The sequence below is a fragment of the Terribacillus saccharophilus genome, assembly GCF_046592595.1.
Taxonomy (GTDB): Bacteria; Bacillota; Bacilli; order Bacillales; family Amphibacillaceae; genus Terribacillus; species Terribacillus saccharophilus_C.
The window spans coordinates 229,409-286,712 of the sequence record NZ_JAWVPF010000004.1; the positions used below are offsets into that span (position 1 = coordinate 229,409).

64 protein-coding genes and 1 other annotated feature (2 of these 65 cut by a window edge) are annotated in these 57,304 nt (G+C 43.3%); of the genes, 15 read left to right on the plus strand and 49 right to left on the minus strand.

Annotated elements, in window-relative coordinates:
* Positions 1 to 621 carry the 5' portion of a sensor histidine kinase gene (locus tag SFC25_RS08270; protein ID WP_411214815.1) on the minus strand. 1,125 nt of this gene lie to the left of the window's left edge, so the window shows 621 of its 1,746 coding nt (coding positions 1-621); it begins with the start codon at positions 619 to 621; its stop codon lies beyond the left edge, outside the window.
* Positions 622 to 812: 191 nt separating this feature from the next.
* Here SFC25_RS08270 and SFC25_RS08275 point away from each other — a divergent pair, with 191 nt between their 5' ends.
* Entirely contained in the window at positions 813 to 1,451 is a 639-nt protein-coding gene (locus SFC25_RS08275) for a cupin domain-containing protein (RefSeq protein ID WP_411214816.1), read from the plus strand.
* Positions 1,452 to 1,512: 61 nt separating this feature from the next.
* Here SFC25_RS08275 and SFC25_RS08280 read toward each other — a convergent pair whose 3' ends face one another.
* Complete coding sequence (locus SFC25_RS08280) at positions 1,513 to 1,944, minus strand: RrF2 family transcriptional regulator (RefSeq protein WP_411214817.1); 432 nt, start codon at positions 1,942 to 1,944, stop codon at positions 1,513 to 1,515.
* Between the two features lie 160 nt (positions 1,945 to 2,104).
* Between SFC25_RS08280 and hmpA the strand changes: the two genes are divergently transcribed.
* Positions 2,105 to 3,280 carry an NO-inducible flavohemoprotein gene (gene hmpA / locus SFC25_RS08285; protein ID WP_411214818.1) on the plus strand — a complete coding sequence of 392 codons (1,176 nt, stop codon included), beginning with the start codon at positions 2,105 to 2,107 and terminating at the stop codon, positions 3,278 to 3,280.
* A gap of 35 nt (positions 3,281 to 3,315) precedes the next feature.
* Here the strand turns inward: hmpA and SFC25_RS08290 are convergent, their stop codons facing one another.
* Positions 3,316 to 3,753, minus strand: coding sequence for an Rrf2 family transcriptional regulator (locus SFC25_RS08290; protein ID WP_411214819.1), 438 nt, complete (start codon positions 3,751 to 3,753; stop codon positions 3,316 to 3,318).
* 152 nt (positions 3,754 to 3,905) lie between these two features.
* Here SFC25_RS08290 and SFC25_RS08295 point away from each other — a divergent pair, with 152 nt between their 5' ends.
* A complete protein-coding gene (locus SFC25_RS08295) occupies positions 3,906 to 4,547 on the plus strand; it encodes an NAD(P)-dependent oxidoreductase (protein WP_411214820.1) in 642 nt (213 codons plus the stop codon).
* Between the two features lie 40 nt (positions 4,548 to 4,587).
* Here SFC25_RS08295 and SFC25_RS08300 read toward each other — a convergent pair whose 3' ends face one another.
* From SFC25_RS08300 to SFC25_RS08320, 5 genes are all read right to left on the minus strand, one after another.
* Positions 4,588 to 5,097 carry a type 1 glutamine amidotransferase domain-containing protein gene (locus SFC25_RS08300; RefSeq protein ID WP_095218879.1) on the minus strand — a complete coding sequence of 170 codons (510 nt, stop codon included), beginning with the start codon at positions 5,095 to 5,097 and terminating at the stop codon, positions 4,588 to 4,590.
* Positions 5,098 to 5,177: 80 nt separating this feature from the next.
* Positions 5,178 to 6,473, minus strand: a complete 1,296-nt coding sequence (locus SFC25_RS08305; RefSeq protein ID WP_411214821.1) for a CitMHS family transporter — start codon at positions 6,471 to 6,473, stop codon at positions 5,178 to 5,180.
* A gap of 124 nt (positions 6,474 to 6,597) precedes the next feature.
* A complete protein-coding gene (locus tag SFC25_RS08310) occupies positions 6,598 to 7,299 on the minus strand; it encodes a response regulator (protein WP_411214822.1) in 702 nt (233 codons plus the stop codon).
* A complete protein-coding gene (locus SFC25_RS08315) occupies positions 7,265 to 8,902 on the minus strand; it encodes an ATP-binding protein (RefSeq protein ID WP_411214823.1) in 1,638 nt (545 codons plus the stop codon). The genes SFC25_RS08310 and SFC25_RS08315 overlap by 35 nt, the downstream gene beginning before the upstream one ends.
* A gap of 114 nt (positions 8,903 to 9,016) precedes the next feature.
* Positions 9,017 to 9,787 (minus strand): SDR family NAD(P)-dependent oxidoreductase, encoded by a 771-nt coding sequence (locus SFC25_RS08320; RefSeq protein WP_411214824.1) that lies wholly within the window; start codon positions 9,785 to 9,787, stop codon positions 9,017 to 9,019.
* 139 nt (positions 9,788 to 9,926) lie between these two features.
* On the opposite strand from SFC25_RS08320, the gene SFC25_RS08325 reads away from it, so the two are divergent.
* Positions 9,927 to 10,523: a TetR/AcrR family transcriptional regulator gene (locus SFC25_RS08325; RefSeq protein WP_411214825.1), complete on the plus strand. Its 597-nt coding sequence runs from the start codon at positions 9,927 to 9,929 to the stop codon at positions 10,521 to 10,523.
* A gap of 47 nt (positions 10,524 to 10,570) precedes the next feature.
* Here the strand turns inward: SFC25_RS08325 and SFC25_RS08330 are convergent, their stop codons facing one another.
* From SFC25_RS08330 to SFC25_RS08345, 4 genes are all read right to left on the minus strand, one after another.
* Positions 10,571 to 11,935, minus strand: a complete 1,365-nt coding sequence (locus SFC25_RS08330; protein WP_411214826.1) for an amino acid permease — start codon at positions 11,933 to 11,935, stop codon at positions 10,571 to 10,573.
* A gap of 148 nt (positions 11,936 to 12,083) precedes the next feature.
* Positions 12,084 to 13,430: an amino acid permease gene (locus tag SFC25_RS08335; RefSeq protein WP_411214827.1), complete on the minus strand. Its 1,347-nt coding sequence runs from the start codon at positions 13,428 to 13,430 to the stop codon at positions 12,084 to 12,086.
* Between the two features lie 76 nt (positions 13,431 to 13,506).
* Positions 13,507 to 13,733 (minus strand) — a binding site (T-box leader).
* 75 nt (positions 13,734 to 13,808) lie between these two features.
* Entirely contained in the window at positions 13,809 to 14,603 is a 795-nt protein-coding gene (locus tag SFC25_RS08340; RefSeq protein ID WP_411214828.1) for a 2-keto-4-pentenoate hydratase, read from the minus strand.
* Between the two features lie 156 nt (positions 14,604 to 14,759).
* A complete protein-coding gene (locus SFC25_RS08345) occupies positions 14,760 to 14,948 on the minus strand; it encodes a hypothetical protein (protein ID WP_038558421.1) in 189 nt (62 codons plus the stop codon).
* A 129-nt stretch (positions 14,949 to 15,077) separates the two neighbouring features.
* On the opposite strand from SFC25_RS08345, the gene SFC25_RS08350 reads away from it, so the two are divergent.
* Positions 15,078 to 15,245, plus strand: coding sequence for a hypothetical protein (locus tag SFC25_RS08350; protein ID WP_411214829.1), 168 nt, complete (start codon positions 15,078 to 15,080; stop codon positions 15,243 to 15,245).
* A gap of 2 nt (positions 15,246 to 15,247) precedes the next feature.
* On the opposite strand, the gene SFC25_RS08355 is transcribed toward SFC25_RS08350, so the two are convergent.
* Positions 15,248 to 15,880, minus strand: coding sequence for a DUF2306 domain-containing protein (locus SFC25_RS08355; RefSeq protein WP_411214830.1), 633 nt, complete (start codon positions 15,878 to 15,880; stop codon positions 15,248 to 15,250).
* A 54-nt stretch (positions 15,881 to 15,934) separates the two neighbouring features.
* Entirely contained in the window at positions 15,935 to 16,474 is a 540-nt protein-coding gene (locus tag SFC25_RS08360) for a TetR/AcrR family transcriptional regulator (RefSeq protein ID WP_411214831.1), read from the minus strand.
* Positions 16,475 to 16,875: 401 nt separating this feature from the next.
* On the opposite strand from SFC25_RS08360, the gene SFC25_RS08365 reads away from it, so the two are divergent.
* Both SFC25_RS08365 and SFC25_RS08370 read left to right on the plus strand, forming a co-directional pair.
* A complete protein-coding gene (locus SFC25_RS08365; protein WP_411214832.1) occupies positions 16,876 to 17,103 on the plus strand; it encodes a hypothetical protein in 228 nt (75 codons plus the stop codon).
* A gap of 66 nt (positions 17,104 to 17,169) precedes the next feature.
* Positions 17,170 to 17,400 (plus strand): hypothetical protein, encoded by a 231-nt coding sequence (locus SFC25_RS08370; protein WP_411214833.1) that lies wholly within the window; start codon positions 17,170 to 17,172, stop codon positions 17,398 to 17,400.
* Positions 17,401 to 17,414: 14 nt separating this feature from the next.
* On the opposite strand, the gene SFC25_RS08375 is transcribed toward SFC25_RS08370, so the two are convergent.
* A complete protein-coding gene (locus SFC25_RS08375; RefSeq protein WP_411214834.1) occupies positions 17,415 to 17,981 on the minus strand; it encodes an NADPH-dependent FMN reductase in 567 nt (188 codons plus the stop codon).
* A complete protein-coding gene (locus SFC25_RS08380) occupies positions 17,981 to 19,048 on the minus strand; it encodes an LLM class flavin-dependent oxidoreductase (protein WP_411214835.1) in 1,068 nt (355 codons plus the stop codon). The genes SFC25_RS08375 and SFC25_RS08380 overlap by 1 nt, the downstream gene beginning before the upstream one ends.
* Positions 19,049 to 19,169: 121 nt before the next feature.
* Between SFC25_RS08380 and SFC25_RS08385 the strand changes: the two genes are divergently transcribed.
* Positions 19,170 to 19,538 carry a winged helix-turn-helix transcriptional regulator gene (locus SFC25_RS08385; protein WP_411214836.1) on the plus strand — a complete coding sequence of 123 codons (369 nt, stop codon included), beginning with the start codon at positions 19,170 to 19,172 and terminating at the stop codon, positions 19,536 to 19,538.
* 40 nt (positions 19,539 to 19,578) lie between these two features.
* Here the strand turns inward: SFC25_RS08385 and SFC25_RS08390 are convergent, their stop codons facing one another.
* From SFC25_RS08390 to SFC25_RS08405, 4 genes are all read right to left on the minus strand, one after another.
* Positions 19,579 to 20,217: an FMN-dependent NADH-azoreductase gene (locus SFC25_RS08390; RefSeq protein WP_411214837.1), complete on the minus strand. Its 639-nt coding sequence runs from the start codon at positions 20,215 to 20,217 to the stop codon at positions 19,579 to 19,581.
* A 174-nt stretch (positions 20,218 to 20,391) separates the two neighbouring features.
* Positions 20,392 to 20,898: a DUF3231 family protein gene (locus SFC25_RS08395; protein ID WP_411214838.1), complete on the minus strand. Its 507-nt coding sequence runs from the start codon at positions 20,896 to 20,898 to the stop codon at positions 20,392 to 20,394.
* 114 nt (positions 20,899 to 21,012) lie between these two features.
* A complete protein-coding gene (locus SFC25_RS08400) occupies positions 21,013 to 21,873 on the minus strand; it encodes an SDR family oxidoreductase (protein WP_411214839.1) in 861 nt (286 codons plus the stop codon).
* Positions 21,874 to 22,027: 154 nt separating this feature from the next.
* Positions 22,028 to 22,513, minus strand: a complete 486-nt coding sequence (locus tag SFC25_RS08405) for a GNAT family N-acetyltransferase (protein ID WP_411214840.1) — start codon at positions 22,511 to 22,513, stop codon at positions 22,028 to 22,030.
* A 167-nt stretch (positions 22,514 to 22,680) separates the two neighbouring features.
* On the opposite strand from SFC25_RS08405, the gene SFC25_RS08410 reads away from it, so the two are divergent.
* Genes SFC25_RS08410 through SFC25_RS08420 form a run of 3 tightly spaced genes read left to right on the plus strand, consistent with a single transcriptional unit; the run spans position 22,681 to position 24,931 of the window.
* Positions 22,681 to 23,013 (plus strand): PadR family transcriptional regulator, encoded by a 333-nt coding sequence (locus SFC25_RS08410; RefSeq protein WP_411214841.1) that lies wholly within the window; start codon positions 22,681 to 22,683, stop codon positions 23,011 to 23,013.
* Positions 23,013 to 23,513: a DUF1129 domain-containing protein gene (locus SFC25_RS08415; RefSeq protein WP_411214842.1), complete on the plus strand. Its 501-nt coding sequence runs from the start codon at positions 23,013 to 23,015 to the stop codon at positions 23,511 to 23,513. Before SFC25_RS08410 ends, SFC25_RS08415 begins: the two co-directional genes overlap by 1 nt.
* A 2-nt stretch (positions 23,514 to 23,515) precedes the next feature.
* Positions 23,516 to 24,931 carry a serine hydrolase domain-containing protein gene (locus SFC25_RS08420; protein WP_411214843.1) on the plus strand — a complete coding sequence of 472 codons (1,416 nt, stop codon included), beginning with the start codon at positions 23,516 to 23,518 and terminating at the stop codon, positions 24,929 to 24,931.
* A 51-nt stretch (positions 24,932 to 24,982) separates the two neighbouring features.
* On the opposite strand, the gene SFC25_RS08425 is transcribed toward SFC25_RS08420, so the two are convergent.
* The 3 genes from SFC25_RS08425 to SFC25_RS08435 form a co-directional block, all read right to left on the minus strand.
* The gene (locus tag SFC25_RS08425) at positions 24,983 to 26,011 is read right to left on the minus strand and encodes a DUF2332 domain-containing protein (RefSeq protein WP_411214844.1); all 1,029 of its coding nucleotides are present in this window, start codon (positions 26,009 to 26,011) and stop codon (positions 24,983 to 24,985) included.
* Positions 26,012 to 26,154: 143 nt separating this feature from the next.
* Entirely contained in the window at positions 26,155 to 26,523 is a 369-nt protein-coding gene (locus tag SFC25_RS08430; RefSeq protein WP_411214845.1) for a VOC family protein, read from the minus strand.
* A gap of 37 nt (positions 26,524 to 26,560) precedes the next feature.
* The gene (locus SFC25_RS08435) at positions 26,561 to 27,025 is read right to left on the minus strand and encodes a DinB family protein (protein WP_411214981.1); all 465 of its coding nucleotides are present in this window, start codon (positions 27,023 to 27,025) and stop codon (positions 26,561 to 26,563) included.
* Positions 27,026 to 27,078: 53 nt separating this feature from the next.
* Between SFC25_RS08435 and SFC25_RS08440 the strand changes: the two genes are divergently transcribed.
* Entirely contained in the window at positions 27,079 to 27,462 is a 384-nt protein-coding gene (locus SFC25_RS08440; RefSeq protein ID WP_411214846.1) for a VOC family protein, read from the plus strand.
* A gap of 28 nt (positions 27,463 to 27,490) precedes the next feature.
* Here the strand turns inward: SFC25_RS08440 and SFC25_RS08445 are convergent, their stop codons facing one another.
* The 17 genes from SFC25_RS08445 to SFC25_RS08525 form a co-directional block, all read right to left on the minus strand.
* A complete protein-coding gene (locus SFC25_RS08445) occupies positions 27,491 to 27,772 on the minus strand; it encodes a hypothetical protein (protein ID WP_411214847.1) in 282 nt (93 codons plus the stop codon).
* A gap of 96 nt (positions 27,773 to 27,868) precedes the next feature.
* Positions 27,869 to 28,354, minus strand: coding sequence for a hypothetical protein (locus SFC25_RS08450; RefSeq protein ID WP_411214848.1), 486 nt, complete (start codon positions 28,352 to 28,354; stop codon positions 27,869 to 27,871).
* Positions 28,335 to 29,165, minus strand: a complete 831-nt coding sequence (locus SFC25_RS08455; protein WP_411214849.1) for a DUF3100 domain-containing protein — start codon at positions 29,163 to 29,165, stop codon at positions 28,335 to 28,337. Before SFC25_RS08455 ends, SFC25_RS08450 begins: the two co-directional genes overlap by 20 nt.
* Positions 29,149 to 30,444 (minus strand): M20/M25/M40 family metallo-hydrolase, encoded by a 1,296-nt coding sequence (locus SFC25_RS08460; protein ID WP_411214850.1) that lies wholly within the window; start codon positions 30,442 to 30,444, stop codon positions 29,149 to 29,151. The genes SFC25_RS08455 and SFC25_RS08460 overlap by 17 nt, the downstream gene beginning before the upstream one ends.
* 299 nt (positions 30,445 to 30,743) lie before the next feature.
* Positions 30,744 to 31,283, minus strand: a complete 540-nt coding sequence (locus SFC25_RS08465) for a PadR family transcriptional regulator (protein ID WP_411214851.1) — start codon at positions 31,281 to 31,283, stop codon at positions 30,744 to 30,746.
* A gap of 42 nt (positions 31,284 to 31,325) precedes the next feature.
* The gene (locus SFC25_RS08470; protein ID WP_411214852.1) at positions 31,326 to 32,507 is read right to left on the minus strand and encodes a YhgE/Pip domain-containing protein; all 1,182 of its coding nucleotides are present in this window, start codon (positions 32,505 to 32,507) and stop codon (positions 31,326 to 31,328) included.
* 213 nt (positions 32,508 to 32,720) lie between these two features.
* On the minus strand, positions 32,721 to 33,866 hold the full coding sequence (locus SFC25_RS08475) for a family 43 glycosylhydrolase (protein WP_411214853.1): 1,146 nt from the start codon (positions 33,864 to 33,866) through the stop codon (positions 32,721 to 32,723).
* An 18-nt stretch (positions 33,867 to 33,884) separates the two neighbouring features.
* Entirely contained in the window at positions 33,885 to 34,670 is a 786-nt protein-coding gene (locus tag SFC25_RS08480; RefSeq protein ID WP_411214854.1) for an HAD-IIA family hydrolase, read from the minus strand.
* Positions 34,671 to 34,692: 22 nt separating this feature from the next.
* Complete coding sequence (locus tag SFC25_RS08485; RefSeq protein WP_411214855.1) at positions 34,693 to 34,950, minus strand: DUF6171 family protein; 258 nt, start codon at positions 34,948 to 34,950, stop codon at positions 34,693 to 34,695.
* The gene (locus SFC25_RS08490) at positions 34,947 to 36,161 is read right to left on the minus strand and encodes a sn-glycerol-1-phosphate dehydrogenase (RefSeq protein ID WP_411214856.1); all 1,215 of its coding nucleotides are present in this window, start codon (positions 36,159 to 36,161) and stop codon (positions 34,947 to 34,949) included. Before SFC25_RS08490 ends, SFC25_RS08485 begins: the two co-directional genes overlap by 4 nt.
* Positions 36,161 to 37,651, minus strand: coding sequence for an alpha-N-arabinofuranosidase (locus SFC25_RS08495; protein WP_411214857.1), 1,491 nt, complete (start codon positions 37,649 to 37,651; stop codon positions 36,161 to 36,163). The genes SFC25_RS08490 and SFC25_RS08495 overlap by 1 nt, the downstream gene beginning before the upstream one ends.
* A gap of 27 nt (positions 37,652 to 37,678) precedes the next feature.
* Complete coding sequence (locus tag SFC25_RS08500) at positions 37,679 to 38,302, minus strand: YesL family protein (protein WP_411214858.1); 624 nt, start codon at positions 38,300 to 38,302, stop codon at positions 37,679 to 37,681.
* 33 nt (positions 38,303 to 38,335) lie between these two features.
* Entirely contained in the window at positions 38,336 to 39,175 is an 840-nt protein-coding gene (locus tag SFC25_RS08505) for a carbohydrate ABC transporter permease (protein WP_411214982.1), read from the minus strand.
* A complete protein-coding gene (locus tag SFC25_RS08510; protein ID WP_411214859.1) occupies positions 39,175 to 40,113 on the minus strand; it encodes a carbohydrate ABC transporter permease in 939 nt (312 codons plus the stop codon). Before SFC25_RS08510 ends, SFC25_RS08505 begins: the two co-directional genes overlap by 1 nt.
* Before the next feature lie 18 nt (positions 40,114 to 40,131).
* A complete protein-coding gene (arfA, locus tag SFC25_RS08515) occupies positions 40,132 to 41,652 on the minus strand; it encodes an arabinosylfuranosidase ArfA (RefSeq protein ID WP_411214860.1) in 1,521 nt (506 codons plus the stop codon).
* 244 nt (positions 41,653 to 41,896) lie between these two features.
* Positions 41,897 to 43,240, minus strand: coding sequence for an ABC transporter substrate-binding protein (locus tag SFC25_RS08520; protein ID WP_411214861.1), 1,344 nt, complete (start codon positions 43,238 to 43,240; stop codon positions 41,897 to 41,899).
* Positions 43,241 to 43,543: 303 nt separating this feature from the next.
* Complete coding sequence (locus SFC25_RS08525; protein WP_411214862.1) at positions 43,544 to 44,674, minus strand: GntR family transcriptional regulator; 1,131 nt, start codon at positions 44,672 to 44,674, stop codon at positions 43,544 to 43,546.
* Between the two features lie 215 nt (positions 44,675 to 44,889).
* Here SFC25_RS08525 and SFC25_RS08530 point away from each other — a divergent pair, with 215 nt between their 5' ends.
* The 3 genes from SFC25_RS08530 (at position 44,890) to SFC25_RS08540 (ending at position 46,219) form a co-directional block, all read left to right on the plus strand.
* Complete coding sequence (locus tag SFC25_RS08530; RefSeq protein ID WP_411214863.1) at positions 44,890 to 45,126, plus strand: cyclic nucleotide-binding domain-containing protein; 237 nt, start codon at positions 44,890 to 44,892, stop codon at positions 45,124 to 45,126.
* Positions 45,127 to 45,340: 214 nt separating this feature from the next.
* On the plus strand, positions 45,341 to 45,493 hold the full coding sequence (locus tag SFC25_RS08535; RefSeq protein ID WP_411214983.1) for a helix-turn-helix domain-containing protein: 153 nt from the start codon (positions 45,341 to 45,343) through the stop codon (positions 45,491 to 45,493).
* A gap of 18 nt (positions 45,494 to 45,511) precedes the next feature.
* Entirely contained in the window at positions 45,512 to 46,219 is a 708-nt protein-coding gene (locus SFC25_RS08540) for a YjjG family noncanonical pyrimidine nucleotidase (RefSeq protein ID WP_411214864.1), read from the plus strand.
* Between the two features lie 295 nt (positions 46,220 to 46,514).
* On the opposite strand, the gene araA is transcribed toward SFC25_RS08540, so the two are convergent.
* From araA to SFC25_RS08585, 9 genes are all read right to left on the minus strand, one after another.
* The gene (gene araA, locus SFC25_RS08545) at positions 46,515 to 47,987 is read right to left on the minus strand and encodes an L-arabinose isomerase (protein ID WP_411214865.1); all 1,473 of its coding nucleotides are present in this window, start codon (positions 47,985 to 47,987) and stop codon (positions 46,515 to 46,517) included.
* 13 nt (positions 47,988 to 48,000) lie between these two features.
* On the minus strand, positions 48,001 to 49,695 hold the full coding sequence (locus SFC25_RS08550; protein WP_411214866.1) for a ribulokinase: 1,695 nt from the start codon (positions 49,693 to 49,695) through the stop codon (positions 48,001 to 48,003).
* Positions 49,696 to 49,707: 12 nt separating this feature from the next.
* Positions 49,708 to 50,406: an L-ribulose-5-phosphate 4-epimerase gene (araD, locus tag SFC25_RS08555; RefSeq protein ID WP_411214867.1), complete on the minus strand. Its 699-nt coding sequence runs from the start codon at positions 50,404 to 50,406 to the stop codon at positions 49,708 to 49,710.
* Positions 50,407 to 50,559: 153 nt separating this feature from the next.
* Positions 50,560 to 51,975 (minus strand): amidohydrolase, encoded by a 1,416-nt coding sequence (locus tag SFC25_RS08560; RefSeq protein WP_411214868.1) that lies wholly within the window; start codon positions 51,973 to 51,975, stop codon positions 50,560 to 50,562.
* 168 nt (positions 51,976 to 52,143) lie between these two features.
* Positions 52,144 to 52,476, minus strand: a complete 333-nt coding sequence (locus SFC25_RS08565) for a PTS sugar transporter subunit IIA (RefSeq protein ID WP_411214869.1) — start codon at positions 52,474 to 52,476, stop codon at positions 52,144 to 52,146.
* 12 nt (positions 52,477 to 52,488) lie between these two features.
* Complete coding sequence (locus SFC25_RS08570; RefSeq protein WP_411214870.1) at positions 52,489 to 52,815, minus strand: PTS sugar transporter subunit IIB; 327 nt, start codon at positions 52,813 to 52,815, stop codon at positions 52,489 to 52,491.
* Positions 52,816 to 52,829: 14 nt separating this feature from the next.
* Entirely contained in the window at positions 52,830 to 54,263 is a 1,434-nt protein-coding gene (locus tag SFC25_RS08575; RefSeq protein ID WP_411214871.1) for a glycoside hydrolase family 1 protein, read from the minus strand.
* Between the two features lie 59 nt (positions 54,264 to 54,322).
* Positions 54,323 to 55,660 (minus strand): PTS sugar transporter subunit IIC, encoded by a 1,338-nt coding sequence (locus SFC25_RS08580; protein WP_411214872.1) that lies wholly within the window; start codon positions 55,658 to 55,660, stop codon positions 54,323 to 54,325.
* A 96-nt stretch (positions 55,661 to 55,756) separates the two neighbouring features.
* Positions 55,757 to 57,304, minus strand: partial view of a BglG family transcription antiterminator gene (locus SFC25_RS08585; RefSeq protein WP_411214873.1) — the 3' portion only. The gene runs 324 nt beyond the window's last position; the window shows 1,548 of its 1,872 coding nt (coding positions 325-1,872); its start codon lies off the right edge, out of view; it ends in the stop codon at positions 55,757 to 55,759.

The window sequence follows — 57,304 nt, forward strand, 5'->3', positions numbered from 1 at the left end:
CAGTTCTTCATCTAACGGGAACCAAGCAAGCAGGGCATCATAAAGAAGGCCTAATCCTCTATTAGACATGCCACCCTGAGGCAGCGAAACGCTTTTTACTTTACCTTCCCATGTCACTTCATTCTCTTCCAGATGTTCACCGACACTTTGCCCATCCTTGGTGATGACAGATGGATAAATGACCGAAGCAACTGACATATCTGTTTCTCCAAAAATCTCAAGCATGTCTCCCTTTCTGATGTCCAATGTGTTCAAGTCGCTGCCATTATCCGTGACAAATAAAGACAATGCCACTTCTAGATCCTCTCCGGATTCTGTCTCCACCATGATGTTAATCGGATCCTGCACCAGCTGATATCCCTCTGCATCGACAATTGTCAAAGGACTTTTCGTTTCCTGCATATAAGACAGTGTTTGCTTCGTCAGTTCCTCTGCGCTCCAGGAATTGTCCTCATAACCTTTAGCCAATGCATGCAGATGCTCGGCAGCTTCTTTTGTTTTATAGTGCTGATAAAAGCTATCAAAAAACACAAGCTGAAAAATCATGATCATCGCGTAAAATGCCAAGAAAAATAAAGCTGTCACAGCGAACAGCTTGATTGTAATGCCTCGTTTTCTCATGTGGTACCCCTTTATGTACTACGACAGTTAGTTATGTATACTGTAATTTACGGATATGTTTTTTATGTGTCCGCATACTACATCAGCGTACACGCATTTATAAAAATACGGAACCCTTTTTTTGTAAAATCCAAATGCTCGCCTCCTGCATAATCTAACTTCGAAGCACTTAACAGAAAGAAGGGGAAGGCATGGGGAAAGAAAATGAATACATGGACTATACAAAGGGCAATGTCCAGTATTTTAGCGATTTGAATAAAAACCGCCTATTCACTAGGAATAGCCGGAACTATATCAACCGGCTGGGCCGGGATGTATTGAATACACTGGGAGATGTCTCCCTTCTTGATATCTATCTAAGCAAAGGGAAAACAGTCGAACCTCATTATCATCAAAATGCAGCGGAACTTGTTTATTGCATTAGCGGGTCAGCTCAAGTTTCCCTGATCAATCCGTTCACAAATAAAGTCGAAAACATCCGCATCACCGGCGGGCAGGTCGCAAATGTCCCTCAAGGCTGGTGGCACTGGGAAACAGCTGCAGAAGATCAGACACATCTGCTGGCGATTTTTGATGCACCATACCCTGAATATATTTTCGGTTCGGACATCCTGGCAAGAACACCTGCCGAAGTACTTGCAAAAACCTATTGTTTGGATAAAACAAAGCTTCAGGAAACATTGCGTCCGCTCAACAACCAGACCATCATCATCGGTCCTCCAGACGAATGCCACCAGCAGCGCACTGACGAACACGCCTCCCATCAGGAAAATAATCCAAGTCAAATAAATGACTATACAGATGGGTATCATTATTATCGTTTCAAATAAGAACAGCCTCTCCTTGTGCAGGAGAGGCTGTTCTTTAAGTAAGGTATTAGTTCTAATTTGTTCATCGAAGCAGCATGCGTAAATCTGCTTCATTCTCTAATAAATCCTGTAATGAATACGCATCAAGCACTTGCAAGTATGCATGCAAAGCTTTACCTAATATTCCCCTCAATCCGCAAACAGAAGCAATCGGGCATGTATTGTTCTCTCGATTGAAGCATTCCACCAAATGAAAATCGTCTTCCATCCTCCGCACGACCGCTCCGATATTGATATCTTCTGGCTTTCGTGCCAGTTTAATACCGCCGGAACGCCCCCGTACAGCTTCAATATAGCCGGCCTGGCGCATTTCATGTGCAACTTTCATCAAATGATTTTTTGATATATGATATGCTGTCGCGATTTCTTGAATCGTGGACAGCTTGTCTTTATCTTTCGTTCCCAAATAAAGAAGGACCCTTAGGGAAAAATCGGTATACATCGTTAATCGCATCTTTGTTACATCCTCCTCTTCTTGAGGATTATAGCATAACTGAATATATGAATGGGCATAAAGAGAATGTGACACTTTTGTTAAAGTGGTATTTAAAATATATCTTTTAACCGCAGTTAGTTCTATGATAGAGATAGATCGACGAAAGAAGGAATCCAACATGTTATCAAAAGAAACTATCGACATCATCAAAAGCACGGTACCTGTGCTAGAAGAACACGGTACTCAAATTACTACTGTCTTCTATGAAGAATTGTTCAAAGCACACCCTGAACTTCTGAACATTTTCAATCATGCAAATCAGGCAAGAGGCAAACAGCAAACAGCACTCGCTAATGCTGTCTATGCAGCTGCGGTACATATCGATAAGCTCGAAGCCATCCTACCGACAGTCGTACAGATTTCTCATAAGCATGTCAGCTTAGGTGTTAAAGCAGAACATTATCCAGTTGTAGGAGAATACTTGCTTAAAGCAATCAAGATGGTTTTAGGAGATGCAGCTACGCCTCAGATCCTGAAAGCATGGGAAGAAGCATATGGTGTCATCGCTGATGCCTTCATCGGTATAGAAGCGAATATGTATGAAGAGAATAAAAAGAAAGAAGGCGGTTGGTCATTCTTTAAAGACTTTGTTGTTGAAAAGAAAGTTCAGGAAAGTGATGTTATCACGTCCTTCTACTTGAAACCGGCTGATGCTGATCGCGTACCTGATTTCGAACCAGGTCAATATATTTCTGTCCGTGTATCCATACCTGGCGAGAAATATATGATGATCCGTCAATACAGTTTGTCTAAGACACCTTCATCAGATACGTTCCGTATTTCTGTGAAGAAAGAAGACGATAATAATCCAGATGGCAAGGTTTCCGTCTACCTGCACGAACAAGTAAAAGAAGGAGACAAACTTGAGGTAAGTGCTCCTGCTGGCGTTTTCACTCTAGAAAGAAATGCTGGTAAACCAATTACCTTCATCGCTGGCGGTGTTGGTATCACGCCAATCATGAGTATGCTTGAGACGCTTGCAGCAGAGGATTCCAAGCGGGAAGTCGTGTTCCTGCAAGCCGCCCGTACTCCGGAGTATGCTGCTTTTACGAAGCAGATCCAAAGCATCCAAGAAAGAATGCCTAATCTAACATATCAGACGTACTATGAAGATAAAAGAATCGATGAAACTGTCCTTAAGGATATGGTGAAGACTGACAGCGATGTGTATGTTTGTGGTCCAGCTGGTTTCATGGAATTTGTCATTTCTACGATGTATCGCTTTGGTATCAGTAAAGAACAAGTTCATTTTGAGTTCTTCGGTCCTGCTGCTGATCTTGAAAAAGCGCAATAAAACAACGAAGCGCACTGCCGAGGCAGTGCGCTTTTTTATTCCATTTTCTTATCTTGCTCTTCTATACTTTGCACAATATCCTCAATGGTCACATGCGCCAATGCTTTTTCCATGACTGACTGTGCCCCGGCGAATATTGGCAGAACAGCTGCTTGGATATTCCTGCCGACCGTACATTGCGGGTTCGGATTTCCATGCACACTGAAAAGTTCATTTTCCGGGACTGCTTCCACAGCTTTATACACATCAAGCAGCGTGATTTCATCGAGCTTTCGTGCCAGTTCCGCACCTGCCACTCCTGGCCGTACATGGACCAGCTCCGCTTTTTTCAGCATCCCCATGATCTTACGGATGACAACCGGGTTTGTATTGACACTTGCTGCAATGAACTCAGACGAATTCACTTCGTCCTTATTTACCTCCAGAAGTGTCAGTATATGAATACCAACAGCAAAACGGCTGCTTATTGACATAATTTCCAGCTCACTTTCAAATGAATTCCTATCTCTATAGTATAACGCAAAATGAAACGCGTAAAAGGAAAGTGTTGACAAGTTATCACCTGTAACTTATTATACTACATGTAATAAATATAATTACAAGTTAAACACAAGGGGGATTTCCCATGAAAATAGGGATTATCGGAGCCACTGGTAAAGCAGGCAGCTTGATTGCAAAAGAAGCATTGGATCGCGGTCATGAGGTCACAGCAATTGTACGTAACGCTGCAAAAGTAGAACTTAACAATATCAACGTACTGGAAAAAGAAATTTTTGCAATCCAAACGGAAGATGTAAAAGATTTTGACGTAGTCGTCAACGCCTTCAATGCTGCTCCTGGTCAAGAAAAACAGCATATTGAAGCAGGTCAAGTTCTTATCGCAGCATTACAAGGTGCTCCTTCTACTCGCCTTCTCGTTGTCGGCGGTGCTGGAAGCCTCTTCGTAGATGATAGAAAAACAACTCGTGTATTCGAAACACCAGACTTCCCGGATGCGTATTTGCCGACAGCTGCCAACATGGGCGAAAACCTAAAAGAGCTGGAAAACGTTGAAGGTATCCAATGGACATATATCAGTCCAGGCGGATTCTTCGATGCAGAAGGCAAACGGACTGGCAGCTATCAATCCGGCGGTGATGTCATGATCTTGAATAAACAAGGCAACAGCTATATCAGCTATGCTGACTATGCTATTGCTATGTTGGATGAGATCGAGAAACCTGCCCATCCAAATGAACGCTTCTCTGTCGTTGGAGAAAAAGAATAAATAAAAAGGCGCCAGACCAAACGGTCCTGCGCCTTTTCTCTTATTTCAACAGATTCAAAGATTCGCGGTTGAATGCTTCCAAATCATCAGGTGTTCTGCTTGTTACGATGTTATGGCTTACGACTACCTCTTCATCCTTGTAGTTCGCACCAGCATTGATCAAGTCTTTGCGAACACTGCGATAACCTGTAATATCCTTGCCTTTAAGCAAGTCTGTGTCGATCAATACTTGCGGACCATGGCAGATGGCGAATACAGGTTTTTCATTTTCTACGAAGGCTTTCGCGAATTCACCAGGACGGTCATCTCCGCGAAGCAAGTCAGGAGAGAATCCTCCAGGAATCAATAGTGCATCGAATTCACTTGCATCCACATCGGAAATCGCTTTGTCGATTTTCACTTTCTCACCGTGCTTGCCGTTAACTTCTTTACCAGCTTCGAACTCCACGTTAACGACGCTGTGACCAGCTTCTTCGTATGCTTTTACCGGACTTGTATATTCGATATCTTCAAATTCATCTGTAATTAAAACTGCGATTTTTTTACTCATATATAGTCCCTCCTAGTTTATCTTTACCTTAAGACTACCAGAGGCTTCTCTCTCTCTTCAACTATAGTGCTCACAGGTTATCATCCGATACTGATCACACCGAATAGCAATGCCGCAATCGTCATCACGATTGTCGATCCGAATGCCCAGAGCATCGCATATCGCTGCAGCTCTCCAAACTGGATGCCTACCATACCGATTAGCAAATGGGCTGCGGCTACTAGCGGGCTCAATACGTGCACCGGCTGGCCAAGCAATGCCGCACGACCGATTTCTACTTTGCTGACACCGTAAGCTTGCGCTGCTTCAGCCAAAATCGGCAGTACACCGAGATAGAATGCATTGTTGGACATAAAGAAAGTAAATGGTGCACTAATGATAGCGATAATGACTGCGAGATATGGTGACATGAACTCGGGGATGATGGATACAAGCGTATTCGCCATAGCATCAATCATTTCCGTTCCAGACATAATACCTGTGAAGATACCCGCAGCTATAACTATCGTCGTAACGGCTAAACCGTTTTTCGCATGAGCTGCCATTCTTTCCTGCTGCTCACTCATACGCGGATAGTTGATCATCAGAGCGACAGCAAAAGCAACCATGAACAATATCGTCAGCGAGATGAAGTCCATGATTAGGCAGACCAGCAATGCTATTGTAAGCAGCAAGTTGACCCAAACAAGCTTTGGACGGCGATAAGCTGGTACCTCTTCAGCAGCACTGATTTCTCTGTGCGTTTGATCATCCAGCTGTACGACACCTAGACGCTTCCTTTCCTTTCTTCCAAGGATGAAAGCTACTGTTATCGCATAAACAAGCCCTACTCCCATAACAGGAATAATCGGTATGAACAGCTCCGATGCTTCCAGATTCAAAGCAGCCATGGCCATAGCCGAAGCGCCGCCCCAAGGTGTAATATTCATTACCCCCATTGAAAGCATGGCTACTGTTGCTAGAATCAAACGATTCATTCCTAATCGCTTATAGAGCGGCAACAACGCAGAAACGGTGATCATATACGTGGTTGTACCATCCCCATCAAGAGCTACCATCATAGAAAGAATAGAAGTACCAACAACGATTTTAAGCGGATCCCCTTTTACCACTTTCAGAATGAAATTGATCAGGGGGTCGAACAGACCTGCATCAATCATGACTCCGAAATAAAGGATAGCAAACAGAATCATTATGGCTGTTGCTGCGATCCCCTCCACACCTTCCAGCATCATCGGACCGAGTGAAGAAGTAAAGCCGCCAATTATACCAAATAGAATTGGAATGAGCGTCAACGCCACAAGCGGCGATAGCTTTTTGGACATAATCAAATACATAAATACAGCAACCATGGAGAAGCCCAATAAAGACAACAAAGAAAGTCCTCATTCAAGACGCGCTATTTGTTAGCGCTTTCATTTGAAAGAAGTGTATCATTATGTTCACAAAATGCACAGTTTACTTACATTAAGTGCATTTTTTTCATTTTTTTCACGAAGATCAGGATGAGTTACCAGTTCTGTTTTTGTACTTGCGGACTGGCCTTCCGACTGTACCATAGGAGACTTCCACCTCCGCTTCTTTTCTCGACACCATATATTCCAGGTAGCGGCGGACAGTAGAATGGCTTACGCCTACTTTCGCTGCAATTTCCTCAGCTTTTTCACTGTTTTGCTGCTCCTTCATTACGTGCCGTACCGATTCCAAGGTGTGACGATCGATTCCTTTTGGATAGACTTCCTGTTCCGCTGCTTCTGGTGTATGTATGTTTGGATGAAAAAATGCGTCTACTTGCTGCTGACCGATTTCATTGCCCGATTGAAGTTCTCTCTTATAGATAGCATATTCCTGTAGCACACGCTGGAAACGATCGCCATCTACTGGTTTTATTAAATAACTATATACGCCTCCACGCATCGCCTCACCAACCGTCTCCGTATCATTCGCTGCTGTCAGCAGGATGACATCCGTCCTGCGGTAATTCTGGCGGATGAACCAGAGTATATCAATGCCATTCGTATCAGGAAGATAGACATCAAGCAGCACCAAGTCCGGCTTCAATGCCTGAAGCAGACTTTTCGCCTGCTCTCCATTCTCAGCGACACCAATCAGCCGATACCCTTCCATCTGATTCAAGTAATTCTGAAATACCATTGATGCTTCCACGTTATCTTCCACTATCAGAACGTTCATCCGGTCCATTTTCCACGCTTCCTTTCGGGAGAACAATCGTTGCGAGTGTTCCTCCTGCTTCACTGTCTCCATAATACAAATCTCCATGCAGTTTCTCCAATGCTGCCTGTACTATCGTCAATCCGATTCCGTGTCCGTCAGCATCCTTTTTGGTTGAGTATCCATCCACCAATACTGCCTGTTTCTCCTTCTCAGAGAGCCGCTTGCCATTGTCCTCGATATCTACTATCACTTCTTGGCCTAGATCTGTGAAAGACACAAAAACCTTTCCTTTGGTACCCTGGTGCTTTGAAGCGGACTCAAGGGCATTCTCTAGCACATTGCCAATGATTGTGACGATTTTCTCTGTAGCTTCCGGTCTCATATCCATGTTCATGCTGCTGCTTTCATCAATTGTCAATGACACTTTTAGTTCTTTGGCACGATTGAATTTCCCTAATAGACAGGCTGCGATCATCGGTTCCTTTATGCTTGCCATCAGTACATTGACAACACTCTGCTGCTCCTCCACTTCTTCGGAGATAAGTACGAGTGCTTTATCATATTGCTTCAGACTGATTAAGCCATATAACGTATTTAATTTATTCATGAATTCATGATTGGAAGCGCGCATCTGATCTGCTTGCTGCTTCATTCTTGCAATTGTCTCTGACACGTCAATCACTTCAGTTTCGGGACGCAATGTAAAAACGACTCCCAATGTTTCATCTGCTTCTTTAATCGGAGAAGCATCTACTATGTAAATATCGCCAGCAACAAAGGTATATTTATTATACTTTCCTTTGCCATCTGCCAAAACAGCTTGATAAAGAGCTTGCAGATTTGTCTGATCAATTGCATCCTCCAGTACCGATTTACGCTTGAATATCTCTTTGGCTCTTCGGTTAATAGATGTGATATGACCTTTGCGATCGATAGCAATGGTAGCATCTTTGATTGATGCCAGCGTTGTTTCCTTTTCTTTGAATAAGAAGGAAATCTCTTCTGGTTCTAATCCATAAATCAGCTTTTTCACTCTTTTGGCCACAAGATAAGCACCAACTAGACCCACAATGAAGATAAGCAGGAACCAGATGATTACCTCCTGTAAATAAGAAAGAATCTGATCATTCAGGTTATGTTTTAAAAATCCGACAGACGCTACACCAATGATATCACCTGATTCATTCTTTATCGGTGTTTTCGCTTTAATTGCATAACCAGAAATGCCATTACCTTCGTATATGACTTCCTTGCCCTCCTCCAAGACTGGATCATTGCTCGTCTTGGTCGGTTTACCGATTCGCCCCGGTTCTGGATGTGAAATCCGGATGCCATTCGTATCAGCGATAACAACATAGTCTGCACCGCTATTCTGATGGATTTTTAACGACTCTTGCTGTATCGCCTCGTCATTATCCCTCTCCTCCAGATGCTGAAGAATGGTGTCATCTTTGGCAGCAATTTTAGCAACAGCCATCGCAGTGTTTCCTGCATCCTCCTCGACTATCTCATCAACCTTCCTTATGAATAGAGCGCTTACAAATAATAGACTGATCACAAGCAAAATTGTCACCAATAAAATAATCTGACCTAGCAAACCAAAACGAAGCCGTCTCCGCAGTTCCCCCATATAAGTCGTCCCCTTTGTTCTCCTCTGCTATTATCTTACTACTTTACCGCTATAGGAAGAAAAAAGGTTGTGAAAATAAAAAAAGCATCCACTGAGGAGTGGATGCCAATCATGTTATCTGCTTGTATATCCTGCGTCAGCATGAATAGTCGTACCAGTCACGTAAGAAGATTGATCGGATGCTAACCATAGGCTCGCTTGGGCAATCTCTTCCGGCTGACCGAATCTGCCAAGAAGACTTAGCATTGGTGCGAATTCCTCTTCTGTCTGGCCTGTTTCTTCCAGGGAACCTCTAAGCATTGGTGTATCAATAGCTCCAGGAGCCACTGTGTTTACACGAATGTTCATTGGTCCGTTTTCAAGAGCTGCAACCTTTGTCATACCTACAACGCCATGCTTAGCTGCAACATATGCGATGTTATTGGGCTGCGGACGGAAACCGCTGACAGAAGAAATGTTTACGATACTGCCGCCTTCACCTTGCTTGATCATTTGCTGTAATTCATATTTCATACAAAGCGCTGTACCTGTCAGATCAACCGCAATCAAACGGTTCCAGTACGCTTCATCGAATTCTGCTGCTGGTGCATTATCCGGTGTTAGAGCTGCGTTATTGATCGCAACATCCAGACGTCCGAACTTCGCTACTGTTGCTTCCACCATCTGTTTCACTTGTGCTGAATCTGATACATCTACTTTTACGAAGAAAGCTGTTCCGCCAGCTGCTTCGATCTCTTCGACTGCTGCTTTACCTTTTTCTTCATTGAAATCTGCCCCAACAACCTTTGCTTTTACTTCCGCGAATAGTTTCGCTGTCGCCAGACCCATCCCCATTGCTGCACCAGTTACGATTGCTACTTTACCTTCTAAAACTGGAAATGTCATGATTATTCCCCCTTCATGTTCTGCGCTTACATTTCCACTATAGAAGAAGCCGTTTGCTGCGACAATATGCGATAATAGTCATAGAAATTTATTTTGAACAAGACAGACGATACTGTTCAATAAAAGTGAGGAGAAACCTGTGAGCATCACCTATCCAGACAAACGCGTAGAAAGAACCCAGCACGCATTAAAAGAAGCTTTAATAAAACTGTTGGCGGAGAAAACACTTTCCAAGATCCATATATCTGAAATCACCGGAGAAGCTGGTGTCAGCAGAGGCACTTTTTATACCCATTATGAAAAGAAAGAAGATTTGCTGGATGAACTCTCCGAGGATATGCTGGAGGACATGACCATCGCTTTCCGAAAGCCTTACGAACAGTTAGGAATGGTAGATTTTCGCAGTCTCCCATCAGAATCTATTGTTCTATTCGAACATTTCCTGGAAAATAAATCATTCTATCAGCTGATGCTTGGTACCACTTCAGATAATTTTTTTAAAGAAAAAATGACAGACCAGCTTCACTACCTTTTCCGGACAGACTATGCTTTTTATTTCCGTCAAATTGATGCAGAAATAGATCTTGAGCTATTCTGTACGTATCGCATTCATGGCATGATTGGACTTATTGTCGAATGGATTCAAAAAGGATTCGACAAGCCTGCACCTTTCATGGCAGAACAGCTCCTGCATATCTTCAGATTCCATACAGAGAGTGTGATGATCAGGCATTGATGTATGTATAAGCAAAAAAAGCCCTCTAAAAGAGGGCTTTTTTCTAATTAATTGCTTGCTGCATTATTTTTCGTTTTCACTCGAACCTGGTAAACAATCAACAAAATAATGAACCAAACAGGTGTCACAAACAAGGCAACTCGTGTATCTTCAGCTAAGGCAAGCACAACGATGACGAATGCCAGGAATGCCAGAATCAGATAGTTGGAAATAGGTGATAACGGCATCTTGAATTTACTTTTCTTTGCAAGCTCTGGACGTGTCTTGCGATATTTCAAGTGGGCCAAAACTGTGATGCCCCAGATGAAGATAAAGCAGACTGTCGAGATGCTCGTAATCAAGGTGAATACACCTTCAGGCATGACATAGTTAAGGATAACCGCGATTAAGATAACGATTATGGAGAAGAACAATGCGTTCTTCGGTACCTTACGGAAATTCAGTTTCTTGAACGGCTGCGGTGCGTGGTCTTCCTTGGCTAAACTATAGACCATACGGCTTGTACTGAAAACCGCACTGTTACAAGCTGAGGCAGCTGAAGTCAAAACGACGAAATTGACGATACCTGCTGCTGCAACGATTCCAACTGCGGTGAATACTTGTACGAACGGACTCTCCGAAGGATTGATTGCATCCCATGGATAGATACTCATGATGACGATGAGTGCACCAATATAGAATACAAGGATCCGAATTGGAATATTATTGATTGCCCTTGGAATGACTTTCTCCGGATCTTCTGTTTCTCCGGCTGTCAAACCCACAAGTTCAATACCGACAAAGGCAAAAACTACCATCTGGAATGATAGAATGAATCCATGGATACCATTCGGGAAGAAACCACCGTGATCCCAAAGGTTCGCAAAGCTGGATGGCCCAGCATCAGTTGAAAAACCGCGGATAATCATGAAGACACCGACGACAATCAATGCCAAAATTGCAATGATTTTTATTAAAGCAAACCAGAATTCCATTTCACCGAACAGCTTCACTGTCGCCAGGTTCATAATGAGCAAAATGACAAGCGCAACCAAACCTGGCATCCACTGCGGCACTCCTGGGAACCAAAATTGTGTGTAAATTCCCACTGCAGTCAAATCTGCCATCGCAATTGATATCCAGCAGAACCAGTAGGTCCAGCCTGTTACGAATGCAGCTCGGTCACCGAAGTAATCGCCGATAAAGTCCACGAAGGAACCATATCCAAGATTACTCAATAGAATCTCGCCTAACGCTCGCATGATAAGAAAACAGAAAATACCGGTAATTAAATACGCAAATAGAATGGATGGCCCAGTAAGATGAATTGATTTTCCGGCACCAAGGAATAATCCAGTACCAATCGCCCCGCCAATCGCAATCAATTGGACGTGCCTGTTTTTCAATCCTCTGGCTAACTTTTCTTCAGCCATATATATGCTCCCCTCTTCCTTCATTTCGAGCATGGAAATATGTGTTGTAAAGCCCTGACTCAAAATAAGTATACTAGTATATAGTATCCGAACAGATAGAGGGGTGCAATAATCAAATTTTTCTAAAACTTAACATTAGAGGTAAGGATTACAGCCTATTTTTACGCTTCAGGATAAAATATGCCCCAATGATTACTAGATAGATAGCCAAGGTTACTGCTGTAATAATGACAGACGTGGTCCATATTACCCCGATTAGGATTAATAATAATGCAAGAATTGCAAGCCAAGTCGTAATAGGAAATGCTTTTACATGGTAGGTGGCTTTATCTGTCTGGCCTCTTCGGGATTTCAAATGAGCAAAAGCAATGATCAGCCAAATGAATAACACTGTGTAACCAAGCGACCCCATCAAGTAATCAAATGTCTTACTTCCTATGAATAAGGAAATTAGCACTCCTACATATAAGAAGGAAGTACAAACCAGTATTGCAACAACCGGCACCTGCCGTTTTGACAGCCAAGCGAACCGTTTGGAGATCCTGCCGTCCAATGCTTGTGTATACAGCACACGTGATGAGCCGTAAAGACCTGAATTCATCGAAGAGATGATTGCCAGTAAAATGACTGCATTCATGACATGGTCTGCTCCGGGAATACCGATAAGCTGGAAGACAAGCACGAATGGACTTACTGCTGAACTGTTTACTTCATTCCAAGGAATTAGACTGACAATAATGAAGAACGGAAACAGGTAGAATGCTATGATACGTGTCAGCGTGCTGCGAACTGCCTTTGGTACTACTTTCACGGGATTTTTCGTTTCTGCCAACGTTACACCGATGATCTCTGTTCCGCCATAGGAATAAATAACAACAAGCATAGCAGTAACCAGTCCGCCGGGACCATTCGGGAAAAATCCGCCATGTGCTGTCAAATTGCTGAATCCAGGAGCTGTGTGATCTCCAAATGAGAAAAGCAAAAGAACAACACCAGCAAGAATGAATAGAATAATAACACTTATTTTGATTAATGCCAGCCAGTATTCTGTCTCCGCGAACGCTTTGACCGAGAATAGATTGACTGCTGTCACAAGCACCGCAACAATCAGTGTCAAAAGCCATACCGGATAATCAGGAAGCCAGTATTGCAGGAAGATGGCTGCTACGACAGCCTCAGCTGCAATGTTCAGCACCCACATCTTCCAATATATCCAATCCAGGAAAAAAGCCGGGAATTTCCCGATACTTTTTTGTACCAAATCGCGAAACGTTCTTGCATCCTTATTTTGTACTGCCATTTCGGCAAGACCTTGCATGACAAATAAAAGAATAATGCCTCCAATTAGATATGCAATAATGACAGATGGTCCAGCCATATCAACAGCTGAGCTTGAGCCTTTGAACAACCCGGCGCCGATTGCACCGCCAAGCGCCATCATCATGATATGGCGAGCTGTCATGGTTCGTCTTAAACCATGCTGATCTTTCTTCATAATCGTTACCTCCATCTTGTTGTTCCAGCTTTTCTCCAAAGAAAAAAGCCTTCCGTCTCGTCTCCATCTGGGATGGAAAAGAGACGGAAGGCTTCTTAACTTCCGCGGTACCACTCTTGTTGGTCTTAAATGACCCACTCTTCACCTTGTAACGAAGGTAACTCGTCAAAACCTAAAGACTAAAAATCCATCAGTTCTGCTGCTCCAGGGTGAGTTCGAAGGAGGACATAGTCTGCGTTTCACCTATCCGCAGCTCTCTCTGGCTATGCCTGTCCCTCTACTACTCCCAATCGTCGCTTTTGTTAAAATATTTCGATCATTTTCGAATTATTCATAACTATAATCGCAGCTGAAAAGTTTGTCAACATTTCTTACAAATCAATTCACTTGGAGCTTTACTTTGCCCAATAAACTAAAATCAGCTTCATACTGCCCTCTACCTAATGGAATTGGAGATAGAAAAGTACCTGAACTGATTACCATTCCTTTTTTCAGGAACAAGTTCTTTTCAGCTAATTTCTCTGTCAGCCAAGCAACTGAAGTGACCGGATTCCCCATTACTTCTGAAGCAAATCCCGTTCCTGCCTCCTTTCCATCATGTGTTAGTGTAAGCTTGATACATTCCACTTCTTCCAGCGCTAGATCATCCCTGCCCTTATCCGATACAATCACCTTTCCTGTCACACCATTATCGCAGATCAAGTCCATCAGCTGGAACTTCGGGAACCAATCAGCAAACCGGGAATCGGGTATCTCTAAACCGGCTGAGAGAATACTTTTCGCCAATATCTCCTTTTCTTGTGCACCAACACTTAAATCCTCTTTCAAAACAAAGACAATTTCCGGCTCAAGCAGTGGAGATAACATCGAAGCCAGCTCTATTTCTGTATCACCAGTATGTATTGTATCTTCAAATAAAGTCCCATAAGCGGGCTCCTTCGCATCAAACAATGCCTGTGTGGCAGGACTTGTCATACTTATCTTATGCCCATTACTTTGCCTGCCAGTCTTTTCAGCTCTTGTTTTGGCATAAGTCTCCTGTACTTCGTAGGCCTGTTCTAGTGTAAGCTGATGCTGTCGGCTGAAGAAGTTTATTGGCTGCTTTGTTTCCTGGACCTCAAGAAGTTGTGCTGCCAGCTCCTCTTTATTGGTTTGTTTCGTTTGTTCTGGCATTTTTTTCTCCCTCTCTTTGTTTGAATTATCTGATTTATAAGATTATATTACACACATATACTAATTTCCAGGAGAATTCCGTTTTCGCAATTTATTTCATAAAAAGCGCATTGTACAAAAAAAGCACCTATCCATGATAGGTGCTCCTGTCTTGCCTTATTTTTCGATTACTTTCGCATTTGTCACATTCGCAAGGTTAACAACTTCTCCAGCTACACCGAACCAGCCGTTTTCGCTTGCCTTGATCTCGTTTACCACGTGAACATAAGATCCGGACTGATAATCTGTGAATGTATATTTCTCTCCGCCAATGAACGTAAATTCGACATCAAACTTCTCTTGCACGTATAGTGCCTCCTTCAATTTTTATCTCATGGTTTGTTTTCCCTTCGACAGAGCAGTTAAACGTTTATTTGCTTATTATCAAACTATTTAGTAATCTTAAGATATAGCATTTTGCTAAAGAGGGAGATTATGATGGAAAAGTACATATTCTTGCATCTTGTTGGAATCTTTATCCTGATTGGCGGCATATTCTTATCTCTTACAAATACATTCATCGGTGTTAGTATGGCTATTGTCGGCGCACTTTTGCTGGGAGCCGGAGCCTATTTGGTGCCGAGTAAAAAATCAAAGTCTTAACATTAGTGCGCATAATTGCCTTTTCTTTTGAGAAAGGCAAGCATAAACAGTACATTTGGAAGCCAGCAAATCCAAGCAATATAAGCATAGTAAGTTTCATAATGCGAAGTTCCAAAAATAAGTACACATACCCCCAGCCATATTCGCAGCGTTACTGCAGCAAAAGTCAGGCTGTAATTAATCATGGTCCAGCGCCGATGCTGGATTATTTTTCTTTGAAGCACTGCTCTGACAGCGAGGAATACCGTAAACAGCCAACTCATAGCAAGCAGCGCAAAACCAGTTTGCGCAACCAGTCCACCAGTAGCATAGTAAGCCAAATAAAGACCAGACACTCCTCCGCCAGTTACACCTGCTGTATACATATAGCCCATTCGTTTGTGTATCATTTTATTTTTTTGTCTGATTCTATCCAGGAGCAGAAAGGGACCAAGAACAAGCGCGAAGATACTCGTGATGATGTGTATACGGAGCATCACTCCCCATAGCTCTGACAAGACCTCACCAGAACTTATCTTCTGCACGACCAAGCCGGCTTTATCCAAACCGATAATTCCGTACTGGACTACAGAATAACCCGCAATACCAACAGCTAATAAAGTCACAATGCCTAGCCGAATTTGTCTTAGACTCATAATAATCTCCCCTTTTTTGACCAGTGGTCAAATTTTATGATAATAAAAGACCAATTAAATGGTCTTTCTTAAGAAATTAACATGCCTAGCCGCTCCCTCGGCAGCTTCTTCGAAATTCCCAATGCGGTGCAAATGGAGTGATACAAAACCATGCAGTGCAAGGAAAATTGAGTAGATATGGTCATTATGCAGACGAATACCGCTGGACTGTTCTACAGCCGCAGCAAACCTATCATAGCTTTCTGTTGCCGGCCGCTGCATCAAACTATCCATTTCTTCACTTTTCAACATAAACATCAGCTCATATTGATGTGGGTGGTCAAGTCCAAAACGGATGAATTCAAGGAATAAATCCTTTAGTTTATCTGTTCCTTCGTGCAGCATGATTCGATCAATAATACTATTGAGTTCTTGAAAATAAAATTCCAGTACTTCAGAAAATAATGCAGCTTTATTTTTAAAATGATAGTATAGTGCACCATGGCTGCATCCTAAATCTTTAGCAATTCCACGCATGGAGACTTTTTGATATCCTAGCTCGATGAACTGTACCCTTGCCTGCTGGATAATTTTATCCCTTGTTAGTTCTGCCATTTTAATCCCCTTTTTGACCAGTGGTCAATTAAATTATATGGAAACACAACACTATTGTCTACAGTATCTTCCAAAGCGAATTCTCCTACTATTCGACACTTTCTATCAAAGAACTACAAATTAAGCCTCTATAAACAATATGTCAAACCGCTTACAATATTAGTAAGTAGTATATAGCGGAAGGATGATGCAATGTGTTGCTTAAGATGAAATGTGTCTCCATCTTACAGGCTTTTAAAAAAGGTGATCCAGGCGGTGCTTCCATTCTTTTTTCACGTTTTTCCTTGTATCTTCCAATTCATTTCCAGAAATAGGTAATAATTAAACTCAACGATATTGGATGGTCCTTCCATTTATGTTACAGTGAACATATTCATTGTAAATAATTAGGGGGATCTTTTTTGAAACGACAAAGTAAGCTCGCTATATCAACGCTTGTTTTGCTTGTACTTCTCGCTGCAGGCTGCAGTAATACAGAAACGGCAGGCCAAGCAAAAAACCAGGAAACTGAAATACATAGTAAAGAAAGTCAATTGAAAGATAAAGAAGCAGTGAAAATTAATGAAGAAGAAGCCGAGGCAGCAACAGAAGAACTGGAGTCGGAAATAAATCAGGGTATTGAGATTTAACAGATGCAGTAAGCACGGAAGACGACATGGCCCAGCTAGATCCAGGATTTGAAGGCTGTTGGGAGTGTGGACGAAGCAGTGACATTACTTTCGGCTAATATTGGTATAACTGAAAATGCAGATCTTGTAATTGATCCCACAGGCGGTGGGGTTACAATGGATGGTACCGGCAACTACTATACGCTGGTTCTGAAGTCCAAATCCATGATAGAAGACGGTGGTTCCGGAACAGCTGGTATTTATCGTGTATATGAAGATGGTGCGATTATCGATGAATATGCACAAGGCTCCCAATAAGGGAGCCTTGTATTTTAAAAATCGTATTTTGCTTCTTTTTTAATTCGCATCGAAGCTTGTGCTTCAGCCAAGTCAAATGCATCTTCAATAAGACGCTGCAGTCGGAAATGCACATCATCATTGATGATTTTTCCGTTCAGGAAATCCTTTTCTTCTGCAAATACGTAGGATGATACAAGATGAGCTTTCATATATGAAAGAATCGGTTTTAGCTGCTGCTCCGCCACTAAGAAATGTTTTGCAGAGCCGGCAGTGACTACGATAGCTGCGACTTTATCGCGTAATGCCTGCGTTGGCAGCAGGTCGAATACATTTTTCAATGTACCCGGAATGGACGCTTGGAAGATTGGTGTTCCGATAAATAGAATATCTGCTTGCATAATCTGCTCCGTCACATATGCCGTATCACCAGTGTAATCTAAATAGTTTCTTCCATCGCTGAATTGCAGCTGATAGTCTGCCAAATCCACTAACACATGTTCTGCATCAGGATAAACCTTAAGCATCTCTTCCCAAAGAAGCTCCATTGCTGTTTTTGTCTTTGATCCGACAATCGAGCCGGATACACCCACCACTTTCATTACTCTGCGCCTCCCTGCTTTGTATATTTCTTGATAGCTGGCAAGATTTCAGTACCGATATACTCGATGTTCCGCGCCATTTTCTCAAAAGGTACACCGCCAAAATCAAGCTGAGCTAAATAACGCTGATGACCGAACTGCTCATGCTGATAAAGAATTTTCTCGATGATTTGCTGCGGGCTGCCGACATTGATGATGCTTCGATGATCTGCACCTTGTGCGAATAGCTGTTTCGGGAATCCCTGGCCATTCGTCTTCTTCATACCTTCGTTTATGTGTGGATAATAATCGCGCAGCGCTTCCTGTGTCGTTTCTGCAGCATAGAAGAAACCCGTCGTTGCCACGGGCAGCTGTGTTGGATCAAAGCCGCGCTCTGTCAATGCTTCCCGGTAAGCATCTATTGTCTGTTTAAACACGCTTGCCGGACCACCGAGCATCGCGACTGTCATCGCTACACCAGCATAGCCTGCTTTGATCGCACTCGAAGGCGTACCGCCAACAGCGCGCCAAATTGGCAAGGATCCGGATACTGGCCGCGGTAAAACTTCCGCATTGCGCAGAGGTCTGCGGAATTCACCGCTCCAGTTGACAATCTTTTCTTCGTTCAGCTGAAGAAGCAAATTGAACTTCTCTTCGAAAAGCTCCTCATAGTTATGAAGATCATATCCAAGCAATTCAAACAACCCGACACGTGATGCACGGCCAGCGATAATTTCTGCACGTCCATTCGATATCAAGTCGAGTGTTGCAAAGTTCTCATATACTCGTACAGGATCTGATGTACTGATGATAGTCGAGGAACTGCCGATTTTAATTTTTTCCGTAGCTTGTGCAATTGCTGCCAGTATGACAGCATGAGCCTGCGATGCAAAATAAGGCTGATGGCTTTCGCCGACACTGAAGAAATCAATTCCAGCCTGATCGGCAAGCTGAGCAAGCTTTACCATCTGCTGGATTCTTTCTTTGGCAGAGATACGTTCACCAGTTCGCGGGTCAGCCAAATGGTCTCCTAATGTGTATATTCCAAATTCCATGCCCTTACTCGGGTCAATACGATATTTTTCCATAGTCCTGTCTCCCTAAGCTATATCTTACATTTATTATCCTCCAAAGCTCACTTATTGGAAAGTACGCACTTAAAAGTGGTATAGTATAGAAAAAGATACTGTGGATTGGAGGATATGAAGAATGAAGGATGTTAACGTGGAAATTGAGCCGGAGATGTGTAAAGTAACGGATGCACTCGGTATTCTTGTCGGAAAGTGGAAACCTGTCATTCTGCTGCATTTACTTGGAAATGGTACACAACGATTCAACGAATTGAAGCGCAGTTTACCAGGTATCACACAGAAGATGCTGACGAACCAGCTTCGTGAGCTGGAAGAAGAGGATATTATCGAGCGCAAGGTATACGCACAGGTTCCTCCGAAAGTTGAATACAGTGTCACAGAATACGGCAGAAGTCTTGAACCGATTCTGCATGCCATGCACGAATGGGGAGCCAAGCATACAATCCATAAGCAATCGAAAAAACACAATCAAGCAGAAGCTAAATAAATAAAAAAGATGAACTGTCACCAGTTCATCTTTTTTTGTATTATGCTAGGTTTTTCAAACGTACTGCTGCTTCTTTCACTTGTGCAAGACCAGCTTCTACGATAGAAGCAGCTTCGCTAGGAGAAGCATTATGACCTTCGATGATTACTTCTTCAATGATTTCCATTCCGAAGATACCGCCGAATACATTGCGCATGTAGTTAACAGACATATCCATTGTTGCAGCTTCTGGAGTAGAGTATACGCCGCCGCGTGCATTAAGGAAGATTGCTTTTTTATCAGTCATCAATTGGATCATGTTGCCTTCAGCATCATACTTGAATGCAAATCCTGCAGCATAAACGTAGTCGATGAATGTTTGCAATTTAGCAGGAATAGTCAAGTTCCATAGTGGGAACGCGAATACAACTACATCAGCTGCAGTAAGAAGATCCATCGCTTTTTGTTTAGCAGCCAATAGACGCTGCTCTGTATCGTTTAGTTCAGCACCAGTTTGTACTTTACCGAAAGCATCGAACAACTCTTGGCCGAAATAAGGTGTATCCTCAGCGAATACATCATAAGTAGTGACAGAAAGGTTTTCTGCACCTTCAATTTCCTGCATGAAAGACTCATACATTTTGCTAGAAATCGCCTCAGAAGCTGGGCGGTTATTTGCTTTGACAACTAATACGTTCATTCTGTAAAACCTCCATTATTCCTCTTTCAAGGATCGTATTCCCCTAAATCCCCTGTTAACTATTATTAAGTTTTTTAGACAACTCAACAAGTACGCACTTAAAAGTGGCATAGTATCTTTTAGGATACTATTAGAAATGACAGCAAAAAAGCAGCCTTCTGGGCTGCTTTCTGTTTAATCTTCTTTATTCTGATGCAGTGGCGGCGGTATCAGCCAGCCTTTTTCCTTCATAAGCTTCAGGAATTTCGCACCTAGCATCGCTTTATTTGTATGGAACTGTCCGAACATCATGCCAACATCTTCTCTGATAGACTGACCCATCATTGTACTGCAGCTGACAAGACCAGCAGCCACAGCTGCAGAAGCCGTAGCTGCTACGTCTGGATCAATAAAGCGTGCTCCAACTGGAATGGATTCGAGGTCCACTTTCGGTGGTTCCGGAGCAGCAGGAGGCAATGCAATGCCGTTTGCTTTCAGTATTTCTGATACTTGCTTAACCTCAGCTTGAGCCCCATCAATTGCTTCGCCGATCAATTTCTTTAAATCATCATCACCAACATGATTCAACAGCATCTGATGATTTGCAATCATCTTATTGCCAGTTAAAACAAACGTCCACAAACCGTATACTTCGCCATAATGCAACGGCTCATCCTGCGGGTTTCCGCTCAAAATTCCCATCGTCATCCTCCTAAACAAGTTCATACTTGTGCCGCCTTTCCCTTGCACAGGTATTAGGATGAACCAAATCAGGAAAAATTATGTGCAAAAAAGCTGGCTCATAGGCCAGCTTAATTACGCTTGTTCTATTATCTGTTCAATTCCTTTACGAAGCGGCGTCACTTGTCTGCCAAGCAATTTCTCGAAATCATCGCTTGCTACTTCCAAAGCACCCGCGCGGATTCCTTTTTGAATGTCTACAAGCATGGGAAGAAGGAATTCCGGAACACCTGCTTCTTTCATAATTGCTGCATAAGTTTCATCGTCCACTTGCTGGATTTGCACTTCCTTGCCAAGGACTTCTCCTACTTCTTTCGCAATTTCTGCTTGAGAAAGAAGCGGTCCAGACAGTTCGTAGATTTTGTTTTCATGCCCTTCTCCTGCTAATACAGCTGCAGCTGCGTCAGCATAATCCTGCTGCAATGCCCAGCCAACTTTTCCATCTCCTGCAGACGTGACCCAAGGCGCTCCTGCAAGAACTCCTTGAATACTGGAAGCCTCATTTTCAAAGTACCAGTTGTTGCGAAGGAATGCATACGGAATTCCTGTATCCATGATCGCTTGCTCTGTAGCTTTATGCGTCGGAGCTAAGAACAGCTCACTTTCCTGTGCATTGACAAGACTTGTATAAGCAATGAATTTCACATTAGCTTTAACTGCTGCTTTCACTGCTTGGGTATGCTGGCGAATTCGAGTCTCATTATCTCCATCCGCAGAAATAAGCAATAAACGGTCCACTCCAGCAAATGCTTTATCCAAAGTATCCGGATGATCAAAATCTCCCTGCCGTACCTCTACCCCTTGCGCCCGCAAATCTTCAGCTTTTTCTGGATTACGCACACTCACAGCTATATTCTCAGCAGGAACTGTTTCCAGCAGTTTCTTTACGATTTTACTTCCAAGGTTACCAGTAGCTCCAGTCACTAACAATTTCATATGTATATAACCTCCATTTTCATGTAATTAATTACATTACCTTACCTTCACCTGTAATCAATATAGTTACTAGTATGTGTTTTGTCAAACGACAGGCCTTATTACAGCAAATAAGGTCCACTAATATTATGGTATTTCATAATACATAAATACATTATCTTTCGACTGCAACCTCTAGAGGATAGCTCATCACAATAAGTATCCCTTTCGAACCAACAACACGGCGTCCAGTATCCTGATAACCATACTTCACATATATTTTACGCGCCAATTCATTTGCTACATTCACGGCAAGGACAATTTCGTCTATATGCGGAAAATGAAGCTGGACAAAATCAGGCAGCTGCTGCAGCGCAGCTTTCCCGTATCCTTTTCCAAGCTGGTTATAATCAGTTGATAAAGTACGCAGCAGGATAGCTCTAGCATTATCCGAATAGGGCATTACTCCTTCTTGTTCATGCAAAACAAAATAAGTCACAAGACAATCATCATCCATCCCCAATATAGCATGACGATTTGGTTCCGCTCGGCACAAAGGGATACTGTCAGACGGATGTGCAGTAAAACGGAGTTGTTCTTCTGATAATGTATAAGTGTCCATCCCGGTTGCGTGTTTTTCTTGAAAGCGAATGAGTTCCATTACTGCCCTCCGTTCAAAAATTGATGAACTAAATTTAAACTGAAAATTAAAAATACGCAAGTACTTTAGATATTTCGAATGAGCGCCTCTTAAACATGACTGTATATTTGTATTAAATTTACATTTATATACTTGATTCAAATATATAATTGATTTAATCTTATATCATGAATAAAACAAGTTTACTCAAAGGTCACTTAGAGATGTGTGTATTATCGATTTTGAAGAAACAAAAAAGCTATGGGTATGAAATTATGAAAGAACTGGAGAAGTACGATTTAAAACTGAAAGGAGTTAGCAGCATCTATCCTATCCTGACTAAATTGAAAGAACAGCAATGGGTTGATGTTAGCAGTCAAATCACGGAAAGTGGAAAAGCGCGTATCTACTACACAATAAATCCTCAAGGAGAAAAATATCTTGAAATGATCATTAAAGATTGGCAAGAATTGCAGAACAATATTAGAGATTTACTCACGAATAACGAGGAGGGATTGTAATGAGTGTGGAACTGACGCAGAAAGAAAAGGAATATATGAATGAAGTAATCCATGAATTAGTAACTGGGAAGGCTACACAGGAACAAATTCGCATTATAAAGCAACAGCTTCAGGAGCATATGGAGGAATCCAGACTGCATGGTTTCGACCCTTTTGAAGACTTGGAAACACCGCCGGAATTTGTAAAAGATTATCTAGAAATAAATCAAGCAAAATACCCCCAACACAAAAAAAGCCCCCTGTCAAAAAAGCATTATCTTGTCGGATTCTTGTTTTTTTCAGTGATCTATTTGATATCCCAGCTTTTTTTAACAATGTTCCTTACACAATCATTCAGTCCGGCATATCAAAATGCTGACTTTAACTACAATATTCTTTACAGCATTTCAGATAATTTATGGTGGAATACTACCCTAATTATAATTAGCTTGCTTTCAGCACTAATAATTACATCTCTCGTAGGCTTTTACAGCTATAGAAGTTTAAATAGGAAGGCCTAACGATGAAGCAGTCTATCCTTGGTTTACTTCTTATTTTATGCTTCTCCCTCTTTCCAAACCCTGTTCAAGCAGATAAGGGTAAAGTTTCCAAATTAACAGATTACCTTGAGAAGTATCTAAAACAAGAAAGAATTCCTGGTGCTTCTATTGCCATCGTGAGTAAAGGCGAGACAGTATATGTATATAATTGGGGCGTCACTGGAGAAGACGAGCACGATGTCACCTCGCAAACTCCTTTTGCCTTAGGTTCCATCAGTAAATCATTTACAGGACTAGCGATTGCGAAACTAGAGATTGAAGGAAAGCTTTCCCTTAACAATTATATAAGTGATTTTCTTCCTGAGCTGCAGCTTAATGGCGCGGAAAGCCAAATAACTATACAGCACCTGTTGACACATACTAGCGGTATAAGCAGTTATGACGGATTAAAAGTGGCTGATTTAGGTATTGAAGAACACATTGAACTGAAGGATACTGCCAAAAGACTGAATGGCATATCACTAACACATACCCCCGGGGCCGTTCATCAGTATAGTCCAGCGAATTACTTAATTCTTGGTGCTATTATAGAAGAAATAACAAACCAAAAATATGGAGATTATATGCAGCAGCATATTTTCGCGCCTCTTCAAATGACACATACCGCAGCTAATGAAACTAAGGCCATTAATACTGGTTTTCGCACCGGGTATCAATCATGGTTCGGTTTTCCGGTTAAAAGTAAACTTCCCTACGACAACAGCGGCACCCCATACAGTACGATTACTTCCAGTGCCGAAGATATGACCCAGTTTATCCTGTTACTATCGGGTAGACATAGCGACGCTCTTGAAGCCTCCATTATGAATAGGTACACAGAAAGACTTGAAGAAAGGAAATCCGATGACTATTACGGTTATGGACTACGGCATACATTGCTTGATTCAGGACAGGACATCGTCTGGCACTCTGGATCCACACCTGATGCACATGCAGAATTTTTCTATATTCCAGAAGAAGATTGGGGAGCAGTCCTTCTGACCAATAAGAATCACATCTTTGAAGAAAAATCCTTACCTTTACTTAAACAAGGCATTATCGACATCATGCATGGAAATGAGCCTGAAAACATACCTCGTTACTTTCCAATCTCTCAATTGGTTTTGTGCCTTATTATAGTTGGACTCTTTCTCTGGACTATTACATTGATTCTAAAAAGAAAGAAGTTCAAGAAGAGGAAAATATTAATAATAGGTTTCCTCTCCTTAATGACTGGAGCATTCATCATTCCGGTCCTGATTTACACTTTACGATCACCATGGCATAGCATCTCAGCATTTGCTCCTGACTTCGCCTTTCTGACAATATCCATTGCCATATTACTAGCTTTAAACGGATTGCTTTGCTTGCTCACTTATTTTCGTAAAGCTTCTAACTAGTACTTTAAACAGAAAGAGCACAAAATATATTGTGTGCTCTTTCTTTCAGTTTCAGCCCCTCACCCATGTAAAATGCCTGCCATGATTATCTGTTTCAGCAACTGTAGCAAAATGTCCCTTACCATCCTTGTAATAATCTAAGTGCAGATTTTTATCTTGAATATTATTGTAGATATGATAAACATCTCTTGTTTCCCCAATTGATTCAACCTTCGTTAAAAGCTTCTTTTTTTCTTCTATACTCATTTGATTAGCAACATGTGTATGGTAGATACAAATTGTTTGGTCCAATGGAATATCCTCAATATAGCGATTTAATAATTCCACCCCATTGCCCTCTATTAAGGTCAACTCATTTTGCAGCACATAATTTGCTGCTTGGTTGAACATAGTTACTCTCTCTTCATGATCTGGCCAGATAAATGATCTGAGCCATAATCTCTCCTCTTCTTCATGTAGATTTACAATATGTAAATCAAAACCTATCCGCAGACCTACTTTAGGAGATTGCTTTTCCATTTCAGGAAACTTATCTCCCTTTACATCTACCATCATTTTTAATGTTGAATCAATACTTCCGTACCATTCATCATTTCCATATGAGTATGCATAGTGATCCCATAACAGTTGCAAGCCTGCACTAGTTCCGATTTCAATTAATGCCAGCGGCTTGTTTGACTTCTTATAAATTTCAGAGAAAACTGGATATAAATAGGCACAACGCCTAACCTCATTGGTTTGGACAAGTCTTACTTTCAATAACTTTGAGATTTCATCTTTATGAAAAAGACAAAACTTCTTAAATTCAGGATAAGCATCCTTTAAACTTTTAGGGTGATTGACGATGCTTGGGTAGTATTCTTTTAAGGGATGTTTCTTTCCTTTCAATAAAAGAAAGTGCACTGATGCAAAAAAGAGATTAGGAATGGGCTGACCAGAACGTGTACATTGACATAACTTCAATAATTCCGTATCACTTGATACGCCTCTTGCTAGTGCAGCATAAAGCGGACTCGAACCTTGACATTCATTATTCGCAAAATCAACAAATGCTCTTGCTATATCTTCAAGGCTTTTCATTCTAATTATTCCTTCCAGTGGTAATAGTATATACTTTCTACTCACCTGCTCTAAAACCTTTTATAGAAAAAAAGAGCATATTTTTATATGCTCTTCTCTCCGATAATATTAAAGATTGCTCGATCTTGTTCATTCTTTAAGACCTACGATGTCACCCGCACATAATATCCATCAGGATCTACTACTCGAAAATCCACCTTCCCCCATGGTCGTGATACAATTGCAGACTCAATATTTTCAGGATATATACGATGTATCTTGTTGAATACCGCTTCCAAATTGTTTACAGGGAGAATAAGCTCTACGCCCTTCCCTTTCTTGGAGTCAGCCATAGCAGTAAAATAGTGATTTTCGCCAAGTACGGATTCATCTGTCAGCAAAAGAGCCGCTCCGTCTTCATTCTTGAAGAGCGCTCTTTTCTCGTTATATTCTGCACAAGGTTTCCCGAACAAACACCGATAGAAAACAATTGATGCAGATAGTTTACGAACGAATAGTTCAGTATGGAACATATCAGTCACCACCACATATTTTTTGTACTATCAGCTATCAGAATAAGGGTCCATTGAATCCATTTAGCTTAGCAATAACTCCAATCTGACCAGCATGATAAGATTCGTGAGAATAGACATGATGGAACAGCCAATGCATCGTCGGTTCAGATGGAGGCTCCCATCCGTCTGAGAAAGCTGGAACAACCACCAGCCTCTTAAAGTCCTCATCGTGTAAGGAATGCAAAACCTGATCTGTTTCCTCCCTGATTCGAAGATATTGTTCTAAAGGATCCTGATTTTCTTCAGATATTCTGCTGTCCTCACCCATCCCTACTTGAAATACCCAATAATCCTCTGTTTGTACCATATGTTCGATTACCCAGGAAATAGTATTATGGTAAGCATTTGCTTCCCATTGCTGCGGGGACAAGTTTCGTAAATAAGGGATAAGAATCTTTCTGACATCATTTCGATATGTAAAGATAAAAAGTCCCTCCTTCCATGAAGGATAATTGTTAATTTATATTGAATATTCTATCAACACAAACAATATTTGGAAAGGATGAGACATTGATGGAGCTCCACTTATGTGTCGTATCTATTAAAGTGACCGATATGGAGAAAGCCAAGGAATTTTATTGTGAGAAGTTAGAACTTCCGCTTGTTAAACAATATGGAGACTCCATTGTGGAACTAGCATTAGGAAGTATGCCCGTGATTCTCGAACTTGTAAAAGGACGAAATACACTGGACTACCACAGCCAGGCTCAAACTGTGCTCGGCTTGCAAACAGATAAACTAGAAAGGACAATGGAAGAATTGAAACAAAAGCAAGTCGAGCTTCTATTCGACAAACCGCAGCCATGTCCGCCTGGCCGATTTACTGTCCTGTCCGACCCTTTTGGAAACAAACTGGAGCTGTTGGAGTTTGCTAAGGAAAAACAGACTTTATCCTAACAAAAAGGGATGCTTACAGCATCCCTTTTTAAGATTCTATCGTACCGAAGATACGGAACTGATCTCTGGCTTCAGGTCTAATCTTCTGACCAAATAGTTTAATGATAGCTATGGATATAAGTTTATAAGCTGTGAAAACAATAAGCGTACGAATTCCGATATCAATGCCAAGAAAAACCCACTCCTTCAGACCGGCTGCCTGAACCGTTCCGGAGCCGAAGGTAATCATCAAGCTCGTGATACCTGAACAAAGATTGGACGTGACGAAAGCCAGAAGCAACTCAACAGATGTCAATTCCCTCTTCATCATCCCAGCCCTTTCCTTTTTGTTTACCATAGCCGCTAAAGCACATTCCAAAACCAGTTTTTGTAAGTAAAATAAAAAAGCTGGAGGAAATCCTCCAGCTTACTTGCCAGCTAAAAATAGTCCTAACTCAGACAATAACGCACTGCCGACATATGTGCCTGTAAAGACAAACACCGCAACAATACCAACTTTCCAGGAAGTTTTGCGCAAATCGACTAAACGATCCACTACCGAGATTCCCGCGAAGGTGAGGATAGGTGTTGTAATAGCAAGAAAGTCTACATACCCAATAGCTGTCACGAAGAAGTCGGATATCATACATAGTACTAAAGAGGTTACCGCCACCCAGCCAAGCATCGGAAATTCCTGCAGGATCTTAATAGGTGTTTTTTTCATTAAATCAGACAGCAGTACACCAATCATCGAAAATAGCCATAATGTCAATAGACCCATGATTGTCATCCATTCAACCGGCGTCGATTCAGGATTCTTAAGCAGCTTGATTTGCTGTGTAAAAAGGATCAGGGCTGTACTAAGCAAGATGACTAGTCCATATTTAAAGTATTTATTCAGCTGCACGGACATCTGCTGGCACCTCCGGTTGTTTTTTCGTTTTTGTTAGTTTGTTGTACAAGAAACGCTGAAGCGGAACTGCCAGGAAGACCATTGTGAAAGTCCCGAGGAAGCTTGTAAGCAGCTGACTGGCTGCTGCATATCCAAGGATCGTGCTTTCCATTTCCGGGACGCGCTCTATCAATGTAGCGGATGAAGCGGTCATCATGCTCGCGGAGCCAACTCCTGATGCCATTGCCAATGCTTCTACACGAAAACCGATATCAAGCATGATCGGTGCAATCAAGCTGAAGAAAATGGTACCGAAAAGTGTACCGATAATATAAAGGGACAGAACTCCCTGTCCTTCCTTTGATTCAAGTGTATACTTCTCCGAAATGTAAGCAAGCTCCCCTTCCCGGCCAAGACCAAGCGTTGCTCCGATTGCTTCCCTGCGCAATCCGATAAGCAATGCTACTGGCAAACCCAATAATACAGTACCGAGGTTACCGAGTTCCTGGGCAATGAATACCCATCCAACATTAAGGATTTCCTTTAATTGCGGCGCAACATCCGCACCGTACCTCGCCATTAGGGGCAGCATGATAAAGATGAGGTACTTGCTGGAGAATTGCACATTCGCCTTGCTGTATATTTTTTTCATGAAACCTTTACGAACAAACGGTAAGCCAAGAAGCATCGTAATTAAAATAGCAAAAGCAAGCGGCAGCAGAGAAACCGAAAATGCCCCGAATGATATGGATTGTGTCCCAATCATTTCAGCTGCGGTGATGACAATAATTGCAAAGAGTAGTAAAATCACATAATTAAGCTTCAATTCCATGCTCCTCCTTTTGTTCTAAAATAGATTCAATCAACTGTATATATTCCGTATAAGACCTTTTGTGCAGCTTGCCTCTATCAATCTTGCCATTCATCTTCCCCAGCACCTGGAACAGGAATTTCGGAAAGATATCATAGATATATTCCGGATCGACATCGATGAAATCATCACCATGAATCGTACCGGTAAATCCACTATAGCCAATTTGGATACACGGCATCATATAGGATAAATCCCCGATATCTCCTGCTGCACTGATGCTGTTATCTTCCCAAATATCCTCAATCAGTTCCTCTTCTTCATAAGCAGCTTTCACAAAAGTGGATAAATATCGATCCTGCTGAAACGGCAAATAACCCATTTGTGTATCAATGTCCACTTCCCCCTGAAGCGCCAGCGCACTGCCTTGTGCCGCAGCATCCAGTCGTTTGGCGACTGTTTGCATATATGGTGTTGATAAGGTGCGCAGATCCGTTCCTACTTTTATGTGATTTGGTATGACATTCGTCGACATATCCGATTCCATCACAATTGGATTCAACCGTACTTTTTCTTTCTCATCCAGCTGCTGCCGGCCGAGACTGATTGCCGTGTGAAACAACGTAGACATGTTATACGCATTGACCGAGGAGAATGGGTCGAACCCCGCATGTGTCGACTTACCTTTGAAGGTGTACCGCTTATACAGGAAGCCAGCCAAATCACAGTTGATTTCAATAGTCCGGCTCTCAAATTCCCCGCCCATCGCATGCACACAGATGCTTAAGTCGATATCATCGAACACACCTAGCTTCATTGCTTCCGGTTTTCCGCCGTAATGTGAAATGGCACCCTTCCGCATCAGCTCTTCACGAAAAGCAAGATCCAGATATTCCTCCGCAGGAACGAAGATAAAACTGATTGTATAATCGAATTGTTCATATGCCTTTGATTCAACTAGCTGGCGATATAGAGATAGTGCAATGCCTACCTGCGTGTAATGCCCGCAGTTATGAGCGGCGCCAGATTCCGGGTCTGCACGAAAATGTGATGGTGCGTAAACAGCATCCAATTCAGCCAAAAACGCAATATGTATAGGCTTCCCTTCCCCAAGGGTCGTTCGCAAACCAGTTGTACTGAACTCTTGAATAGCACACTCCGGATTACATTTTTTCAGATAATCAATGACAATCTGTTTCGTGCGTTCTTCCTTGTAGCCTAATTCAGGATTCTCGTAAATGGATTCTCCAAGCTTCTTAATTTCCTCGTAATATGCGCTGTACAGAAATCCCGCCTCCATCCACTAAATATTTTAACAATTAAGATTCATTTAACTATTCATGCAGGGGAAAGTCAATAGTCAAAAAGGGAGTTTTTGATTAAAAACCGAACCTTAACAGTTTTTTAACTAATAAAATTCGTTAATTATCTATTTTTTCATTTTATCCATCTATGTATTAAGCGGAAATCGGTGCTAATCAGGAAGATTATTCGGTTTTCGTTCTCTGTCCCTTCTGTGACCATTCGACTTCCCAACGTATTTCCCAAAAAAAATACACCGCAAAAGCCGTAGCTTCTGCGGTGTATGACAAAACTATTTTAAAAATCCCCTTGTTTCACTCGCTTGATCAACTCTTCCAACCAATGAATGGTATGTTCCGTTCTAGTTGTGACATAGCCACTCATAAAGTCGATGAATTGTTCTTTATCTTTATCCTTTTGGACTAGCTTATCGAATGTTTGGATTTGCTCCCATCGATCCTTGATTCTCTCTAGCTTATCTTCGAGAATACTGACTACTTTATCACGATCAACATATTTGATATTAGCTAAACAGACAACCATGTCACTTATTTTATCTGCATTCTTCATGACCTTGTAGATCTTTTTCGGCAGTTCTTCGCGTCCCTTTGCTGTAATCTGAAATACTTGTTTATCGGGGCGATGTTCTTCTTTTATGATTTCCACTGCTTCAATTAACCCTTGCTTAGCTAAGGAATCGAAATGATAGTAAAGCTTGCTTTCTGTCAGCCCGCCAAGTTGATCTAATGGGATTGGCTCGGATAACTGTTTTTTTAGTTTATAAGGATAGTTATTATCCTCCATCAGTTTGCTGAGTATGAAAATTTGAATGGACATTCTCTTTGCTCCCTCAAGCAGAATGATCTTATTATATCAAATTTAAACTGTTACTTTAATAGCATCTGTTTCTTCGCTGTTATTTGCGCCTTCTGCCGCTCTCGGTTTGTGGACGAAAGCAACGATGATGATATTAATCAGCATTGCAGCCGCTCCTACCGCTGCCATTGACCAGATAAATGGACTTGGGCTTGTGCTGCCGAACAAATTAGCAAAGTATGCCTGTACAGAATAATACATTGGCGAGATGTGACTCATCCATTCATATGGCGCATACATCATATCACGAGACATTGTCGCACCATTTGCTAGTGTTTGCATCAGCAAGATTGGCAAGTTTAGAATCATACCAGCTTGACCAAGCAAGAAGATAAAGATTGCTGCAAAGTTGAAGCAGACCATATAGTTCAAAATCTGCTGACCCAACATGCCGAAGTACAAATCACCGCTTGGATCATTTACTAGATAGACAATTCCTGTCGCAACCAAAGCAGCAAATACCGCTATTATTAACGCAGTCAGCTGGACATATAGGAATAGGCGGGTTCTGCTTGCTTTTCCTTGGCTTTCTTTAAATGCACCTACTAATTGCATCGCACCAATCATGGCACCAACATAACCAGCCATTGTCAGGAACATTGGCAGCATATTGTTATTCATACCATCCGGCATTTCGTTTATTGTTACAACGTTACCTTGATAAGCTGTTTCAATTTGATTGCTTAGTGCTGCAGCTTGATCCTCTGGTACGTTTAAGTTCATCAATACACCTTCAGCAGTCTGCTGTGAGAACTGAGCACTCAATTGATTGTTGATTTGGCCGACTACTGAGCTCATTGTAGAAGAAACAGTCGTTGCACCAGCTTCATTAATCGTAAAGTCGATACTGGAGGAAGCTTCTCCGCTTTGCACATTCTCAGAGAAGTTCTCCGGGATATGGACAACTAATGCCAGATCATTTTTCTCCAATTCATCTAATGCTTGTTTATTCGTCAAATCCGTTTCGATATCTTTAAAAGGCAGATTTTCTGTCAGCTGGTCTGCAATTGTAGCACCAACTTCTCCAGCATCATCGTTTACGATAGCAACCTTTAATTGGTCGACGTTCCCTGGTATCGCGGAATAACCAGGCAGGAATATCCCCAGCATGAAGACAGCATATAGAATACCCATGAAAATAGCGCCGATAGCTCCTTTGGATTTTAAAAACTGTGTATATTTCATAATTGCATCCTTCCTTAAAGTACGAGGTTATTTTAGTTTATTTAAAGTACTCAAATTAGAGTACTTTTGTTAGAGCAATTAATATCTTATGTTATCTTCTAAATTAAGTCAACAAAGATTTTCTCACATTTTTTGATAAGGTTCAGGTAACCCTTTTTCTCTTCACATAATGGACACAAAAAAAGTCCTTATACACTGTATAAGGACTTTCGTTTACTCAATTACTATTGTTGCTTTTACTTTGCTTGAATCTTCAAGCCTAAAACCGGGTTCCCCGAAATACGGCATTCCATCCTTCCAGAAGAAACGCTGGATGCGTGCATGACGGTTTGGGTCGTACAGCGGATTTCCTTCAATTTCCTTATAAGATCTAGCATGGTAGACAAGCAGATCAAAGCCATCTTCCGTAACAGTGAAGCTGTTATGACCAGGTCCATAAAGACCTGTATTCTCCGAGCTTGTCAGCACAGGCTCAGACAGCTTCGTCCATGATGCAGGATCAAGCAGGTCAGCATCTTCATCTGCATATAGCAGACCCATTGCATAGCGGTCATCCGTAGCACTAGCCGAGAATGTCAGGAATACTTTCCCATGGCGATGCAGGAATGCTGGACCTTCGTTAACGTCGAAACCGTCTGTCTCCCATGGGTGTTCAGGTTCTGCAAGCAGCACCTGCTCACCCTTGATTGTCCATGGATTGATCATTTCGGCAATATATAGATTTGATATGGTATCGTTCTCTGTTTTTTGAGCCCAAACTAGATACCTACTGCCTCGATGTTCGAACGTTGTGGCATCCAGGGAGAAGCTTTGAAAATCTGTATTGATTGCTCCCTTTTCAGTCCAGTCATCGGAAAAAGGATCACCTGTACATTCCAGCACATATGGACGTATGGCCCAAACATCTTCTTTTTCCCCTGCTGCAAAATGTATGTACCATTTCCCGTCTATACGGTGCAGCTCCGGAGCCCAGATATGCTCAGACAATATGCCGGATTCACGAGCCTTCCAAACCGTATGTTCCTCTGCCTTACGCAGACCTTCCAATGTCTTGGCGCGGCGCAGAACAATTCTGTCATACTTCGGATAAGAACCTGTGAAATAGTAGTACCCATCCTCCGCCTTCAGAATATACGGATCAGCACGCTGCTCGATGAACGGTTCTGGGAAGTCATCCGTTTCAATTCTCCCCTCTACTTCATATGTTCCAGCTGTACGCATATCCGGAAGATTCGTCCAACTGACGCGATAGGCTGCTTGCACACCTTCGTCAATCGTTACATCGACTGTCTTTGGAAGCTCAACAAGCTCTCCATGTTTCACACGAACTTCAATATGTTCGACATCAATTGTTTTCATCGTATCTCCTCCATATTCTTAAGTGAATGGAAGCTCCTTGATGGATGGCAGAATCAGATCTGGCTTGATACTAGAAATATCCGCCTGTTCTTTTGTTGTATTTCCCGTGAGCACCAATGCGGTTTTCAAACCGAACATAGAACCCATCGCTATGTCGGAAGTCAGACTGTCTCCAACGATCATCGTCTTTCCTGGGTCACTGCCTGCTCGCTGCATGACCTTTTGGTACATAAAATGCGATGGCTTGCCGACGATAATATCCGTTTTCTTGCCTGTTGATGCTTCAATCGCACCGATCAATCCGCCAACATCCAGCTGTAAGCCAGCTTTTCCCGGGAAAACAGGATCCTGGTTCGTTGCAAGAATCCTGGCTCCGTGGATGACAGCACGAAAAGCCTGATTCAAATCATGATAGGTAACGCCAGTGTGCAATGAGATTACAAGCCAATCAGCATCTTCCGGTTCTTCTGCGAGAGTCAGACCAGCTTCGGTAAGCTCTTCTCGCAGCCCCTCTTCCCCGAGCACCCACACAGGCAGTTTTAGGTAATGCGTCTGCAGATAATCAGCAGCAAGATAGGAAGATAAAATAATATCTTCCTTATCCCAGTGGATACCTTGCTCCTGAAAATATGCTGCAATCTGATTTCGGGAATGCGTGCCTCGATTGCTCAGCCCGATTACCCGTTTACCTGCTTCCTGCAGCGTTCTGATTGTATCAGCCGCTCCGTCAATCAGCGTAAAATCCTTCCATACAGTTCCGTCCAAATCGAATAGAATGCTATCCAATGCTTGATAGAAAGTCATATCCATCGCCTCCTTTCTTTGATTATACCTGCTGCCAGCGGTCTCCGTCAGGATCTGGGCAGCGTTTATCCGGAAGGGAGGCTCGGAACGCTACAAAACAGCCGCAGCGCGAACAAGTATGATCCGCAGTAAGCGACGGACAATCTGAACAAATTGCTAAACGAGCAGACACTGTATCTTCTTCAGCCAAAACGGCTTCCAATGCTAGTTGATCTGCAACAAGCGCTTCGGCTTCTTCTACCGTATAGCTTTTCTTTTGCAGACAAGTCCGGCAAGTCATCGGCTTCCGATCCGATCCTGCAGCGGATAGCTGATTTGCTCTCTCTTGAATTGATTGATAAGAAACAAAGCCGTACAACGATCCCGCAGATGATACGCTTCATTCAAGCTGTCCTGCACAAGCTCTGAAGGTATCCCGATTTCCTCAGTAGAAGCAGGTGCTCCGACCTGCTCCAAATAATATTGCAGCGTCTCCGGCGTCGGCAGCGCAGCAATCATCAAACGGATCTCATCCCAATTCGCAAGTAACGCTGCAGCATAAGCTCCTTTTGCTTCTGAAGGATCAAACTGCTCCACCCAGTTTTTATACAATTCCGTGATGATGCTGCATGCCACACCAACTTTGGCTCCATGAAGAAGCTGCCGTTTATCATTTTCAAGCAAATGCATTTCCCAATAATGGGATAAATGATGCTCTGCTCCTGAAGCAGGCCGGGAATAATCCAGCACCTGCATGACGAGGCCAGACTCGATCAAGGCTTCCATTAGAATTCGTATGCCAGCTTTATCTGCCTTGGCAATTTCGTCGACATGATCGATACAAGTATCCAGCGAATGACGTGTCATTTTCGCAGCCAGTGCATGATAGGCTTCTCCTCCGACTCTTGCGGAAATCTCCCAATCAAGCAGTGAGGTGAACTTCCCTAAAATATCCCCAAAGCCAGCCGCAGTAAGCGGCCTGGGAGCAGCACATAACACATCCAAGTCGGCAAACACTGCCACCGGGGCGGCGGTCTGGATCGTCTGCTTCACTCCCCGCAGAATAAGTGGCGCACCTTTGGAAGTGAAGCCATCGACGGATGCTGCTGTCGGAACTGCTACGAATGGAACGGAAAGCTTTTGGCTGCAAAAACGCGTGATATCATGAATCGTCCCTGCCCCTACCGCCAAGAGAACATCTGTATCCATCGGAGTCTCAACAAGCACCTGCACAAGTGCAGCTTCATCCGCGTTCACCTGACCATGGTGGTTTGCTAAAAGTTCAATTGTATGCACCTGGATGTTCTCTCTTTCAAGCTGAGCTGCCAGTCGATCTCCGGCGGCTGCTCTGGTCTGAGCATCCATAATAAGGACAGCTTTGCTCATGCCTTTCTCATTCAAGTAAGCTGCAATTGATGTGAGTGCGCCAGCTTCTATTTGCAGGCGTGGAAAAGTGTCCGGATGTATCCCGTATTCCTCTGCCAATGCCAGCATATCTGCTGATAATTGCATCAGGCACCCTCCTCGATTGTCAAAACCGTCACGCTCATCGGCGGTAATATAACGTGCAAACCGCCATCCAGCTTGGCGAAATTGGTAAACGGAACTACCTCGACATCATCAGGCGCATCGAACGTATTGCGCGCATCTCTTTTATCTGATGTAAGGACTTTGCCGCTCACGGTTCCAAGTGCTGCACCGCGAAGCTCTGTATTTACTGTTATTTCATTCGTGTGATCCAGATTACAGAAGCTCACATGAATCTTGCCGTCTTTTCCTTTTGATACAGAAGTGCTGACAGTTGGATATGTTAAATCGCCATGTTTTATCTCATCTGATTCTAAATGGAAGGAAAGACGTTCTGCATCTTGATGCACTTGATACAAATCAAACACATGGTACGTCGGTGTTTTGATCATTTCCTGTCCTTCTGTCAGGATCATCGCTTGCAAAACGTTGACTGTTTGCGCGATATTAGCCATTTGTACACGATCACTATGGTTATTGAAGATATTGAGTGAAGCACCAGCTACGAGGGCATCACGAATTGTATTTTGCTGATACAGAAAGCCTGGGTTCGTGCCAGGTTCTACGTCGAACCATGTACCCCACTCATCAATGATAAGTCCCACGCGTTTCTCCGGATCGTATTTATCCATGATGGTGCCGTGCTTCTCGATCAGTTCCTCAATATGAAGCGCACGCTTCAGCGTCAGATGCCATTCATCCTCGGAAAAATCAGTAGCGGAGCCCTTACCAAGCCAGAAATCACCCGGAATCGTGTAATAATGCAAACTCAATCCATCCATCATAGGCGCTGCTTCTTGCATGAGTGTTTCTGTCCACTTGTAATCATCGACATTGGCTCCGCCTGCAATCTTATACAGCTTGTTTTCACCATAATTGCGTACATATGTCTGATAACGACGATAAAGATCTGCATAGTATTCCGGCCGCATATTGCCGCCGCAGCCCCAGTTTTCATTACCAACTCCGAAATATGTCAGCCTCCACGGCTCCTGGCGGCCGTTTTCCTGGCGCCATGCAGTCATTGGCGATTCGCCATCGAATGTCATGTACTCAACCCACTCCGACATTTCCTGGACAGTTCCGCTGCCGACGTTTCCGCAAATATACGGCTCTGCTCCGAGCAGCTCGCAAAGCGTAAAGAATTCATGTGTTCCGAAATGGTTATTCTCCACTACTCCTCCCCAATGGGTATTGACCATTCGCTTACGCTCTTCACGCGGACCAACGCCATCCTTCCAATGATATTCATCGGCAAAGCAGCCGCCTGGCCATCGCAATACAGGAATGTTCAATTCTTTAAGGGCTTCCAGTACATCGTTGCGGATTCCTTTAGTATTCGGTATGGAAGAATCCTCCCCTACCCAGATTCCTTCATATATCCCTCTGCCAAGATGCTCCGCGAAGTGACCGTAAATATTCTTATTGATTTTCCCTTCCGTCACATCAGCTTGAATGATCAATTTAGTCGACATGCATATCGCTCCAATCTATCAAAATAACTAACTGGCTAGCTGTTCTTCTTGCTTCATCGTGCTGAATACCTTCATGCTCAGCCACATCCAGCCAAACGCACTGATACTGAAACAGAAGAACAGCAGCAGCACCGGCAAGCCGATGCTATGATACAAAAGCGCAAACAGAAGCACACCGATCGACAGCGTCATATGGAATCTCGTCAGTCCAATGATGAACGCACTTCTGATGACTTGGAACGTACCTGCTTTGTAATTCGCCAGCAGCGGAAAGCTCCAAAGCACAACCGTCATGTAGCAAAAAATAAGTACATAGAAAAGGAAAGGCACCAGGAAGAATAACTGTCCATCCGCCTGTCTGATAAGCAGATAGTTTGTATATAGGATGAAACCTGCTGCTCCAAGGAGCCACCCCAGCTTGTTTGCTGACCAGAATTCCTGTTTATATGCTTTGCGGAATGCTTGGTGCACCTTTACTTCCTCTCCATTCAGAATCCGGCGGGAAACCTGCAAAGCAGCTACCGTTGCCGGAGCTGCCCCGGCAACGACCAGCCCTAGGAGGCTGTATAACAGGAACAGCGCATTCAAATGTGCAAACCGGGTGATCCACAAAAGAGACTTATCGAGATTACTCATCGCTTTCTTCAGCATGGTACTTACTCCTTTCTAATCAAAATTCGGTACTCAGCCTTTGACACCGCCCACAGTCAATCCGGAGATGAAATAGCGCTGGAAGAAGAAGAACAGAATCACAATCGGAATGATTGTCATAACAGATCCTGCAATCAAGACATCATAGTTGTTACCGTACGGTGTAAGCAGTGTTGCCAGCCCAAGCGGCAGCGTGAACATATCGTTTGAACGAAGAACGAGTAATGGCCATAGGAAGTTATTCCAGCTGCCAAGTCCTTGCAGGATCGCCATCGCTGCCAGGGAAGGTCCCATCAGCGGCAGCATGATTTTAAAGAAGATGCCGTATTCAGTCGACCCATCTATCCGTGCGGCATCCATCAGCTCTTTCGGCAGACCAAGCGCATACTGCCGGAAGAAGAATACTGCAACCGGTGCTACAACACCCGGAAGGATTACGCCCAAATACGTGTCAATCAGAGCCATATCAATCATTAACTGGAATAATGGAAGCATCAGTATTTCAAATGGCACCATCAGGATGAACACAACTGCGACGAAGAAGATATTGCTTCCTTTGAAGTCATACATGGCCAGCGCATAGCCTACCATGGAAGAAAAGAACAGTGACAAAACGATCATCAGTGCAGAAATCCAGAGGCTGTTTCCATACCACGTCCAGTATTCTGCTGATTGGGTAAAGATGTACGTATAGTTGCTTAACGTCAATTCATCCCAAGGAAAGCTGAAAGATATTCCGTTTCGCATCATAGAAGAGGATGGAATGAACGACGACATAATCAAGCTTATGATTGGGAAAAGCGCAATCAAGCTGACAATGGCCATAACAAGAGTGGCGATGAAACCGAGTGCTTTATTGTTGGACTTTTTCATCATCTCTCCTCCTTCTTGAATGTGCCGGTAGCAATCAAATAGATAATGCTGATTACGAAGATGATGAGCATTAATACGACGCCAAGCGCAGCACCGAAGCCCATATCGTTCTGCTGGATACCCTGCTGGTAAATGTAGGCCGCAATAGATAGACCGATATTACCTGGCGAACCAACAGCCCAGAATACATAGCTTTCCTCAAACATACGGAAGCCGTTGATGATCGTGATCGTACTGACGAAGATGATGATCGGCTTCAGCATCGGCATCGTAATGAAACGGAAGCGCTGCCATCTTGTAGCACCATCTATCTGTGCTGCCTCATACATCTCATCCGGCACGTTTTGCAATGCTGCCAGGAAGTAGAGGATATTCACACCGACCCAGCGCCAGCTGGCAAGCAGCACCATTAGCCCGATCGCTGCCCAAGGCGTAAACATCCATTTGATCGAATCAAAGCCAAACAGTCCGATAAGCTGGTTAGCAACCGCGCCTTCCTGCTCACTGAACATGAAGCGGAAAATCATACCGCCGACAATCGTGGATGTTAGTGCCGGTATAAAGAGTGAAGCACGGAAAAGCGTCCGGAAGCGGACATGCTTCGAATTGAGAATTACCGCAAGCACCATCGGGATGATGGTCAAAATCAACACGGTAAGCACGACATAAGCTGTCGTATTTGAAACAGCTCGGTAAAATGTTGGGTTAAAGACGCGCTCATAGTTGCTCATCCCAATGAATTCCACTTGCCCGGGAAGCACACTCTGAAAACTCATGATCACTCCCTGGATTGCCGGATACACTGTGAACAGAAGCAGAGACAGGACAAATGGTGATATGAAAACAAACGGTACTACTTTCTTTGAATTCAGGAACCGGAGGAACTTATTCTGTTTCTTTCGTGTTCTCACCGGTGATACTGGTGTTACTGTATTCATCACAATCCCCCCTCACCCTTAGTTTTTTCTGGCTTTTTGCAGCCGGATGACATTCCAGGAAGTCCGATTCAATTGCGCCTTCAACCTGCCATCTTCCAAACTTGATTCACCATCGCTATGCGGTGTGACACGTGCTGTATCCTTCGTGTTTGCCGCCTTCAGATCATGATGCTCAAGCACGATATGCTCTGCAAGTTCATATCCCTCAAAGCTCCGGACATCTACATCGAGCGGAATAGCTTCTTCCAGATGTTTGTTCACTAGGAAAATCGTTAACGCTTCTTCTTGCTCATCATAGACAGCAGCACTATCAATGAACGGCACGTCGGTGAAATCTTTGCTATCATACTTAGGAGAAGAAAGAATTGGCTGCAGGCTGATGCCACGACCATAAACGGATGCGTGCAAATAAGGATAATAGATTGTCTGTTTCCAAGATTGGCCATTGTTTTCTGTCATAATCGGTGCAATAACGTTCACCAGCTGTGCCATGCAAGCCATCTTCACACGATCAGCGTGACGGAGCAGCGTAATGAGCATGCTTCCTACTAAAAGAGCGTCTTCGAAATTGTAGACATCCTCCAGCTGTGGCGGTGCGACTGTCCACGGATCCAGCTTTTCATCATGCTCTCTGGAGTGATACCAGACGTTCCATTCATCAAAGCTCAAGTTGATTGTTTTCTTGCTTCGATGCTTTGCTTTGATGTAATCACAGGTAGCGGTTACAGTCTTGATGAAATGATCCATATCCATATTCTTCGCCAGATAGTTGGCTGGATCATTGGAAGGATTGCCGTAATATTGATGCAGGGAGATAAAATCCACTTCGTCATACGCGATATCCAATGTTGTCGCCTCATACTCTGGAAAAGTCGGCATATCCGTGTTTGAACTGCCACATGCAACAAGTTCGATACTCGGATCAACAAGTTTCATCGCCTTGCCTGTCTCTTTCGCAATTCTGCCGTATTCAGCCGCTGTCTTATGCCCTACCTGCCATGGACCATCCATTTCATTTCCTAGGCACCAAGTTTTGATATTATGTGGCTTCTCGTAGCCATGCTCCCTGCGCAAATCACTCCAGTACGTCCCGCTTGGATGATTCGTATATTCAATCAAGTTACGTGCCGCATCAATACCTCTCGTCCCAAGGTTCACTGCCATCATGACTTCTGCTTGGGCTTTTTTTGCCCAATCCACGAATTCATTCGTCCCTATTTCATTTGTTTCGATTGTGCGCCAAGCCAGCTCCAGCCGCTTGGGACGGCTTTCCTTGGGCCCCACACCATCCTCCCAGTTATAAGCAGATACCATATTTCCGCCAGGATAACGGACGATAGGCACTTGCAGCTCTTTCACCAAGTCAATAACATCTTTTCGAAAACCTTGTTCATCCGCATCAGGATGACCTGGCTCGTAAATACCGCCATATACTGCCCTTCCTAGATGTTCAATGAATGATCCGTAAATTCGCTTGTCGACTTCGCTGATTTGATAACTCTTATCCAAAACCATCTTCGCTTGCAATTTATCTGCCATTTATCCCACTCCTCTTTCTTTTTTGATAACGCTTACAATTAAGGTGAAAAAAGAAGGTGATACATCTCGCATCACGTACGAACATATTCCTTCTATCTTCTCTACATCCAGAAATATGTACGTATAAGTTTATATATTCAGTATAGACAGATGCGTCTGTAAAAACAAGCGTTTTTTATAATAGTTGGAAATTATATAAAAAACCCCAAGCTGCGGAATGCTGCTTGGGGTAGTAGAGTCCTAGCTATTGCTTCATTGTACTTTCAATTTTATCTGCAGCTTCTTTCATTGCTTCCTCAGGAGTCTTATTCTGCTGCCTCAGCACAGAATCTGCAATTATCGTATTATACTCCGTTGATACATCCGGTGTATTTTCGGTAATATTCAATGTGTTGATCTCGTCTTTTACTTCCAAAAGCATATCGAAGATACCGTCACCGAAGAATTGATAATACTTATTATCTTCCCTTACCGCTTCACTTTCCCATACATCCCAGCGAGGCGGATCAAATCCAAGAACCTTCCACAGATTGATACTTCCTTCTTCCGAAAGCTTCGTGTACGCCAGGAATTCCTTCGCCAAGTCTGTCTCTTCTGACTGATTGGTTACAACTGTTCCTGTACCACCCATACCAGCAGAACGTTTGCCGCCTTCTTCCCAAGCAGGAAGCGGCTTGATGGCAATTTTCCCTTCCATTTCCGGCATGTTGTCAAGGAAGCGTCCCATGTACCAAAGCGGCGCAAGTATGGCAGCTGACTTTCCTTCTGAATAGTACTTATAGAAATCCTCTGATTGGTTCATTCCGCCAGGAGTAAGTTCAGCAATTTTCTCAGTATAAATGGCATCATACAAGAATTGAAGTGTCTTCACATTGGTTTCGTTATCCAATGTCAAATTCCCTTCCGCATCAAAGAAATCCGAATCCTGCTGTGAAACCATCGGCCATAAATCCATTAAAAAGTCACCTGTTCCGACGTTCCACATAACTGCATCTGTTTTTTCTGTCACTTGTTTACCGGCTTCTACAAAGTCATCCCATGTCTGAATGGAATCGATATCCACTCCAGCTTGATCCATAATTTCTGTATTATAATACATGACGGTTGCGCCTACGTGAGTTGGAATACCGTAATAGTCGCCTTCTTTTGCATATAGATCAAAGCGTGCCTCTACAGAATCAGCAAGTACTGGCTCTACATATTCATTCATTGGTTCAAGCTGCGGCGTTCCTTGCAAAAAGTTCGGAAACTTACTTAACTCTATATCCGCTATATCTGGTGCACCCTTACCTGATTGCAGACTCAGCAGCAGGTTATTGTGCATATTATCGTATGGATATGTTTCAGCTACAAGCTTGATTGGACGGTCCGGAAATTCTTCATTCCAGCGTTCTGCTGAATCTTTGAATAAATCCATGTGCTGACCAACAAATGTCCAATACGTCAATTCTGTTGCATTCTCCAGATCTGCTCCGACAACTTCTGTTTCATCTGCTTCACTGCCTCCGCCGCCACTGCCGCCTTTGCTGCAAGCAACCAATACAATGATCATCAACCCGATCATCAATGTCTTCAAGACCTTCTTCATAAAGCTACCCCCTCATTTTTGAATTAAGTAAGCAGAATTTGAAAGCGTTTACTAAAGAGGTCATACCTCCCTTTCCGTACTCGGCTAACTGGGGAACAGTCTGGATGATAGCGCATACATTTTGAGATGTCAGCCTATACGATGCGTGTTATGTATATCCTATCACCGCTCCCCTAATCAGTCAATAAGTTTCATATCATTATCTTCACAACTTATACGAACAAGACATTGTAAACAGAAATTTTATAGAATACTTGTTAAACAAGTTATAAAAAAAGGAGCTGATAACCCAGCTCCATCTGTTTACTTTATTTTCTCCAAGGTATTTGCTTTGATAGCTTGCGTTGACTGCCTTGCCACTAGCTTTGTCGGGAAAACAATACTCTCGATTGACCCTTGAGAGCCTTTGCCCTGATTACTCTCGATTAAATCCAGAATCAATTTACCAGCTGCCTTGCCAAGCTCTGCTTTCGGGTGCTCAACAGAAGTCAGCTTCACTTCCGATAATTCGGTCAGGAAGGAATTATCAAAGCCTACAATTGACATATCCTGCGGAATCTTCATATTGCGTTCTCGCAGCACATTGATCAATTTGATGGCAAGTTCATCGTTATAGCAGACTAATCCTGTTGGCTTGGCATCAGTTTGATCCAGTAATGCTTCAAGCTCTTGTAGCGGTTTGTCATGCTTTTCCTCTGTGCTGTATGTCACGATATGCTTTGGATTGATCGGAACCTTGTATTCGCGATGCGCTTTTAAGTATCCTTTCATCCGCAGTGTTCCCTGCATATCGTCTGTCTTGAAGAAACCGATGATATCCCGATGACCTTGCTTGATAAGATGCTCTGTTTGGAGAAAAGCGCCGCGTTCATCATCGACAAGGACGCGATACGGTTCCAATGCATCATAATAAGCATTGATCATGATATACGGAATCTGCAGCCGCTCCAAATTCAGGTAATAATTGATATTCGGGTTGGCTGACGCGCTCTTGGTCGGCTCAATAATGGCACCGTCAAAGCCAGTAGTGATGATCCGTTCTAAGTACTCCCGCTCTTTTTCATGATCATTATTCGTATTGAACAGACTCACATTATAACCATGATCGCTTAGATAAGCTTCTGCTCCGCGAATAATCGATGGGAAAATATAATCGGAGATATACGTCGTCACAATGGCAATATTTTTATTCTGGGCAGCGTTCTGCTGCAGCTGATGCTTCGACCTATCCGCACAGAATGTACCAGCACCCTGTTCCCGGTAAAGCCAGCCCTCATTCACCAGTTCACCAATTGCAAGACGGACCGTATGGCGGCTCACATCGAATTGCTTCATCATTTCGCTCTCCGACGGAATTTTTGCATGCGGCTCATACGTACCATCGAGGATTTTAGACTTAATTGCCTGTTTTACAATTGCATATTTTGTCTGCATAACTAACACCAGCTTCCTTGACATGTTCGTATAAGTTAGCATAACACAAGTAAAGGGATTGGCACACTATGTTGGGATAAAAAGAATACAGGTGACACTAGTATGAGCGTTCTCCCGCTATTTTGCGAATCAAATAACGATATGATACGATCGGGACATAGTCCTTTCCTTTCCAAATTACGGACATATAGTATAGCTAGAAGGCAGGCCTGCTTATGAAGCTTGTACATAACGAGCCTCTTCTGGAATCTTATATGGAGAAAAACGCAGAACAACTTTTTATGCTCGTAAAAGGTAAAGCTACTGTATCTTATGTTGCAGAGAATGGTAAGAAACTAATTGTTTCATTCATGCAGGCTTTTGAATTATTGGGTGATATGGAATATATCAAGCAGATGGATGCATTGCATACGGTAGAGGCTGCGAGTGAAGTACATCTGATCGGGATATAAATTGATTCACTACATACATATGCGGCCCACATCCGCCTTTTCTTCAGCTTCTGCTGCGCGAAGTAACAGAGAAGTTCCAGCTTAAATCAAGAGCGTTCAGCTTTAGTCTGACTCATGGAGCCCTTACCAGGTTAGCAAGCTACCTATTTCGTGTTATGACAGAGCATGATGGAAGACGGCTGACCGGTTCCTTGCCCATTAACCGGACAGCGACATCGCGGACCATATAGGGACGACCTCCCGGCATGTGAACCGTTTACTTACTATGTTAGCTAACGAAGGTATCATCGAGCGCAGCAAGAATTCCATATCCATAAAGACTGGGAAAAAGCTTAAGCGGCTAGCAAGTCGTTCAATTTATGCTTAATAACTGGAGGAAGACAACATGACAAAACAATATGACGCTTTATTTTTTGACGTTGACAACACTATTCTAGACTTTACAAAAACCGAGCAGGAAGCGCTGCCGCTACTATTCAGCCAGCATGGTCTGCCAACAGATGAAGCGGCAATGACGGCGTACCGTACCATTAACCAGCGATTGTGGAGTTCCTTTGAAAAAGGAGAAATCAATCGCGATACTGTCGTCAGTTCCAGATTCACCGAGTTCTTCGCCCTCTACGATAAACAAGTAGATGGAGCCGATCTGGATAATGCTTATCGCGAGCTGCTTGCACAAGGAAGACATATGATAGCTGGTGCGGCAGAAGTATTGGAGAAACTCTCCAAGGATTATCCTTTGTATATCGTGACAAACGGTGTTTCCGACACACAATTCCGCCGTCTGAAAGCGACCGGTCTCCTTCCTTACTTTCAATCTGTTTTCGTTTCAGAAGATACAGGGTATCAAAAACCAATGGCTGGGTTCTTTGATTATGTGTTTGAACGCGTTCCTGGAATAGAGCCTGAACGTTCCTTGATCATCGGGGATTCCTTAGTCGCCGATATTCAAGGCGGCAATATGGCTGGTATGGACACCTGCTGGTTTAACCCAGGCAGACTGCCGAACCATCTTCCGCTTCATCCGGATTATGAAATAACTACATTAGAGGAATTACTAAGTATACTAAGAGAAAACGCAGTTAACTTATAATCGAATGTCCATGGATAATTGCGTGGTTTTAAAATAAATTATATGTCTACACCCTTTTCACCAACTTCTCTCGATAGTATAAATAAGGCTGCGGATGTTAAAGAAGATGTGCAATCAGCACATCTTCCTTTTATTTACAATGTCATCTGATGAAAAAAGTTTTGGGCGTAATCTGTGAATTCCTTTTCCTTAGGTGTATCATAATCCATCTGCATACTAAAATATCGCTTTTTCATAATTAGATATAACAAATAGTTATAACTATCAGAAAGAAAAAAGACCGGCATAGCCGACCTTATTTCCATACCACCTGGTTCCACTGCAGTTCTTTCCGGAATTGCTTCAGAACGGTATTATTATCAATCGTCACACATTCGATTCCAACCAATTCCGCAAAATCCTCAAGCTGCTCTGCTGTGAGTGCAAACGACAGCGCAGTATGGTGAGCACCGCCGGCATAGATCCATGCTTCTGTTGCTTCGCTCAAGGATGGCTGGGGCTTCCAAAGTACTTTGGCAACCGGCAAATTCGGGGTGTCTTGTTCAGATTCGACTGCATCCACTTTGTTGATGATCATACGGAAGCGTCCGCCGAGCTCGATGATAGAGACATTGACTGCTTCACCAGCGATGCCATCAAAAACAATACGAGCCGGATCTTCCTTGCCGCCAATGCCAAGCGGATGTACTTGGATGGACGGTCGATTAGCAGCTACAGTCGGGCACACCTCCAGCATGTGGGAACCTAGGATCAGTTCATTGCCTTCTTCCAAATGATACGTGTAATCCTCCATGAAAGATGTCTTCTCATTATTCGTCATTGCCTTGAGCAAGCGTACAAGTGCCGCAGTACGCCAGTCTCCTTCTCCGGCAAAGCCATAGCCCTGTGCCATCAAATGCTGGACAGCAAGACCCGGGAGCTGCTTCATACCATGCAAATCTTCAAAGTTTGTACTGAATGCCTGATAGCCCCCCCGATCCAAGAATCGCTTCAATGCAACTCCAATACGTGCCTGCTCCCGAACAGAGGCTAGCTGATCTTCTTCTGACGGGAGATCATACCCTTCCTTATACTCCGATACCAGTTCATCTACATCGGAGTCACTCACTTCCTTCATCTCGGCAACAAGATCCCCGATGCCGTAATAATCAACTGTCCAGCCGAATTTAATCTGGGCTTCGACCTTATCACCATCTGTGACCGCTACAGTGCGCATATTGTCGCCAAAACGCGCTACTTTGATCTGCTGGCTTTCATTGAATCCGACTGCAGTCGTCATCCAATCGGCGACCCGCTTTTGTATTTCCTTGTTGCCCCAATATCCAACAATCACTTTTCTGGCTTTGTTGAGGCGCGTTCCCATGAAGCCATATTCCCGGTCACCATGCGCGGATTGATTCAGGTTCATAAAGTCCATATCGATTGTATCCCAAGGCACATCGCGGTTGTATTGCGTGTGCAAGTGCAGCAATGGTTTTTGTAATGTTTTCAATCCCCCAATCCACATCTTGGCAGGTGAAAATGTATGCATCCAAGTGATCAGCCCGGCACATTCGGGATCTGCATTTGCTTCCAGACTGACTCGCTGGATATCAGCCGCATTGGTCAGCACTTCCTTGAATTCAATCGAGAATGGCAGTGTTCCTTGTTCATTCAGTTTATTAACCAAATCCTCAGAGTTCCCCTGTACCTGATTAAGCGTTTCTTCCCCGTATAAGTGCTGGCTTCCTGTCACGAACCAAAAAACATATGGCTTAACTTGCAGCATCCTAGCTCCCCCTTTATTTTTGTACTGTCAGCTTTCTTTCAGACTGTGAACGAATGGACTTCAGTCGCTTCATCACGTCGTTTGATCCCCTGCCGAAGTAATCATGCAATGTGTTATATTCCTGATAAATCAACTCATAGATTTCCACATTTTCCGGTATCGGCTGGATCACTTCTTCCTTCACTCTGGCCATTCTTTCGGCCGCTTCAAGGATGCTGTCATATCCGCCTGCTTCTGCCCCAGCAGCTACCGCACCGAACATCGCTGCACCAACAGCCGGTGTTTGTACAGAATCCGCAATATAGATCGGCCGGTTCGTCACGTCAGCGAAAATCTGCATAAGCAATTTATTTTTCTGCGGCAAACCGCCGCATGCATAAAGCTCTTCTACCGCAACACCGCTTTGGTGGAAAGCGTCTACAATTTTACGCGTGCCAAATGCAGTTGCTTCGAGCAATGCGCGATACACTTCTTCCGGTTTTGTTGCCAAGGTAAGTCCAAGCACAACTCCGCTTAATTCCGTATCAACCAATACAGAACGATTGCCATTCATCCAATCCAGTGCCAGCAGTCCTGTTTCGCCCGGTCGATAGGCACTAGCTCGCTCCTCCAGCCATTGATGCACATTTTGCCTGGCAGCTTCCGCTTGACGATGGACATAAGCCGGCACTTGCTCCTCGACAAACCAGCCAAAAATATCCCCAACAGCAGACTGTCCAGCCTCGTAGCCGTAGTAGCCTTCGATGATGCCATCCTCGACAACTCCGCACATCCCCTCGACTGTACGCTCTTCTGTACCAAGCACCATGTGACATATCGATGTCCCCATCGCCATTACGAGCTTGCCAGGAGTAACAACACCCATTGCCGGAACCGCTGCATGGGCATCGACATTCCCCACTGCAATCGCAATGCCTGGAGATAGATTCATAGACGCGGCAAATGATGCTTGGAGTTCCCCGGCTTTTGTTCCGAGAGGATAAACTTCTCCGCGCAGCTTCGTATCAGCTACATCCCGCATTGCTGGGTGCAGGCTTTCGAAGAACTCTGCAGTTGGATAGCCGTCCTGCTTATGCCAGATAGCTTTATATCCAGCTGTACAGCTATTTCGTTTCAGTTCACCTGTCAGCTGGGAAATGACCCAATCTGTTGCTTCAATAAATTGATCAGCAGCTTCATAAATTCCTGGAGCTTCATCAGCAATTTGCCAGATCTTAGGTATCATCCATTCCGAGCTGATTTTCCCGCCATAACGTGCCAAGAAGTCCTCGCCACGCTCTCCAGCAATTTCATTCAGCTTGTTCGCTTCATCCTGCGCAGCATGATGCTTCCAAAGCTTTACCCAGCTGTGCGGATTATCACGAAATGCAGGATCAAAGCATAATGGTTCTAGATTTTTATCTACCGGTAAAATCGTACAAGCCGTGAAGTCGATGCCAAGTCCGATAACATCTGACGGATCCACACCGGCAGCTTCCATTACTGCTGGGACTGATTGGCGCAGTACATCAAGGTAATCCCTTGGATGCTGCAGTGCCCATTCGTAGCCAAGTGCTTTATCCAAATGCGGCAGCTTGACATCCATTACACCGTGATGGTATTCCGTCACATGCTCTGCTATTTCCATTCCATCTCGAAGCCGGACGAGCACTGCTCTGCCGGATTGTGTGCCATAATCAATTCCAATCGAAAATTTGTCCGTAACCATGGACTTCTCCTCCTAAGTGGTTTGGCCGTAGTAAGCGTCAGCCCCATGTTTTCGTAGATAATGCTTATCCAGCAGCTGCTGGTCCATATCCTCCACCTGCTGATCCAGCTGATAGGACAGATGTGCAATCTTAGCCACTTCTTCCAGCACTACAGCGTTATGTACCGCTTCGGCCGGTGTTTTCCCCCAATTGAAAGGTGCATGTTTGTGTACAAGCACACTTGGCACCTGATTCGGATCAAGCCCCTTTGTCCGGAATGTCTCCACAATCACATTACCTGTCTCCAGTTCATAATCCTGCTGGATCTCTTGTCCAGTCATTGCCCGGGTACAAGGGACAGTTCCATAGAAGTAGTCCGCATGAGTTGTACCAAGTGCAGGAACCCCTTTTCCAGATTGGGCAAAGGATGTTGCCCACGTAGAATGTGTATGGACAATTCCTCCAATATCTTCAAAATGCTTATACAAAACCAAATGAGTTGCTGTATCTGACGAAGGCTTCAAATCTCCCTCGACGATCTCTCCATCGAGGTTGACAACTACCATATGCTTTACCGTCAGCTTGTCATATGCAACACCGCTTGGTTTAATGACAACCAGCCCGCTTTCCCTATTGATACCGCTTACATTTCCCCACGTAAAAGTTACCAGCTCATGCTTGGGAAGGTCCAAATTCGCTTGCAGCACCTGTTCCTTTAATTCCTCCAGCATCAGGCTCACCTCTTCTTGTACGTATATTTGATTTCATAATGTGATTTTACCTTAATTTGTACGTACAATCAATTACTTTTTCTCAACATAAACGTACAAGTTAAGATATTAACGTAAAAAAGAAGACACTTCCGGAGAAATGTCTTCTTTCCATTATTTCTTTCTTTTAATAGGAGCTGGTTTCGTATCGGACGGAATCAACGATTTATACGTTTCTCCGCCAAGATTCGTCTGGTGTTCAGCTTTTATACCTTCGAGCAGTTCCGGCTTTTCAAGTAATTCAATTGCGGATGCAGCCAGCACCTTACCTGTGAACAGCATGCCTTTATGGGCAATGGATGTTTTCCCCTGGGTAACAAGCTGCCAGCTATGGAATGGCGTCGCATAAGCACAGGTAGTCACGTAGATCTGACCGGTCGGGACAAGCCAGCTGACGTCACCTACATCAGTTGATCCTTTAAAGAAGCCTGGTACTGGAGGGAAGTCCAGAACGCCTTGAGCAAGCACTTTGTTTTCATTTTTCTGTATGACAGCTTTTTCTTCTGCACTGAATGTTTGCTGCACCTTTTGTGCAAACGCAAACTCTGCTTCTGAATAGCTAGGTGCAACCGTTGCTTTCAGATGCTTATGTATCAGCTTTCCTAACGTTTCATTCGGAATCAGATCGGCTGATGCCGCATCGAATTGGATCTCCAGTTTGGTGCCTGTCATCAACGCAGCTCCTCTGGCAACGTCTTTGACCCGCTCCAGAATTTCTTCGACCTGACCCATCTTCGGGGCACGGATTTTGTAAAGAACTTCTGCGTTTGGCTGGACGACATTGGGACTCATTCCGCCAGCGTCAGTAATCGCATAATGCAGCTGTCCTTCCGGAATGATATGTTCGCGCAGAAAGTTGGATCCGATGTTCATCAGCTCGACTGCATCCAATGCACTTCTTCCAAGATGCGGACTGAATGCCGCATGACTGCTTGTCCCGGTAAAACGGAAATATACTTGGCAGGTTGCCAGCATTCTTGCATGATACACTTGGTTCTCATCCCATGGATGCCATGTGAGTGCAACATCCACATCATCGAAAAGACCCGCTCGTGCCATAAAGGCCTTACCGCCTCCGCCTTCTTCTGCAGGACAGCCATAATAACGCACGGTTCCTTGTAATCCGGTTTCTTCCATCAGCTGCTTCACTGCAATTGCAGCCGCCATCGCACCTGTGCCAAGCAGGTTATGACCGCAGCCGTGTCCGTTGCCGCCTTCTTCAATTGGATTCTTGACTGCACTGTCTGCCTGCTGACTCAAGCCAGACAATGCATCGTATTCGCCAAGGAATGCAATGACCGGCTTCCCGCTTCCGAAGCTGGCAACAAATGCAGTCTCAATGTCACCTGCATGCCGCTGCACCTCAAAACCTTCGTTTTCCAAAGTTGCAGCTAGGATTTCACAAGATTGGGCCTCTTCGTATCTTGTCTCCGCAAAATCCCATATTCGATCACTGACAGCAGTCAGCTCGTTACGTTTGCTTTCCAGTATTTCCGATATTCTCGTATACACATCGTGACTTGTTTGCAAGATAGAGTTCCTCCTGATAGTAGAATCAATATCTTCTAGTATAGCACTTAAATTCAGAAAATTAAGTCATATGTTTTGATAGTAAATAGACTCAGGCATTAAATGCTTGAGTCTAACTTATTTAAAAGCTTATTGAATTTTATTGTTTTTTACCTTACACGTTTTAGCCTATTTTGAAGTCGGAAGCAATTCGGTACACAATGCCAAAAACTCACTTGCCATTATCTTAATCGTTTCACTCGATAGCATCTGATCTTCTGCATGTGCAAGAAGTAACGAAAACGGCAGCATTTCACCTGCAGCTTCTCGCTGAACGAAAGAAACATGTACTTTATGAATTTGATTGTATGCTTGATTTCCTGATGCCATTGCAGATTCCGCACCCTCAAAATCTCTTTCTCTTGCCAACCGCATGGCTTCTACATAATGACTCCGTGCCTCCCCTGCATGCGCAATGATTTGAAAGGCTGCCCGCTGCATTTCTTCTAATGTCTCTTTCACGAGAACACCTCCCTATTGTCGCTGACTTGCTAGCTGCAATGCCTTTTCCAATAACTTCTCTCCATCAGCAGTGCCGTATAATCTTACATCCATCACATCTACTGGTATTCCATATGGTGCTGCCCGCTTTTCTGTCGCTCGTCTAGCAAATCGAACCTGAGGACCTAACATGATGACGACTACGTCATCATGATGGGCTTGTAATTCCTCCTCTATTGCTCCTTCTGGGATAGCATAGATGTAATATTCTTCTCCTAATGCCTCAGCTGCTTTTTTCATCTTGGATACAACCATTGACGTAGACATACCTGCGGAGCATGCTAATAAAATCCGTTTCATGCTGTTTCCTCCTCTTATTTGTATTCCTCTTTTGTTATGTCCAGTATCTTCGACTGAATGACTTGCTGATACCAATATGCTGATTTCTTTAGCTTGCGTTCCCGATTTTTCTCCAAATTTATTTCAACTAACCCATAGCGATTTTTGAACGCATTCATCGGTGAAACATTATCAGTAAATGCCCAGAGCATATATCCCAAACAATTTGATCCCTCTCGGGTCACTCGAAGCGTTTCTGCCAAATGTTCTCGGATGAAAGCAATCCGATAGTCATCCTCTATCCTGCCGTCTCCTCCTCGGAACCGCTGTTCATTCTCCACTCCCATACCGCTTTCAGCTACAAACCACGGCACATTTCCGTACTCCTCTTTAATGCGCATCCCTATATCATAAATAATAGGAGGATATATTTCCCAGCCCCGATGAGGATTCATCCTGCGTCCAGGGAGATCGAATTTGTCATAGTAAAAAGCAGGGTGGAAGGGAGTGTCAGTATTCCATTGATAGGATGGCGCCTTCACTCGATGCGGATAATACAAATTCAATCCGACTATATCGACCGTATGCTCCTTAATCACTGCTAAATCCGAATCGGCTGCCTCAAACATGATATTATGTTTTTTTAGCAGCTGAACTAATTCTTCCGGATACGTTCCTTTCAAACTGGGATCCATGAATACACGATTAAAGAAGAGATCATATATTTCTGCTGCTTGTTTATCATGCTGTGCAGTGCTTCTTGGATAAGTTACCTCTGGATTTAAAATGATACCGATTTTACTGTTTTCACGTGCATTGATTGGCATAGTACGGAATAATGCAACGACCTTTGCTGAAGCTAGCGATTTGTGGTAATTCCATTGCATCCACTTCTTCGTATTTTGTTCATGAGGATAACGGATGGCATCCAAGTAGATCCGTGTTTGAGGAACGATAGGTTCATTGAAGGTGAACCAAATATCTACCTTGCCCCCAAAACGTTCCAGTGCACGCTGTGCATATAGTACGTATAAATCAACCACATCAGGTGAGCTCCATCCGTCATATTTCTCCTGCAAAAAAGCTGGTACTTCATAATGCTCTAAGCAAATCATTGGTTTTATCCCTTTACTGTGAAGCTCATCAATCATGCTCTCCATGTAAGTCGCATATGCCTCATCCACGATACCTTCCTCATAATCGATAAGAAATCGAGACCAATTGATAGAAGTACGATAATGTGTCAGGCCGATTTCTTTCATGTACCCGATATCTTCCTGATAACGATTATAGAAATCTGTCGCTATAGCAGGACCGTAGCCGTTATGCCATACATGCCGGTTTTGTTTGTACCATACATCTAAATAGCTGTCCTGACTTTCTTTCTTTCCGCTCCAGCCTTCCGTCTGCCAGGCTGATGCTGCTGCACCCAGTATGAAGCGGTCTGGTATACAAATTTTCTGCGCCATATATAACCTCTCCCTTTCCATACTGCAAGCTGTCTGCTGAGTTGCATCGAATTAATCAACTACACCACTTTCGTACTACTATCATCTCTGGAACCTTCATCTAGTCTACGTGTACGGTTTGCAATGAAAATGAAAGGCAGATATATCAAGATGGAAGCGGCTATACAAATCAATTGGGTGACAACTGCTCCCCAACTGCCGCCTGTAGATAACCATGCATTGATAATTGGCGGTGTTGTCCACGGAACCATTACAACAGCTTTATCAGCAAATCCAATAACTGTTGCGATATAGCCAATTGTTCCCGTTATAAGTGGAGTGATGATAAATGGAATTGCCAGAATTGGGTTCAGCATGACTGGAACGCCGAATATGACTGGCTCATTAATATTGAAGACTCCAGGCCCTGCCGATAGTTTTGCAATGCTGCGCATTTCTTGCTTTTTTCCTGCAATGAATATCGCCGCCAAAAGTCCAATCGTGACACCAGATCCACCAATGTTCATGTAAACATCCCAGAAAGGCATCGTAATGATATTCGGAATTTCTTCGCCGGCAGCATATGCATTCATGTTGACGGTAATAGACCCCAGTAATAGTGGCTCTCGGATTGGCTTAATCATTTGGTTGCCATGGATTCCTATCACCCAGAAAAATTGAGCAACAAACATTAGCAGTAAGATACCCGGTAATCCTTGGATGGCCGACTCCAAAGGACGCTGAATTAAGTTATATACTGCTTCATGTAAATAAATTCCTGTTAAACGATGGAATGCAAATCCGAAGCTGGCTATAATCGTCACCGTTATAATCGATGGAAATAAAGAAGCAAATGATGTCGTTACATTCGATGGAACGCTGTCAGGCATTTTGATAGTAAGTTTATCCATCTTGGAAAACCAGGTGAATAGCTCTACAGATATGAGAGCGATGAACATGCCGAGAAACAGACTTTTCGGGTCTGAGAACTCCCTTGCTAATACATTGACGACTTCCTGTAAAGAACCATCGACCTCCAGAAATACTGTCGTTGGTATGACCGAGATATACGACATCAAGGCCATTAAACCTGGGAATAATGATTTGAGACCATTGATTCTTCCGAGCTCTATTCCGATTAATACCACTGCCGCAATGGTAATAAAGTTCAGCGTCGCATAATTTATAGCGCTCATGATTCCTTGTAATTCAGCCAAGAATGAAAACATACTGAATGCAGCTAAACCTGTTTCCGGGTCCAGAATCATATTCTCGACCAGAACTGCAAACGCTCCGACAATGATTACCGGCATCAGTGTAACGAATGATTGCTTAATTGCTTTTATATGTTTCTGATTGGATATGGTATAAGCTACACTTTCTAAGGCACCTGTGAATTTATCCATTTTCTTGCCCATTTGACTCTCCCCCTTCGCTTATACCAGAGTCTATTATAAAAGCGCTTACATTTACATACATTGTTTTTCCTCTTTCATAGGAAAAATAGTGTACTATCAACTCAACAGGGGGATGCAAGCTGCTAAATCCTGCGCTTGGATGAGCTGTTTGACTTTTTGCCTATCTTCAATAAAAAACACCATACTCTCGTAAAGCTGCTGCAGCCCCTCATTATATTGCTTGGGGATACAGAAAAGGAATACAACTTGCACTTCATTTCCTCCCCAATCAATCGGCTGCTGTAATGTACAGCAGAGCACAATCGGTTCCTCCATCACTGGATAGATAGGGTGCGGGACTGCAACTAGGTTTTCCTGAAATGTAGGAGCCATCTCTTCCCTTTCCTTTATTAGAGTCAGTAGATTAGATGGTACAATAAAACGCTTTTCCATTTGTTTAACCAAAAATTGTAATACATCATCGCGTCTTGTATAGGGTAACTGCAAAAAAATGTGATCTGGTGGGATATAAGCAGACAGTGTTTGCGATTTATCTGCAATTATCCGTTCAATATGCTCTACATCAGAATCCCGAAGCAGCGTATGGACGTTAATAATTGGCTTTGACAATGCCTCCGGCAGCGGTACTGTAGTGATAATGAGATCCACATCCTCAAGTGGACGTTTTGGTAAATCCATAACGCTGCATGTGCCTGCAATCTCCATCCTGCCGCTAAATCGGGCTTGCAGCTTATAATACAATAGTTGCGAACTGGCGATCCCAGTAGCACATACAACTAAAGCACGTTTTTTTACTCGCAGACTTTCTTGTCTCTCCATCGCAGCTCCGACATGCAAAGCCAAATAGCCAAGTTCATCCTCATTAATTGACACATCTGTCAGCTCCTGAAGTTTTTTCCCCATTAATACGCTGGCATCGAATGCTTTCGCATATGCTTGTTTAATCTCAGATAGTATTGGGTTTCGTATCGTAAGTCCGTATTTAAAACGGTTTAATGCTGGTTTTAGGTGCATAGCAATACCTATTAGAAGCTCATTATCCTCTGAAAGTGAAAGCTGCATATGCTCATCTGCCACCTGCAGCAATGCTGCAGATATTTCTATGATGCGGGAATCTACTACCTTCGTTAAATCCCTCATCCCTTTATCTTCGTAAGAAACTGATTTAGCCCCCAGTAAATGCATCGTCATATATACAATTTCGTCAACAGGCAGTTCTACACCCAGTACAGTACCAACGCTTTTGGCTAGCTTTTGCGCAACTTGATATTCCTTCAACCGAGAAAGATGTTCCTTGTCTGATCTCGATATGTCCGCTACTAAACCTGCGTCCATTCGTTTACTCGCTATCCATATATGAATAACTAGATTATCCACACCTATATCCGTTACCAGCGTATCTTCCTCCTTGAGTACAGAAACAATCAAATTCCGGAGCTGCTGATACAATTGACCCTTAAGCCCAGTAATCATTGTTTCTGCTTCAAGAAACGTTCGAAGCACGTTTCGCAGCTGTCGTTCAGACCCAATTACACGCATTCCGTATCTTGGCTTAGTGATAACAGTAAGACCTCTCAGTTCCAAATCCTTTTTTAATACTCTTAAATCATTCTTGATGGTAGATTCGCTAACGTACAGTGTTTC

Coding starts and splice junctions, on each gene's coding strand:
- SFC25_RS08405 (WP_411214840.1), bottom strand. CDS start 22,513: ATGGAACTCATTCGCTTTCAAGAAAAACACGCAACCGGGATGGACACT.
- SFC25_RS08445 (WP_411214847.1), bottom strand. CDS start 27,772: ATGATGAAGAGGGAATTGACATCTGTTGAGTTGCTTCTGGCTTTCGTC.
- hmpA (WP_411214818.1), top strand. CDS start 2,105: ATGTTATCAAAAGAAACTATCGACATCATCAAAAGCACGGTACCTGTG.
- SFC25_RS08480 (WP_411214854.1), bottom strand. CDS start 34,670: ATGACTTTCTATCAAGCATTGGATAGCATTCTATTCGATTTGGACGGA.
- SFC25_RS08300 (WP_095218879.1), bottom strand. CDS start 5,097: ATGAGTAAAAAAATCGCAGTTTTAATTACAGATGAATTTGAAGATATC.
- SFC25_RS08510 (WP_411214859.1), bottom strand. CDS start 40,113: ATGAATACAGTAACACCAGTATCACCGGTGAGAACACGAAAGAAACAG.
- SFC25_RS08540 (WP_411214864.1), top strand. CDS start 45,512: ATGACAAAACAATATGACGCTTTATTTTTTGACGTTGACAACACTATT.
- SFC25_RS08375 (WP_411214834.1), bottom strand. CDS start 17,981: ATGAAAGTGGTGGGTGTATCCGGCTCGATTGTCGGATCAAAGACAAAA.
- SFC25_RS08580 (WP_411214872.1), bottom strand. CDS start 55,660: ATGGGCAAGAAAATGGATAAATTCACAGGTGCCTTAGAAAGTGTAGCT.
- SFC25_RS08310 (WP_411214822.1), bottom strand. CDS start 7,299: ATGGACCGGATGAACGTTCTGATAGTGGAAGATAACGTGGAAGCATCA.
- SFC25_RS08470 (WP_411214852.1), bottom strand. CDS start 32,507: ATGAAATATACACAGTTTTTAAAATCCAAAGGAGCTATCGGCGCTATT.
- SFC25_RS08275 (WP_411214816.1), top strand. CDS start 813: ATGGGGAAAGAAAATGAATACATGGACTATACAAAGGGCAATGTCCAG.
- SFC25_RS08295 (WP_411214820.1), top strand. CDS start 3,906: ATGAAAATAGGGATTATCGGAGCCACTGGTAAAGCAGGCAGCTTGATT.
- SFC25_RS08450 (WP_411214848.1), bottom strand. CDS start 28,354: ATGTCCGTGCAGCTGAATAAATACTTTAAATATGGACTAGTCATCTTG.
- SFC25_RS08350 (WP_411214829.1), top strand. CDS start 15,078: ATGATGGAAAAGTACATATTCTTGCATCTTGTTGGAATCTTTATCCTG.
- SFC25_RS08530 (WP_411214863.1), top strand. CDS start 44,890: ATGAAGCTTGTACATAACGAGCCTCTTCTGGAATCTTATATGGAGAAA.
- SFC25_RS08315 (WP_411214823.1), bottom strand. CDS start 8,902: ATGGGGGAACTGCGGAGACGGCTTCGTTTTGGTTTGCTAGGTCAGATT.
- SFC25_RS08340 (WP_411214828.1), bottom strand. CDS start 14,603: ATGCCAGAACAAACGAAACAAACCAATAAAGAGGAGCTGGCAGCACAA.
- SFC25_RS08415 (WP_411214842.1), top strand. CDS start 23,013: ATGAGTGTGGAACTGACGCAGAAAGAAAAGGAATATATGAATGAAGTA.
- SFC25_RS08490 (WP_411214856.1), bottom strand. CDS start 36,161: ATGCAATTATCAGCAGATATGCTGGCATTGGCAGAGGAATACGGGATA.
- arfA (WP_411214860.1), bottom strand. CDS start 41,652: ATGGCAGATAAATTGCAAGCGAAGATGGTTTTGGATAAGAGTTATCAA.
- SFC25_RS08520 (WP_411214861.1), bottom strand. CDS start 43,240: ATGAAGAAGGTCTTGAAGACATTGATGATCGGGTTGATGATCATTGTA.
- SFC25_RS08420 (WP_411214843.1), top strand. CDS start 23,516: ATGAAGCAGTCTATCCTTGGTTTACTTCTTATTTTATGCTTCTCCCTC.
- SFC25_RS08330 (WP_411214826.1), bottom strand. CDS start 11,935: ATGGCTGAAGAAAAGTTAGCCAGAGGATTGAAAAACAGGCACGTCCAA.
- SFC25_RS08410 (WP_411214841.1), top strand. CDS start 22,681: ATGAATAAAACAAGTTTACTCAAAGGTCACTTAGAGATGTGTGTATTA.
- SFC25_RS08390 (WP_411214837.1), bottom strand. CDS start 20,217: ATGAACGTATTAGTTGTCAAAGCAAATAACCGCCCAGCTTCTGAGGCG.
- SFC25_RS08425 (WP_411214844.1), bottom strand. CDS start 26,011: ATGAAAAGCCTTGAAGATATAGCAAGAGCATTTGTTGATTTTGCGAAT.
- SFC25_RS08500 (WP_411214858.1), bottom strand. CDS start 38,302: ATGCTGAAGAAAGCGATGAGTAATCTCGATAAGTCTCTTTTGTGGATC.
- SFC25_RS08460 (WP_411214850.1), bottom strand. CDS start 30,444: ATGGAGGCGGGATTTCTGTACAGCGCATATTACGAGGAAATTAAGAAG.
- SFC25_RS08380 (WP_411214835.1), bottom strand. CDS start 19,048: ATGGAAAAATATCGTATTGACCCGAGTAAGGGCATGGAATTTGGAATA.
- SFC25_RS08320 (WP_411214824.1), bottom strand. CDS start 9,787: ATGACATTTCCAGTTTTAGAAGGTAAAGTAGCAATCGTAACTGGTGCA.
- SFC25_RS08290 (WP_411214819.1), bottom strand. CDS start 3,753: ATGTCAATAAGCAGCCGTTTTGCTGTTGGTATTCATATACTGACACTT.
- SFC25_RS08465 (WP_411214851.1), bottom strand. CDS start 31,283: ATGTCCATTCAAATTTTCATACTCAGCAAACTGATGGAGGATAATAAC.
- SFC25_RS08385 (WP_411214836.1), top strand. CDS start 19,170: ATGAAGGATGTTAACGTGGAAATTGAGCCGGAGATGTGTAAAGTAACG.
- SFC25_RS08570 (WP_411214870.1), bottom strand. CDS start 52,815: ATGAAACGGATTTTATTAGCATGCTCCGCAGGTATGTCTACGTCAATG.
- araA (WP_411214865.1), bottom strand. CDS start 47,987: ATGCTGCAAGTTAAGCCATATGTTTTTTGGTTCGTGACAGGAAGCCAG.
- SFC25_RS08335 (WP_411214827.1), bottom strand. CDS start 13,430: ATGAAGAAAGATCAGCATGGTTTAAGACGAACCATGACAGCTCGCCAT.
- SFC25_RS08280 (WP_411214817.1), bottom strand. CDS start 1,944: ATGCGATTAACGATGTATACCGATTTTTCCCTAAGGGTCCTTCTTTAT.
- SFC25_RS08400 (WP_411214839.1), bottom strand. CDS start 21,873: ATGAAATTGTTAGTGACTGGAGCTACTGGTAACCTTGGAAGTAAAATC.
- SFC25_RS08485 (WP_411214855.1), bottom strand. CDS start 34,950: ATGACTTGCCGGACTTGTCTGCAAAAGAAAAGCTATACGGTAGAAGAA.
- SFC25_RS08355 (WP_411214830.1), bottom strand. CDS start 15,880: ATGAGTCTAAGACAAATTCGGCTAGGCATTGTGACTTTATTAGCTGTT.
- araD (WP_411214867.1), bottom strand. CDS start 50,406: ATGCTGGAGGAATTAAAGGAACAGGTGCTGCAAGCGAATTTGGACCTT.
- SFC25_RS08395 (WP_411214838.1), bottom strand. CDS start 20,898: ATGGGAATTTTGAGCGGAAACCCGCAGGATGAGCCGTTGCATTATGGC.
- SFC25_RS08475 (WP_411214853.1), bottom strand. CDS start 33,866: ATGAAAACAATTGATGTCGAACATATTGAAGTTCGTGTGAAACATGGA.
- SFC25_RS08505 (WP_411214982.1), bottom strand. CDS start 39,175: ATGAAAAAGTCCAACAATAAAGCACTCGGTTTCATCGCCACTCTTGTT.
- SFC25_RS08495 (WP_411214857.1), bottom strand. CDS start 37,651: ATGTCGACTAAATTGATCATTCAAGCTGATGTGACGGAAGGGAAAATC.
- SFC25_RS08360 (WP_411214831.1), bottom strand. CDS start 16,474: ATGGCAGAACTAACAAGGGATAAAATTATCCAGCAGGCAAGGGTACAG.
- SFC25_RS08440 (WP_411214846.1), top strand. CDS start 27,079: ATGGAGCTCCACTTATGTGTCGTATCTATTAAAGTGACCGATATGGAG.
- SFC25_RS08525 (WP_411214862.1), bottom strand. CDS start 44,674: ATGCAGACAAAATATGCAATTGTAAAACAGGCAATTAAGTCTAAAATC.
- SFC25_RS08430 (WP_411214845.1), bottom strand. CDS start 26,523: ATGTTCCATACTGAACTATTCGTTCGTAAACTATCTGCATCAATTGTT.
- SFC25_RS08550 (WP_411214866.1), bottom strand. CDS start 49,695: ATGGTTACGGACAAATTTTCGATTGGAATTGATTATGGCACACAATCC.
- SFC25_RS08575 (WP_411214871.1), bottom strand. CDS start 54,263: ATGGCGCAGAAAATTTGTATACCAGACCGCTTCATACTGGGTGCAGCA.
- SFC25_RS08455 (WP_411214849.1), bottom strand. CDS start 29,165: ATGGAATTGAAGCTTAATTATGTGATTTTACTACTCTTTGCAATTATT.